This is a genomic window from Bacillus sp. EB600 (genome assembly GCF_024494385.1).
In the GTDB taxonomy this organism is placed as follows: Bacteria; Bacillota; Bacilli; order Bacillales; family Cytobacillaceae; genus JAEVLT01.
In genome coordinates this window covers 230,687-288,357 of sequence record NZ_JAEVLT010000002.1, presented here as the reverse complement: position 1 = coordinate 288,357, position 57,671 = coordinate 230,687, and the positions used below count along the sequence as shown (strand labels likewise).

The following is a 57,671-nucleotide window of genomic DNA, read 5'->3' as shown; positions in this document are numbered from 1 at the left end:
TTTAACCATATACCTTCAGAATGCAAGGAATGGAACTTTCATTTTTTACCAAACTAAGAACAGATGAAAAAGAGGGGGTTTGATTTTTCATGAACTTAATGAATGATATTTCCCATCGTCCTTGGCCTCTGCCTTCAAAAAACTGGATTTTGCGACAAACATGGAACGATCTTTTATTTGTTCATTATCCTATCCCAGTTGAATTACTGCGGCCGCATATTCCCGGTTCCTTACAAATAGACACCTTTGACGGAACCGCATGGTTAGGTGTAGTTGTATTCGTTATGGAAGGAATTTATTTTCGCGGATTGGCAGCCGTATCACTTACTCCTAAATTTACGGAAATAAATGTAAGGACATATGTGCATTGCAATGGAAAACCAGGTGTTTATTTCATGTCGCTTGACGTCGGGAACTTGGCTTCGCTACTAATCGCAAAGAAATGGTATCGTTTACCTTATCAGCCTGCACAAATATCCATTCAAAAAGAAGGGGAAAGCTTTTATTGTCAAAGTCTGCGGAAAGGAAAAATGAAAATTCCAATAGCCTTTGAGGGAAAATATGTTCCTCTTTCGGAGGTTTATCTTCCCGAAAAAGGAACAGTTGACCATTGGCTTACAGAGCGCTATTGCTTTTTTAGTACGAATAAAAGGGGCAGCGTCTTTTGTGGGGAAATTCACCACCGGCCTTGGCCGTTGCAAAAAGTGAAGGCGGAAATCGTTCGAAATACTCTATTTACTCCCTTTCAAGTTGACGTTGAAGAAGAAAAAACGATCACTCATTTTTCAATGGGAGTAGAGGCATTTTTTTGGAATATCAAAAGAATAAAATGAAAGTATTTTTTTGTGTAAAAGTACTTCCATAATATGTAAAAAATTTAATAAATAACCAAGTATAGGGGAACATAGTAAGCAGTTGGCGGTAAATAAAATGGAGGGACAAGCTTGATCCGTAATGTAAATAAATTGCTAAGTAAATCAAAAAAACAACCTGAGCAAAAAAATGTTCCAAAGCCACAGGGGGCCCTCTATGAAAATTTCGATCAAAACGTAGAAGCATTTCGTTCTATTTATAGTAAGTGTTCTGATGTCGTGTTCCGTTCATTCGTTCTTTTTGGAAAAAAGAGGGCAATGATTATTTATATAGAGGGACTTTCAGATATTAAGGGAATCGATGAATATGTCCTGTCACCACTTATGCAGGAGACAGTCTTTGATATAGAAGCATTAAATGAGTTTCCCGAAAATAAAGTACCTGTTTCTAACGTGAAACGAGTGAATATGCTGGCGGATTGTATTGAGTCTATTTCATCAGGAAATCCCATTCTTTTGTATGAAGGGGAGAATGACGGTTTTTCCTTAGGATTGGCTAAATGGGAAAAGCGGGGGATCGAGGAACCTTCTGCAGAGGCAGGAATCAGAGGACCAAGAGAGGGATTTAATGAATCTTTACAGATAAGTACTTCTCAATTGCGCCGGATTATTAAAACCCCTGCCCTAAAAATGCAATCCATGAAGATCGGAAATTATACTGGGACCAGGGTAATTCTCGTCTATATTGATGGACTTGCAGAAAAAACATTGATTAATGAGTTAACAAACCGACTGAATCGAATTAAGATCGACGGAATCTTAGAAAGTAATTATATCGAGGAAATGATTGAGGACAACCCGTACTCACCCTTCCCGCAGATCCTGTCAACAGAACGGCCGGATACCGCTTGTGCAAACTTACTCGAAGGAAGAGCAGTGATCCTGGTAGAAGGAACCCCGTTTTGTTTAATCGCTCCTATTTCCTTCTTTTCCATGCTTCAATCACATGAGGATTATTATCAGCGCTTTATGGTTAGCACGTTTATCCGTTTGCTTCGCTATGTTTTTCTTGGCATTTCTCTTTTGCTGCCTTCTTTGTATGTAGCAATTTTGTCTTTCCATCAAGAGATGGTCCCAGGCACATTGCTGTTAAGCATATCAGCTTCAAGGGAAGCAGTCCCTTTTCCTGCTGTAGTCGAAGCCCTGCTCATGGAAATTACTTTTGAAGCCTTGAGGGAGGCAGGGGTTCGTTTGCCGAAGCAGGTTGGTGCTGCTGTCAGCATTGTTGGGGCACTTGTCATTGGCCAGGCTGCCGTACAAGCAGGGCTGGTTTCAGCTCCAATGGTCATTGTCGTTGCCATTACAGGGATTGCTTCCTTTATGATCCCACGTTATTTTGCCGGAATAGCTATTCGGCTGCTGCGGTTTCCAATGATGCTGCTTTCCGCTACTTTGGGATTGCTTGGAATTATGATGGGGATTATTGCCATCGTCATTCATTTATGCAGCTTGCGTTCCTTCGGTGAACCCTATTTAGCGCCCGTAGCACCGCTAAAACGTAAGGAATTAAAGGATTTATTGTGGAGATCTCCTTGGTGGATGATGGATACACGTCCGCATTTTACAGGGGAGTTTGACTTATATCGTCAAACTGCTGGACAGAAACCAAATCCACAAAATGGGGACGAAAAGGTGTGAATGATAGAAGAAAACACTAGAGGGGGAAATACATGAAACGTCTCTTTCTTTTGCTCACTGTTTGCGGATCGATCTTTTTTTTAAGCGGCTGCTGGGATCGGGTGGAAATCAATGATTTGGCGATTGTAACAGGCGCAGCAATTGATAAAAAAGGAGACAACGATGTCGAACTGACTATCCAAGTGTTCCTTCCGAATGCAATAAGCAGCGGAGGCGGCCAAAGCGGCGGGGGAGGTTCTAGTGGTGGGGCGCTTACAATAGTAACGTCTGAGAAAGGAATCAATCTTGCCGATGCACTGTCAAAGGTTCAAGGAAATTTACCTCGAAAAGTGTTTTGGGGACAATGCAAAGTGTTTATATTTGGAGAAAGGCTGGCAAAAGAAGGAATCCAAAAGCAGGTGGATTTTCTGCTCCGCCATCCGCAAACGAGGGAAAGAGCCTATCTATTTGTTGGTAAAGGGAAAGCAAGGCAGTACCTTGAATCGACGCCTAAACTGGAACGAACTTCATCAGAAGTAATCCGGGAACTAGCTAAAGCAAGGATCGGGATGGATGCCACAATGAAGGATATGGATGAGATGTTAATGGGTAAAGCTCAGGCTGCTGCATTGCCCTACCTTTTACCGAAAACATACAAACAAAAGCCAAAAGAGTCAATCTTGGTTCCTAGAATTTTTGGAACAGCCATTTTTAGAAAGGATCGAATGGTGGGGACCATTACCGAACGAGAAACAAGAGGGGTAATATGGCTAAAAAATGAAATTAAAGGATATACAGTGAATGTAAATCCTAAAAACACAGCTGGGGATGTGTCTTTAGACCCTGTCTCGGCTCGTATTAGGCTGATTCCGGAAATTCAAACTGGAGAATGGAAAATGAAAGTGCAGGTCAAAACAGAAGGAACAGTTGTGCAAAACCGAACGAATTTTAGCATTTCAGATCCCCAATTTCTTAGGATCGTCGAAAAAGCGTATCAAGAATCGATTAAAAAACGTATTCATCTGGCTCTTCAACCAGTACAGCATAAACTGAAAGTGGATATAGTAGGCTTCGCAGATGAATTCTATCGGAAATATCCGAAACAGTTTAAACGAGTCGAAAATCGCTGGGATGAGGTGTTTCCAAACGTGAGAGTAATACTTGACGTTGAGGCCCATATTCGCAGACAAGGTTCAATCATCGAACCGGGGGGATTGCCTGAGGATAAGGTGAAAGAAAAGTGAGATGGGGAGCGTTTTTTAGTACAACGATCATTATTGCTGTGATCATTTTGTTTCAATGGCCGAAAATGAAACAACACCCTAAAAAGGACAAATGGGCGTTTTTCATGCTGTTGCTTATCGGTTGGATGCTATCTATGTTCGATCTCCCAAATATGCCAGGACCCCTTACATGGATCGAAGAACTATTTAAGCCTGTTGGACAGTTTATGGAAAAGAAATGACTTTGACTGAGGAGTGATTTCGTCCATACGGTCATGGAAAGGAGAAAGATATGGAGAAAGGAAAAATTTCATCCCTTCAAATGGCCATCTTGATGTATCCTGCCATTGTGGCAACGATAATCATTTCGGTTCCAAGCATCACAGCAAAATATGCCGATAATGATTTATGGCTAACTCCCATTTTGTCGAGTTTCATCGGGTTTGTCACGGTGTATATAACATATAAATTGCACAACCTTTATCCAAACAAAACGGTTATCCAATTCAGTGAACACATCATGGGCCGCATTGCGGGGAAAATGGTCGGATTTTTCATTTTGTTTTTTTATATCCAATCTACGGGGCAAATCTTAAGAAGTTATAGTGAATTACTTGTCAGCTCTTTTCTGTTTAAAACTCCTATTAGTGTGATTATGGTAACGATGATTTTCCTATGTGCGCTTGTTGTTCGTGGTGGAATAGAAGTATTAGGAAGAGCAGCACAAGTGTTTATGCCTGCTTTTATCGTGCCGCTCTTTATTTTTTTCATTTTATTAAGTCCTGAATATAATGTTAAAAATATATTCCCCATATTGGGGGAGGGAATAATGCCCCCAATTAAGGGTGCAATTGTACCGGGTGGATGGTATGCAGAATTTTTTCTGATGACTTTTCTCCTTCCTTATTTAGCGGATGTAAAAAAAGGAAAAAAGTTTGGGATGATGACGGTTTTTGCCGTGATGATGACACTAGTTGTAGTAAACCTTATGGTTCTTATGATACTTGGACCAACCACGGCCACATGGAATTATCCTCTGTTAACCGCTGGTCGATATATTGGTATTGCTGACTTTTTTGAAAACATGGAATCCGTCGCCATGGCTATTTGGATAGTAGGGGCATTTGTCAAAATCTCCGTATTTTTTTATGCATCCGCTATAGGGACCGCGCAGTGGCTGAATCTTTCGGACTACCGGCCCGTTGTATGGCCATTAGGTATTTTGTTTGTAGAGTTTGGCTTTTGGTCGATACCAAGCTCAACGGCATTTAATCATTTTTTAACGACGACACTCCCTTTTTTTGGACCATTCATACAGACCATCATTCCTCTCTTTTTACTTGTTGTCGCGGTTGTTAGGAACGGTAAACGTAATGGAACCAAAGCCAGTTGACAGGATAAGTTAAGCTATTAGATTGTCTCTAACCAAAAAAGGACCGGGCAGTTTTTGCCCGGGTTGTCTTATTTGTTTCTATTAATAATAAAGGAAAGAATAATAAGTACCACGACTGTAACAAGACATACGATTGAACCAATTAAATTATCTTTATTAAACATAAAAGCAACCACAATAACAGTAAGTGAAAGCATCGCTAAAATATTTGTATATGGGTAGCCTTTTAATTGGAAGGCAGGTCTCCTTTTATAAACAGGACGAAGCTTTACTTGGGAAGCACAGATGCAAATCCAAATGATCATGATTGTAAAACCAGGTATGGACATTAAATAACCAATGACTTGATTTGGTGTCATATACGCTAAAAAAACACCAATTAAGATACAAATACTCGTGATCATAATACCCATAATCGGAGTTCCTGTCTTGGATGTCCGTGCCAGCACTTTTGGCGCTTCACCACTTTGGGCCATTGAATACAATGTGCGTGATGTTGCATAAATACCAGAGTTTGCTGCAGAAAGGACAGCGGTTAACAGCACAAAGTTCATGATATTTGCCGCACCAGGCAGACCTGCATAGCTAAATACTTGAACAAATGGACTATCCTGTCCTGTTACTTGATTCCAAGGAATGATTCCACAAATAATCAGAATCGGGAAAATATAAAAAATGATGATTCTCCAGATCGTGCTTTTGATAACTTTCGGGAGAACCTTTTCGGCATCTTTCGTTTCGGTTACGGCCACACCGATTAATTCAGCTCCCCCATAGGAGAACATAACAACGAGAAACGCATTCAATGTTCCTTGGATTCCGTGTGGGAAAAATCCGCCATGGCCCAGCAGATTAGAGATCGGATTATGAATAGGGCTTGGAACAATGCCAGCGAGCAGCAATGCGCCTAAGATAATAAAGGCAACTAATGCAACAATTTTAATGCCTGCAAACCAAAATTCCGTCTCCCCATAATATTTTACCTGAAATAAATTAATGCCAACAATGACCACTGCGCAAAAGAAGCTTAATAACCATAACGGTGCAGATGGAAACCAAAACTGCAAAAAGCTTCCTGCTGCTAATAATTCAACAATGGTTACAATGACGTAATTGATCCAGTACAGCCAGCCGACGATAAAGGATGTTCGAAAGCCAAATGCTTTAAGGACAAGATGCTGCACGTTTAAATTTGGGTAAACAATCGCCATTTCTCCTAAGGCAGCCATAACAATAAACAGCAGCAGCCCGCCTATTAGATAGGCAACGACAACACTAGGTCCGGCCATACTTAATGTATCGGAACTCCCCTTGAAAATTCCCGTTCCGATCATACCAGCCAAAGCAATAAATTGCACATGCCGCGGCAATAAACCCCGTTTTAAAGCCTGTTGTTTTTTCTCCATGAAGTCAACCCATCCTAACTCAGTGTTTTCACTTCTTTTTTACATAAACGCTTTTAAGTATTAAAGAATATTTCTATATTAATATATCATTTTTTGGTGGGATGTCAACTTGGCTAAAGTTTGTTTTTTCTTAACTAGATTGGGGAAAATAAAAATATTTACGTGCAGTATGAAAATAAAACCAAGGGGGAAAAAACATGAAGCTAACCCATCAGAAACGGATTGAATTACATGGCTTTAACAATTTAACGAAGACCTTAAGCTTTAATATGTACGATATTTGTTATACAAGGACAAAAGAGGAGCGTGAAGCCTATCTGGAGTACATTGATGAGCAATACAGTGCAGACAGATTAACAGGCATCCTCTCACATGTATCTGATATTATTGGGGCGCATGTATTAAACGTGGCAAGCCAGGATTTTGTACCTCAAGGGGCGAGTGTGACCTTCCTCGTTTCAGAAGGACCTGTTGAACATATACCGAATGAATCATTTGAGGAATCACCGGGTCCGCTTCCTGAATCCGTCGTTATGCAATTAGATAAGAGCCATATCACAGTCCATACATATCCCGAATACCATCCTGATGAAGGAATTAGTACGTTTAGAGCCGATATTGATGTATCGACATGCGGGGAAATTTCCCCACTTAAAGCGCTGCATTATCTTATTCGTTCGTTTGATACGGATATCATGACAATTGATTACCGAGTTCGCGGCTTTACCAGGGATAAAAACGGTCATAAGCTGTTTATTGACCACGATATTAGTTCGATTCAAAATTATATCCCGGATAACATTATTGACTTATACGATATGATTGATGTGAATGTCTATCAGGAGCATATCTTTCATACAAAATGCAAGCTCCGGGAATTTGATCTCAATAACTACCTGTTTGGATATACGAAGGAGAAATTAACACCTGAAGAAATTAACGAAATTACAGAAAGTCTGAAGTGGGAAATGGATGAAATATTTTACGGGAAAAATATCGAATATGACGTCCACTAATTTTCGTTTCCGAGGAAATTAGAAGTGATACTTGGTTGGTATCACTTCTGTATAAATAATCTAGCTTGAAATGAAACCAAAAGGTGTTATAATAGCGATTGTGAAACCAAAAGGTTTCACAATTATGAAGTATTTTTAAAAAATATATGTTTAGAAAATCGAAAAAAATATGAACACAAAAGGAGAAAAATAAAATGGGACAAGAAACATTGCAGGATATCCGTCACACAGTCGTTTATAATGCTCCAATTCAAAAGGTTTGGGATGCGGTTGCTACATCGGAAGGTTTAGGCGCTTGGTTTATGCCAAATGATCTTCAACCGGTAGAGGGACATGAGTTTCATATAAATGCTGGTCAATTTGGAATATCACCGTGTAAAGTAATCATAGTGGATCCTCCAAAAAAACTTGCATTTAACTGGGGAAAGGATTGGACACTTACGTTTGAATTAAAAGAGCTTGGCGATAAAACAGAATTCACCCTTATTCATTCCGGCTGGGATGCAAATAAAGTTACAGAGTTTGGGGCCCCACATACACCGATACGTAACAACATGGACCAAGGATGGGCAGGGCTTGTCAAAAAACTGCAAGCATTTGTTGAGGCGTAAATGTCTTCTTCTCAAGCAAAGCACGATGTATTTCAAGCTGTTGCAGATCCGACACGCCGTAAGCTCTTAAAACTGTTAAGCAAAGAGGAAATGTCTGTCACTGTGATTAGTGATCACTTTCCGATGAGTCGGACCGCTGTCTCGAAGCATCTTCATATTCTAGCAGATGCAGGACTAGTGAAAGAGAGAAAAGCCGGCCGGGAAACAAGGTACAGTCTTGAGCCGGAGCCTTTGCTGGAGTTAAGAGATTGGCTGAATTATTTTGAATTATTTTGGGAAAATAAGCTGACCGCACTTAAATCTTTAGGCGAGTCAGACCAATCGGAGATAAAAGAAAATAAATAAATATAAGAAAAAAAAACTAGCACGCGGGTTTAGTCGCGTGCTAGTTGCCATTTCTAGTGAAATGGCAATACTAAATAGATTTGTTAAGAGGATAATTTTACTTTCTTCTGTGTTGTCGTCCATTTTCCACGACTGGGGCTTATTACTAAGTCATTATAGGCTAAGACATTTAAGTCCCTTTGGATGGTGCGAGGAGTGATACCAAATTCCTCTACAAGTTCCTGTGTTGTCACAGTACCGTTTTTGTGGATAAACATGTAGATGCATTTAATACGGTTTAACATCCGGTTAGTTGAAGGTTTCAAAGAACCACTCCCTATCCTTTTTTCAAACCTATGGCAAATTCCTGCGACCGACGCCTCTTTGAAGAAAAATCTTCAACGTATGTAATTTTCTTTTTTACAGACAACCCCTTTTTATGGAACGCTGGCGTTCCATTCAATGATGTCCTACCTCTGATATTATTGTACCCACAATTTCTGAAAATTTCCACCATAATTATTAAGCTTATGTTAAAATATTCTAAATTCTTCTTAATTCCTCCTTCTAGATGTTTTACTATAGAATATGGATTTATAGTAAAAATATACCAAATTATTTGAAATTTTTGAAAATAAAATATTTTTATCCGTAGAAAGTAATGGGTAAAATACCAAAGGAATATTTTAAAGAGAATTCTAACACATGATTATCTAAATAACTAAGAGAATGGAAAGATTTCTTACATATTTTTTTGCTTAATAAAAGAAAATGGTTAAATTATTTGCAATAATAATAAAGGCACAACTATTTTCTTATAGGAGGATCCTCCATTGACCAAAATTGACTGGATGAGTGAAGTAGAAAAGAGAAAAGAAGCACTCATTATGAATGCACAAGAACTATTACATATTAAAAGTTTATTAGATGAAGAAAACGCTTCTCCCGACGCTCCGCTTGGTAAGGGAGTAAAAGAGGCCCTTGATTTTATGCTGAAACTGGGAGAAAAGGATGGGTTTACAGCAAAAAATGTTGGGAATCTGGCAGGTCATCTTGAATTTGGCGAAGGAGAGGAGCTGCTCGGAATACTTTGCCATGTTGATGTTGTCCCAGAGGGGGATGGCTGGTTAAGCGACCCATTCGCTGCTGAAATCCGTGAAGGGAAAATCTATGCACGAGGTGCATTAGATGATAAAGGACCAACAATGGCTGCTTACTATGCGATGAAAATTGTGAAAGAGCTAGGTTTGCCGCTGCAAAAGCGGGTTCGGATGATTATTGGAACAGACGAGGAGAGTAATTGGCGCTGTGTCAACCATTACTTTGAGAAGGAAGAAATGCCGACCTTGGGATTTGCCCCCGATGCCGACTTTCCCATCATCAATGCGGAAAAAGGAATTTCAGATTTTGACTTCGTTCAAGGAAAGAGTGACTATGAAAATCATGATTCATTGATGGAAGTTCAAAGCTTTCTGTCAGGAAGAAGATACAACATGGTGCCAGATTATGCAAAAGCAACTATTCGAATTTCTGAGCAGCAAACGGAAAAGGCTCAGGAATTTACTCATTTCATGAACCAATTTGGCTTAGAAAGTCAATATCAATTAGAAAAGGATGAGCTGAGTCTCGAAGTAAAAGGGGTTTCAGCACATGGCATGGAACCAAATAATGGTAAGAACGCTGGCTTGTTCTTAGCTGAATTCCTATCCAAGCAAAATATTGATGCACAGGCTGCACTCTTTTTTCACTTTGTTTCCCATTACTTTTTTAATGATTCAAGAGGAGTTAACCTTGGGGTTGCATTTGCTGACGATCTTTCAGGAGAAGTAACGATTAATGTTGGCAAACTTTCTTATTCGAAGGAATCTCGTGGAAAAGTAGGCTTGAATTTAAGATATCCGGTCACAAACCAAATGGAAGAGACAAAAGAAAAACTACAACAGTGCGTTAGCAAAGAAGGATTTACGATTGAAAATTTTACCGATTCAAAGCCACATTTCGTAGATGAAAAGGAATTCCTTATTCAAACCCTAAAGAAGGTTTATGAAGAGCAAACCGGGGAAAAAGCAGAATTAATGGCAATCGGCGGTGGCACGTATGCCAGATCACTTACGTCAGGAGTCGCTTTTGGCCCGCTGTTTCCCGGCAGGCCAGATATTGCCCATCAAAAGGATGAATATATTGTAATTGAAGATTTACTAAAGGCAACGGCCATTTATGCACAAGCAATCTATGAATTAGCAAAGTAAAGAATCATAACGGAGGAGATTTTGAAGAATGAAATGGGCTATTTTAAATGGAGATATCATTGAACGTTCGAATGCAAAGGTGGATGTGGAAGACCGGGGCTATCAGTTTGGGGATGGAATCTACGAGGTGATCCGTGTCTATAATGGAAAAATGTTTACAGCAAAGGAACATTTACAAAGATTTTTTCGAAGTGCCGAGAGTATTAACATTACATTAGGCTATAAAATCGAGGAGCTCACTGGAATGCTTGAGGAACTAATTTCCAAAAACAACCTACAGCTTGGTACTATTTACATGCAGGCTACTAGAGGTGTTGCTCCCCGAACCCATGCCTTTCCGCCTGGAGTTGTAACACCAACCCTCGTTGCATATACAAATAAGCTTCCGCGTCCTCAGGAAAAGTTAAGCAGGGGTGTTAAAGCCCATCTCGTAGAGGATATCCGCTGGCTGCGCTGTGATATTAAAAGCTTAAACCTGCTCGGTAACATATTAGCAAAACAAAGGGCTGCAGAGAATGGCTGTTATGAAGCGATTCAATCCCGCGGTCAGGAAGTGACCGAAGGCAGTTCATCTAATATTTTTATCGTGAATAATGAAGTGATCATTACACATGCATCTGACCAGCTTATTTTAAAAGGGATTACCAAAGATGTCATCCTTAGCGTTTGTGCGGAAAACGGAATAGCAGTTGAAGAGCGTACGTTTACATTGGAGGAATTAAAAGCAGCAGATGAAGTCTTTCTTTCTAGTACAACTTCTGAAGTTATGCCGGTGATTGAAATTGATGGGAACCAAGTAAACAGTGGTGTTCCAGGGACCATTACTAAAAGGCTTCAAGCATTATTTGAAGCTGAAATTACCCATCAGTGCGGGAGCCAAATGAACCAAAAATAAATACCATAACACAAAAGACGTGCTTAAACCAAATGCACGTCTTTTTGTGTTTACTTGATATAGTAAAGTTCATTGTTGTTCTTGCCATTATGTTGCTGGGAGCGGAAATCAACAGTTTTAACTGAAATGTATCATAAATAAATTCTTTTCGGAAATCATGCAAAAGATACTACTAGCGGTTTAAGCCAAAAATCCATCAATTTGCTAATATAATGTATAAGAAAGGAATTGAGAAACGAATGGAGCAAAAGACGCATTTTTTCTTTGCCGTAAAATTACCGGAAGATACAAAGCTTGCAATGAAAGAACATTGTGAGAAATTAAAGGAGACCCTTCCCTTTCACCGTTGGGTCCACCATCGGGATTTGCATATTACATTAGCTTTTCTAGGGTATGCACCTTCTGAAAAACTTGAAATGGCTGAAAAAAAGGCTGCAGAGAAAATTCTTGGATCAAAGCCAATCCAGTTGAGGATTGATCGTCTTGGCTTTTTTGGAAAACAAGATAGTCCTCGGATTTTTTTTGCTGATACTGAGGAAAGCAATGAGTTACAATTAATAAGACAGAAGGTATTTACAGCTTGTGATGAGGCAGGGTTTAAACTTGAAACAAGGCCGTTTCGGCCACATATAACATTAGCGAGAAAATGGGCAGGGGAGGAACCGTTTCAAAAAGATGCATTTGCAGTGTGGAAGGAACTCCAGCCGGAGCCGCTAGCATTTACAGTGACGGATATTGCCCTATATCAGACCCATCTAGACAAAACTCCAAAGTATGAAGCAATCAGATTATTTTCCTTAGACAATTCCAGATAAGGTAGAAGGCAGGAAAGATAGCAATGGGACAGTTAATAAAGCTTCAAGATTATATTTCGCGCTACGAGCAGGATATTTTCACGTATCCATCTCGGTTTGTGCGCTTGAAAAAACAACAATGGGAGCGGACGAGAACGAATTGGGAAAATGAAGGGGTAGATGCTGCCAATCTTTCCTTTCCGCAATCTTTACTTGAATGGGAAGAAGAAAACGAAAACGACAAACCAGCTTTTTTTAAAAAGTTAACTGGTTTATTTAAACATAATCAAAAAAAAAATAACCAAGATATAAATCAAGTGTTTCCAACTCCAAGCGAGGAGGACCCATTGGAATTTACTGCATCATTTTCCTATATGCCTGAAACAATTGACGAATTAAAACGGCAATTCTTAGATCAGCTTTATCGGTTTCAATTAAAATGGGCAAGTTCTACCGTATTGGAAAAATCTTTTATTCATTCAAAATATTATTTCGAAGAAAATTTAAAGTTCTTTCTGCAACGATTTCCTGATACGTTTTTAGTCCTTTACAGACCTGTCTTCCTTTTAAAAAAAGCACCGATTGAGGTAGAAGTGATTTTGTTAACCCCGACAGACGCGTGGTGTATCACTTTTGTTGAGGAGGAGGACTCGGCAGTTTTTGTTGGATCAAGTGAGCGTTTTTGGTTGAAACGTACAAATAAGGAGGAAAAGAAGATATTAAATCCCATGCTTACTTTAAATCGAACGGAAAGAATCGTTCGAAATATTTTCAAGATGCACGAAATTGATTTCCCAATACATAAATTATTAGTAAGCCGTAATGGGTATATTGATTATCCTTCAGCTCCTGTTGATATTGAAATTGCAGAAGCTCGGAACTTTGAACAGTGGTTTCAGTTAATGAGGTCCTTAAAATCACCCTTAAAACACACCCAACTAAAAGGAGCAAGGGTTCTCTTACAGTACTGTCAGACGACAAGCAATATACGAGCGGAATGGGGAATAGTGGAAAAGGATGAGTGAAGCAGGCAAGGACGATCTTATGAAAAAAGTATCCTATATTAGTAACTAAAAAGGCTTCTGCAAGGGCGATTGCCTATTTTAGCGAGGTTGATTTGAAAGTGAGGGAAACGAATGGATTTCAATAAGAGGCTTTTTCAAGCATATCTAGACGAGATGAATATCATTACGATTCTTCTTCCACTTTCTTATCACAATGGATTTTCCGCTTCGTTCACCGTATCTTGCGGTACTGAGAACAAACCACTGAAAATTATTGAAACGAAACGAATGGATGATTTTCATAAATATATTTGTTATTTGGACGGTGAAATTTTATTTGAAAAGACAAATTGGATCATTGATGAGTATGGGGGACAAACAGACCTTCAGATTGGAGCTGTAATTCGGACAGACGCATTCGATGAAAAATTTTATTATAGCGGGGATGACCTAGGAGTTATATGTGAAAACGGTCAGACCGCTTTTAAGCTTTGGGCTCCAACTGCTTCTCAAGTAAAAATTAAACTTAGACATCCTGAGGAAGACTTTAACGAAATGGTCAAAATGAAAAGGGAAAGTAAAGGGGTTTGGGAGGCTGTTATCAATCGCGACTTAGAATACTACCGTTATTCCTTTCTAATTTGTGTCAATTTGGAATGGAGGGAAGCAGTCGACCCTTATGTAAATGCCGTTACGGCTAATGGTGAACTTGGAGTCATTGTGAAAATGGGGAAAACGAACAGTGAAAGAACAATTTTGCCTCCTTTTGAGCACCCGGTGGACGCCATTATCTATGAAACCCATATAAGAGACTTTACCATTCATCAAGAAAGCGGGATAAAGCATAAAGGTTTATACCTTGGGGCCGGGGAGACAGAAACTAAAGGAAAATACGGACAATTAACAGGCCTGTCCTACGTAAAAGCTATGGGTATTACTCATATTGAATTTCTCCCCTTTAATGATTTCGCAGGTGTCGATGAATCTAAACAAACCGAAGAATATAATTGGGGCTACAACCCCCTCCATTATAATGTCCCAGATGGAAGCTATGCGACTAACCCGGCTAATCCGTATACAAGAATTAATGAATTAAAGCGATTGATCGAGCAAATTCATCAGGAAGGACTGCGCGTGATCATGGATGTTGTTTATAATCATGTCTATAAGCGCGAACAATCCTCATTTGAAAAAGTGGTACCTGGCTATTATTTCCGTCATAATGAATTTGGACTTCCATCGAACGGAACCGGAGTTGGCAATGATCTTGCTTCCGAACGGCTAATGGTAAGAAAATTTATTATCGATTCGATTCGATTTTGGATTGAAGAGTATCACGTTGATGGGTTCCGGTTTGATTTAATGGGTATTTTGGACATAAAAACAATGAATGACGTCAGAGATATGTGCGATCGTTTACAGAAGGGAATTTTGCTAATTGGAGAGGGCTGGAACCTTAATACTCCGCTCAGGTATGAAGAAAAGGCTGCACTGCAAAATCAAGCAGAAATTCCACGGATAGCCCAATTTAATGACAGGTTCCGGGATTCAATTAAAGGCAGCACATTTAATCTATATGACAAAGGCTATGCATTCGGAAATGAGCATTATTATGAAGCGGCGAGGGAGGGAATTGCCGGCAGTATTGGTTTTCTGAATAAGGATAATGTATTATTTAATGAACCGTTTCAAACAGTGAATTATGTTGAATGCCATGATAACCATACGATGTGGGATAAGCTTAAGAGCTGCTTTCCAAATGAGAATGAGTCCATATTAATAAACTATCATCGACTCGCGACAAGCATTGTTCTGCTAGCTCAAGGTATTCCATTTCTTCACAGCGGCCAGGAATTTCTCCGAACAAAATTCGGTATCGGTAATAGCTACCGTTCCCCAGATTCCGTTAATCAACTTGATTGGGATCGGAAATGGCAGTATAGAGAGAATGTTGAGTACATCAGTGGGATTATTAAAATTAGAAAGCATTTCGCTTGTTTCCGTTTAAGGACAGCGAAGGAAATATGCAAAAATATGAAAACACTACCAATCCAGCATCCTGTTATTGGCTTTTCTTATCATAATGGGCCTGGGGATTTTCGTGAAGTAAGGATGTTAATAAATCCAAGTCAGAAAACACAACTAGTTAAGATGCCTGAGGGTGAATGGTCTGTATTTGCAGACGAAAAATGCGCTGCCATCCATCCGCTTCGAAAAATAGCTGTCCATGAAATTGGCTTAGAACCGGTAAGCTTAAATATTTTTGCACAAAAGTAATTGCCTTCTATCAATAATAATTCTGTGTTAAAAGATAAAAACAATGATTTTTGTAGATAAGCTTGACTATAAAAGCCTATCCGAGATAAAATTTATAAGGATAGCTATTGTGTATGAAGGTATCAATAGCTATTTTTTTATTTTTACAAAATATAAAGCTGTTAGTGTTCATCAACAAAAACCTTTCAGCTGCATGGATCTTACTTCTGTATATTGATGGGTTTACCCATTAGACGGGATAAATTGAAGGTGAACAATTTTGGAACATATATTAGGACAAGAATGGGAAATTGTCCCTGCGGGAGGAGCTACAGGGGAAGCCTTTTTTGCAAGTCATGAGGATCAGAGACTTTTTCTAAAGCGAAATTCCTCTCCTTTTCTTGCTGTATTATCAGCGGAAGGAATCGTCCCAAAGCTTGTTTGGACTAAAAGATTGGAAAACGGCGATGTGATAACTGCTCAGCAATGGCTTAGTGGCAGGGAGTTAAAACCGCTCGAGATGACTCAAGAACGCGTTGCCAATCTGTTACGGAAAATTCATCTTTCAGAGCCGCTCCTTGGAATGCTCAGCCGGTTAGGAAAAGAGCCTTTACAACCCGGAACCCTTTTTAAAATGGTAATGGACCAATTGGATGAAGATGTTCTTAATTTTCCGGAAGTAAAAAAAACAATTTCCTTTCTGAAAAAAGAAGAAGGAAATGTTTTCAGTGAGGTTAAAGTAGTTTGTCACGGGGATGTAAATCACAACAACTGGCTGCTTGCAGAAAACAACCAGTTGTATCTTATCGATTGGGATGGGGCAATGATTGCTGACCCGGCTATTGATTTAGGTTTACTTCTCTATTGGTATATCCCTGAAGAAAACTGGGAAAAATGGCTCGCCATGTATGGTATAAAAGTGACGAGTAATTTAAAGCTAAGGATGAAATGGTACGTTGCACTTCAAACCTTATCTTCGATTCAATGGCATAAAAGCAAAGAGCGTTTTCAAGAAATGAACAAATGGGTACACTTTTTAAATAGTATTTATTAATTACGAAAATTGATCAATATTCGTAACCCATTGGGAAAGGTTGTCTTGGTTGGATAATATATGCTGATCTAAATCGGTGGTTTGTGCACCGTGCTGGCTGTAGTTATACACTTCTTCCAATATACTTTTAACGTTTTGATCAACTTGTGTGTTTACCATAAGGGATTTAACTAATCGTTCCAATTGTTCACACTCGGAAACCGATCCGCAGCAATCTGTTTGATGGTTACTTAATATATCCTTTAATAAGGTTACTTGATCTTGATGACCTAATGGCATAAAAATACACCCTTTCTTATTAGGCTAAAAAGGAATTCACTATAGCATGTGAATTCCTTTTTTCGTTTATACATTGAAAACTTTCTCTCGTTCATCATTAATCGAATAAAAATTGGGAAAATAGACTTGAAAGTGTACTCTTTGCATGATATCGTTTGAAGGATATGATTATTTAGGAGTGTAAGTAATGCGACTAAGACATAAACCTTGGGCAAAGGAAAGAATAGATCAATATCCTCAATATGTTGTTGCCGATCCTGAAATGTATAAAGGTAACTGGCAAGAACCATTTGCAATCCAGCAGCCGCTCCATATTGAAATTGGCAGTGGAAAAGGCCGGTTTATTACCGAAATGGCAAAAGCTAACCCCGATATTAATTACATTGGTATTGAAGTGTATCAAAGCGTAATTGTTGCCGCTTTAGATCGACTTATTGAAGCTGATTTACCAAATGTTAAGCTTCTAAATGTAAATGCAAATGACTTGGGAAAGTTTTTTGCAAAGAATGATGTTGACCGGATTTACTTAAATTTTTCTGATCCTTGGCCAAAAACGCGCCATGAGAAAAGACGCTTAACCTATAAAAATTATCTTAATTTGTATGGGAGCATCCTAAGAGATGCTGGAGAAATTCATTTCAAAACAGACAATCAAGGTCTGTTTGAATATTCATTAATGAGTTTTTCTCAATATGGGCTTTTGCTGAAATATATCAGCCTTGATCTCCATCAAAGTGATTTTGAAGGAAATATTATGACAGAATACGAACAAAAATTTTCTGAACAAGGAAATCGGATCTACCGCTGTGAAGTAAAATATAAATAATTAGTGGCAATTAAAAAAGGCTAGTCTGCTGACTAGCCTTTTGGTTATCTGCCTGTTTGCAAAAGTAAATAATAATGGATGTTGCTGCAAAGCAGCTCTGTTACATTGATAAAGGATAGATATCAATAATTGTCCCGGTTGAAGCATCAGCGATAAATTCGAATTGCTTTTGCGTCCCATTTTCTTGTTTTGAAATGCCGCCTTTATATACATTGTAGGAAAGTTGCTCTTTTTCAAATGGCTTAGCCTCCATATGAATCCAAGAACCGCTTATCTGTCCATGCTGTTTAAATTGATTCTTTACCCGCTCCAATACCTTTTCGGGTGATACATTTATTTTTTTGGAGATGACTTCTTTAACAGTATATCCGCCGATTAAACCGATTGCTGCCCCAACAATAAACGGTTTCCAGTTCATTTTCTTCCCCCCAATATTTTCCTCATTCTTTTCTCAGTATAGCCGATTTGAGATGGAGAAACCTAATATAATCGCACCCGAAAAAAGTGAATTGTTGGTAAGGAGTGCTAAACTTCGGTACAATAAGTGTATACATAAGAATAGAAAAGCGGAAGCGCCCGTTAAGCGGCGTATGGACTGGAGCACATCGACTGAGATAAGGCGAACCTTCAATCAGCGAGTGCTTTTCTCGATGATTGTTAGTTGAGCCAACCGGGTTTTTACGGGCAGTTGAGAATCTACTGCCCGTTAATACGCGGCAAAGGAAACACGAAGAGCGTTAGCGTATTCGTGCTTGACTTATCGTAGGGAGATGGGCGAAGTACACTAGCCGCTGGGCGCTGTAGCTAGACAATAAAAAGATCTAAAGGAGCCTATTTATGGAGGAACAAACAGTAAAGCTGTTTAAAACGTTAACTGAGTTGCCTGGGGCGTCTGGGAATGAACATTTAGTAAGAAATTTCATGAGAGAACAATTATCCTTGTATTCAGATAAGATTGTTCAAGATAACCTAGGAAGTATTTTTGGCGTGAAAACAGGAAATGTAAATGGGCCAACGATCATGGTGGCAGGACACATGGATGAAGTTGGTTTTATGGTAACAGCGATTACAGATAATGGAATGCTGCGCTTTCAACCGCTCGGCGGATGGTGGAACCAGGTCCTTCTAGCACAGCGTGTTCAAATAATGACGGCAAATGGTCCTGTCATTGGAGTGATCAGTTCAATCCCTCCACATTTGCTGGATGAATCAAAGAAGAACAAACCAATGGAAATTAGTAATATGCTGATTGATATTGGAGCCGATGACCGCGAGGATGCAGAGAAAATTGGAATTAAACCCGGACAGCCAGTTCTTCCAATTTGCCCATTTACTCCGATGGCAAATGAAAAGAAAATTATGGCGAAGGCATGGGATAATCGCTATGGCTGCGGGCTGGCAATAGAGCTTTTAAAAGAGGTAAAGGATGAAACATTACCGAATATCCTATACTCTGGAGCAACTGTGCAGGAGGAAGTTGGTTTGCGCGGGTCCCGGACAGCGGCAAATATGATTAAACCTGACATCTTCTTTGCCTTGGATGCAAGTCCTGCAAACGATATGACTGGAAAAAAATCTGAGTTTGGCCATTTAGGGAAAGGAACCTTAGTAAGAATCCTTGACCGCTCGATGGTAACACACAGGGGAATAAAGGAATTTGTCCTTGATACAGCCGAAAAATACCAAATTCCATATCAATATTTTGTGTCACCTGGAGGTACGGATGCCGGTCAGGTTCATCTTTCAAATGAAGGTGTACCAAGTGCGGTTATCGGTATTTGCTCGCGCTATATTCATACACATGCATCGATTATTCACGTTGATGATTATGCTGCTGCCAAAGAATTAATCGTAAAATTGGTCAAGGCATGTGATCAGACTACAGTGGATACAATTAAAGCAAATAGCTAATAATTAAAAAAACTGTTTAGGAGGCATTTTCATTAGCCTCCTTTTTACCGTGCTAAAGGAGAGAGAATCTACTATGAAAATTATCATCGGATCGAAAAATCCAGCTAAAAACCAAGCTGTAAAAAATGCTTTTCGTGATGGAAATTGCGAATTTATTTCCTTGGACATCCCCTCAGGTGTCAATGAACAGCCTTTTTCAGATGAAGAGACTATAAATGGAGCTAGAAATCGGGCCGTAAATGCTTTGCTACAGGGGAGTGGGGATATAGCTATTGGACTGGAAGGAGGAGTGCAGGAAACAAGCGAAGGGCTGCTTCTTTGCAATTGGGGAGCCCTTGCTTCAAAAGATCTTGAACCGATTATTGCTGGGGGAGCAAGGCTGCTGCTTCCTGAACAAATTTCCATAAGGCTAAGAGCTGGGGAAGAACTGGGACCCGTGATGGATGATTATGCAAAAATGCAAAATGTCCGCAAGCACGAAGGTGCTATTGGTATTTTTACAAATGGTGTGATTAACAGAATCGATATGTTTACACATATTGTGAATTTATTGGTGGGGCAATATCAATATAAAAAAGGTGGCAGTAAACTGACATCTGAAACGAAGACAAGCAGTTTACAGGAAGAAGCCAAAATAATGATGAAAATTGTTAATTCTGTTAAGATTAATAAATAAGGAGGCATGATGATCATATGAAGAACTTAGAATCGATCGAACAATTTGAACAATTAAAAAATGAAGGTAAACATCTATTTGTGTTTTCGGCCGGCTGGTGCTCTGATTGCAGGTTTATGGAGCCATTTTTGCCCGAAGTGGAAGCGAAATTTACCCAATTTACCTTTGTGCATATAGATCGCGATGAATTTATCGAAGTGTGCCAGCAGCTTGATGTATACGGAATTCCTAGCTTTATTGCTTTTGAGGATGGAAAAGAATTAGGACGCTTTGTTAGCAAAGATCGAAAAACGCAAGAGGAAATCGAAAATTTCATTAATGGATTAAAATAAACAAACTGCTAATGAGGATGTCTCAAAGGAAAGAGTCAGATCTCTCTATGCAATGTACAGCAAAAGTTCATTTAGTCTTTCGCTATATATTGAGTTTAGAGCGAGGGGCAGACACTTTTGGGACACCCTCTTTTTTGTAAAATAGAGTTTATGTTCCTTTGAAGAAGGATGGTATGACAATGGATAGTATAATAATGAAAAGAGCCTTAGAGGCAAGATTAGCGGGAGAAGACCGATCAATCATTTACGATCGAAAAAAGGACACCCTTAGAATTGAAAATAAGCTTACCAACAAAGGAATTACGGTCTCCTTACCAGGTATAATAGCAAAATGGCATACTGAAAAAGACAAAGCAATTGATGAAGTGGTCTATTATGTGGAAGAAGGGCTTCATGCTATGGTTGATGAAGTCCAATTAACAGATCATGAGAAAAAAATATTTCCTGTTATTCGCTCTGCTTCTTTTCCTAGTGAATCTGAAGAGGGAGTACAGTTTTTGTTCGATGAACATACAGCGGAGACAAGGATTTACTACGCTTTTGATATGGGCAAGACCTATCGTTTAATTGATTTACGTCTGTTGGAAAAAGAAGGGTGGGAAGCGAGCAGAATTAGGGAAATTGCTCTATTCAACGTAAGGTCGCTATCAACTGAGCTTAAAGAAGACAGTGTTGCTGGAAATACTTTTTACTTTCTTAACAAGAATGATGGTTATGATGCGAGCCGTATTTTGAATAAAGGCTTTTTAAATCAAATAGAAAAAAAAATAACGGGGACGATGGTTCTTGCGGTGCCACATCAGGATGTGTTGATTATTGCTGATATTCGTAATAATACCGGTTATGATGTACTCGCCCAAATGGCAATGAGTTTTTTTGCAAGCGGACGCGTCCCGATCACAGCATTGTCATTTTTATATGAAGACGGTGAGCTTGAACCAATTTTTATTTTAGGGAAAAGTAAAAAGTAATTCACCAAGCAGAAAGGATCACTTTATTGTGGTCTTTTTTTGGGCGCTTCCGCTTTTCTATTCTCTCAGCCATTTGAACTATTCTTTGTTTTTTGGTCGAATTCTTGCTGAAAACTGATAGAATAGAATGATAGTAAAGTAGAAAGAGTGATTTTTTTGAGCTGGATCCAAAATTTTTTTGAAAGGTTTAAAAAAGAGGAGGAAGCTGAACAACACGAATTACATACCAATAAACGCCTTTTATCGGAAAAGAAGCAGTACATCAATAAGGATTTTGATGCTAGAATTACCTACCAATATCCCAAAGGGCACTTCCGATTTCCGATCATTCCTGATAATAAAAACGTAAACAACCATAAGGAAGAGGATGTCCATCGGAAAAAGCAGCCAAAAGACAAGACACATTCACATAGAGACCAGGAAGTAAAGCTCAAAAAAGAACCGAATAAGTTGAAAAAAGAACCAATTCCAAAGCCAATTCCAAAGCCAATGCCAAAGATTTATAGCAGTGGACCGTTCCGGCCGACTGAAATTCCTTCGCCCATCTTTGGTTTCAATCGTCCAAAGGAAACAGTGGTCGAATATGAATTGAGCAATTTTTCAACAGGTTCCCCATTTGGCCATGAAATTCCTGTGATAAATAATAAAACATCCAAGGCTATTGGGGACTCGGGATCAATAACTCCAGCTGCAACCTTAGATGTTGAACATGAACAACCAAATTCAATGGGAGACAAGGAAAGAATACGTATCGAAGGAACTGTATTTCCAATAAAGATTGAAGAAAATCAAACCTTACTGAATGAAACCGTTCTACCTCAATCATTATTTGAGTATGAAGGCAGAGAAGCGGAACAGATTTTAGCATCACCCGTTCATTCTGAAGCAGTACTCGAACATGAGACTGAACTTGAACTCGAACTCGAACAAGAGCCAGAGCACGAGCCAGAACAAGAGAAGGAACTTGAAATCGAGCCAAAGCACGAGCCAGAACAAGAGAAGGAACTTGAAATCGAGCCAAAGCACGAGCCAGAACAAGAGAAGGAACTTGAAATCGAGCCAAAGCACGAGCCAGAACAAGAGAAGGAACTTGAAATCGAGCCAGAGCACGAACCAGAACAAGAGAAGGAACTTGAAATTGAGCCAGAGCACGAACCTGAATCCGATACAGAACAAAAGTATGAAAATGAAAATGGCAATTATTTAAACGAAGTGGAAACTAGCCAAACTGAAGTAGAAATCGCTTTAGTGGAAATCGCAGCTTCACTTATAGAGGAAAAACTTCCTTCTAACGAGCATTCAGACATTGTTATTGATGACAACATAGATCATTTAGGATTAGATCAAATCGAAATCGTTGCAGAAGAATCTACAGCAGTCAACAATGAAAATGTTCTTGACCAGTCTGAGCCGGAGCAGCCAAAACGGACACATCTTCCATTTAATGTCATGATGTTAAAGCAGGATAGACAAAAATGGGAGGAAAGACAGCAGCAGCGAAAAGAAGATCAAAGCACCTCTGTCCAGCCTGTCTTATCAGAACCAGTTGAAAGAGCAGCCGCCAGTATTGACCCAAGTAGTACAGAAATTTACGCAAACTCTGAGGTGGGCAATTATGAATTTCCGACTTTTCAATTGTTAAACCCTCCGATTGTGGTGGAAATGGATACAGAATGGGTTGCGGAGCAAGAAAATGTCTTAAATCAAACGCTTGAAAACTTTAATGTCGGTGCAAAGGTTGTTAATGTAACTCAGGGTCCAGCTGTTACTCGGTTCGAGGTACAGCCTGAACCTGGAGTAAAAGTCAATAAGGTAACAAATCTAACGGATGATATTAAACTAAGCCTTGCAGCTAGGGATATCAGGATTGAAGCACCAATTCCTGGAAAACATACAATTGGAATTGAGGTGCCCAATCAAAAATCAAGGCCGGTACAAATAAGTGAAATTATTCAAAGTAAAGTTTTCCTTGAGTCAAGTTCACCTTTAACCGCTGTTTTAGGTCTTGATATTTCAGGGAAACCGATTGTAACGGATTTGAAAAAAATGCCGCACGGTTTAATCGCTGGGGCGACTGGGTCTGGGAAAAGTGTTTGTATTAATACATTCCTTATCAGTCTTTTGTATAAAGCAAGTCCAGAGGATTTAAAACTAATGTTGATTGATCCAAAAATGGTTGAATTAGCGCCATATAATCGAATTCCGCATCTTGTTAGCCCGGTAATAACTGATGTTAAAGCTGCGACAGCGGCCCTCAAATGGGCTGTAGACGAAATGGAGAGACGTTATGAGCTTTTTGCCCATACTGGTGTCCGTGATATTAACAAATTCAATGAATTAGCTATGCAGTATAAAAGGTATTCTGATAAGCTGCCGTATATTGTGATCATTATCGACGAGTTAGCAGATTTAATGATGATGTCACCGGCCGATGTTGAAGAGGCGATATGTAGAATTGCCCAAAAAGCTAGGGCATGCGGAATCCATCTTATTATTGCGACACAAAGACCATCTGTAGATGTTATCACAGGACTAATAAAAGCTAATATCCCCACTCGGATCGCCTTTTCTGTTTCATCACAAGTGGATTCAAGAACAATCATAGATATTGGTGGTGCTGAAAAATTGCTCGGTCGCGGGGACATGCTTTTCTTAGAAAACGGATCATCGAAACCGGTAAGATTACAGGGAACATTTGTTTCTGATGAAGAAATCGATCTTGTCGTTGCTCATGTTAGAGAACAACGAGATCCGGATTATCTATTTGAGCAGGATGAACTGCTTAAAAAGGCACATATAGCAGAGGAAGAGGATGAGCTTTTCTACGAAGCATGTGAATTTGTCGTCGATCAGGGGAGCGCATCAACATCCAGCCTGCAGCGAAGGTTTAAAATCGGTTATAATCGGGCCGCAAGATTAATGGAAATGATGGAGCAGCAAGGGTATATTTCCAGTTCAAAGGGAAGTAAACCACGGGATGTACTCATCACGGCAACAGATTTGGAATCGATTCATGAAACTGGTAACAAATATGACAATGATTAGCTCAAATTGTCAATAATTAAAATACATTTGCTTTAAAAAGTGATTGTGGTTAATCAACAAGAAATATGTATAACCCCTTTAGGGATGTGTATCGTAAGTATTCTATGGATGAGTGGATTGAAATATCATGGAATCGTGCTATAATATCTAAATGTGAATTCTATATGTATAAAAAACAAATATTTATAAAAAAAACATGTCTATTTGAACTTTGATATTGCCTAGTCTCTTCACAGTGATCTTACAATCTTTATGAAGAAATCAGCTCCGTTCGCAAATTCCGCAGTCAATTAAACGGTTGCTCTTTACTCATATAGTCAAGTAAACTACGCATTTCTTAGTACAATTATCAATTGCAGACAGAAGTCATATACTGTTTTACAGATAGACGTTGGTTGGAGGTTCTTTAGATGACTATTTACCATTTTGTAGGTATAAAGGGGTCGGGGATGAGTGCGCTGGCACAAGTACTACATGATATGAATTATAACGTACAGGGCTCCGATGTCGAAAAGCGCTTTTTTACTCAACTAGCACTTGAACAATCAGGAATAAAGATCCTTCCCTTTCAAAAAGAAAATATTAAACCGGGAATGACCATAATTGCCGGTAATGCTTTTCCTGATACACACGAAGAAATACAAGAGGCAATGAAGCTTGGCCTTCCTATTGTCCGTTACCATCGTTTTTTGGGAGATTTTATGCAGAACTTTACTAGCGTTGCAATTACAGGCGCACATGGGAAAACGTCTACAACTGGGTTGCTTGCCCATGTGATGAGAGGTGCTATGCCTACTTCATTTTTAATTGGAGATGGCACTGGTAAAGGAGAGAAAGACGCAGAGTATTTTGTTTTTGAAGCTTGCGAGTATCGAAGACACTTCTTATCCTATTTCCCTGATTATGCAATCATGACAAATATTGATTTTGATCACCCTGACTATTTTGCAAATATTGAGGATGTCTTTTCTGCTTTTCAAGAAATGGCTCTTCAGGTGAAAAAAGGAATTTTTGCTTGTGGAGATGACGAACATCTCCAAAAGATTCAAGCGAAGGTACCTGTGTTGTTCTATGGATTCGGGGAAGAAAATGATTATCAAGCTAAAAATATTGTGAAAACAACAGATGGCACAACCTTTGATGTCTTCATACGGAATACATTCTATCACTCATTCTTCATCCCTTCGTTTGGGGATCATAATGTATTGAACTCCTTAGCAGTGATTGCTGTTTGCCATTATGAAGAAATTGATGTAAATGTTGTGGCGACTCGGCTTTTGTCATTTGAAGGTGTAAAAAGAAGATTTTCAGAGAAAACATTTGGATCGCAAATTCTAATTGATGATTATGCACATCATCCAACTGAGATTAAAGCGACTATTGATGCCGCAAAACAAAAATATCCAAACCATGAAATCGTAGCTGTATTCCAGCCGCATACATTTTCGCGTACCCAGGCCTTTCTTAATGATTTTGCTGAAAGCCTTAATAAAGCAGATAAAGTTTATCTTTGTGATATTTTTGGTTCTGCACGTGAAAATCACGGGAAATTGACGATTAAAGATTTACAGGAAAAAATTGAAGGTGCGGAAATAATAACGGAAGAGCACACATCTGTTCTTGGCCGCCATGCTGATAGTATTATCGTTTTTATGGGCGCAGGAGATATTCAAAAGTTCCAAGAAGCATATGAAAAGCAACTTTTATAGGATAATAAAAACATAAAAAAGGATGCCGTTGCAGTTAGCGGCATCCTTTTTTATGACTATTTTAGGTTTTCAGGGTTAAGTTTTTCTAAATCCGGAATGACAAAACGGCCATCTTTTCGAATCAGTACATTGTCAAAATAAATTTCACCACCGCCATATTCAGGGCGCTGAATGTTTACCAAATCCCAGTGAATAGTTGAGTTATTACCATTAGGTGCCTCATCATAGCATTGTCCCGGTGTAAAGTGAAAGCTGCCATCAATTTTTTCATCAAAGAGAATATCCTGCATTGGAGTTTGGATAAATGGATTTACACCAATTGCAAATTCGCCAACGTAACGGGCTCCCTCATCAGTGTCAAAAACACGATTAATTCTTTCAGTGTTATTTGCTTGCGCTTCAATAATTTTCCCGTTTTTAAAGGTTAGCTTTACATTCTCAAACGTAAAGCCTTGGTATGGAGAAGGAGTATTGTAGCTGATCACGCCATTTACAGAATCCCGAACAGGTGCCGTATATACCTCTCCATCAGGTATGTTTAGCCGACCCGCACATTTTATCGCCGGAATATCCTTAATCGAGAAGGTTAAATCAGTCCCTGGACCCTTGAGCTGAACTTTATCGGTACGGTTCATTAGTTCCTCAAGGCTATCCATTGCTTGATCCATTTTTCCATAATCAAGCGTACATACATTAAAATAAAAGTCTTCAAATGCCTCTGTGCTCATTTTTGCAAGCTGGGCCATAGAAGAAGTTGGGTAACGGAGAACAACCCACTTCGTTTTAGGTACACGAATATCTTGATGAACCTTTTTGCCGATCGTCTTGCCATGTATTTTCATTTTATCATCGGGAACATCAGCATGTTCATTGATGTTATCACCTGAGCGCAAGCCGATATAGGCATCCATTTCCTTCATCACATTTGCTTCAAATTCCGCCATCATTGTAAATTGTTCTTCCTGTGCCCCTAACAAAAGGGAACGGTCTACTTGTTGATCCTTTAATAAAACAAACGGGTAGCCTCCTGCAGCATATGCTTCGCTTACAAGTGATGTAACAAGCTCACGCTGCAGACCAAAGTTTTCAATTAAAACTTTTTCCCCTTTTTGGAGTTGAACGGAATAGTTTATTAAGTTTTTGGCTAGTTTCTCAATCCGCGGATCCTTCATATGTAACGCCTCCACTAACAATAATATATACAATGATAGTGTAACCGAAACAAGCAGGAAAGTTGTAAGAAATGCATTTACTGTTGATTCTTGGCAGGAGAACTAGTGCTTGTTATTGAACTATTAAGGTGAGATATTATCGTTTATATTTGAATTATTAAGGTAATAGATAAAGATAGATACTTCGGAGGTGCGTCACGTGATAATCATTTTATATTTAAGTGCTGCTTTGATTGCAGTCGCGTTTTTTATTTTAGTTATTTTTCTCTCAAAAATGCTGAAATCAGTTCGAGTGACAATGGAGGGTATTTCAAAAACGCTAATGGGATTAGAAAAACAGATTGAAGGAGTTACGACTGAAACCACCGCTCTGCTGCAAAAGACAAACGCCCTTGCTGATGATCTACAACGGAAGTCAGAAAGCTTAAATAGTGTTGTGGATGCTGTGAAGGATGTTGGAACAACGGTAAGTCACTTTAAACAAACGTTACAAACTATTACCAACGCTGTTGACAAGCAGATAGTGGACAATAAAGAAAAAATTTCACAAGTTATTCAATGGAGTAATGTTTTCATTGAATTAAAAGACAAATGGAAAATGAAAAAGCAAAAAAAGACATTGCACAAAAAGAATGAAATCATCATAAGCGATAGACATAAAGACTGAGTCAGATAAACTAAAATACAAAGGAGGACTATATATGTCAAGCAGAGAAAATGAATCAAGGGAAAACAACCAAAATAGGAATAAAGAGGGTGTTTCAACCAAAAACTTTCTAACTGGTGCAGTTATTGGCGGAGTGGTTGGTGCCGCGGCTGCATTGCTGTTCGCTCCTAAAGCGGGGAAAGAGATTCGAAGTAACCTAAATAATCAAGTTACTAATTTATTTGACAAAACAACCCAATTAAGTGACGAAGTTATTGAAAAAAGTAATGGACTGGCTGCCATCACAAAGGAAAAGACAACTTCGCTTTCTAAGGCTGTTGTTCAACAATCAAAAGAGCTTGTCAATAAAGCAAAGGGCTTATCCACTACTACAGTTGAACAACAAGGAGAGAGTGAAACAAACTATATTCCTATTAATGATTCAATAAATAAACCAAATGACACAAAAAGGGGGAGTCAAATACCGACAGGTAAAGATACAGATATTAGAAAGAAGCTTGAAGAAGCGCAAAGAGCGTTTGATGAAGAGGAGAATAAAATTAAAAAATAACATAAACGAAAACAGATTATTTGTTAACAAAATGGTGAAGTGTTAAAATGACTTCACCATTATTTTTTGGAGGTTTACAGAAATGTTACAAAAAATTGATACGGTTGAACAGTTTAATGAAGTATTCGAAAAAGAAAATAAGTTTATTCTTTTGAAGCATAGCTTAACTTGCCCAATCAGCCAGGCCGCTTACGGGGAGTATCAAAAATTTACAGAAGAACAAACAGAAGTTCCAGCATACTTCTTGGCTGTACAGGATTCGCGTCCATTATCTAATGAAATTGCTGAAAAATTTCAAATCAAGCACGAATCACCACAGGCAATTTTATTTTCTAATAAAAATGCCGTTTGGAATACATCGCATTGGAAAATTACGCAAAACTCCTTGACGGAGGCTCTTAAAGAAAATAACTAAGAAGAGACGATACAAGCAGGTAGGCTTAATGAATAAGAAAGGACAACTTGGATCGATTAGTAGTTGTCCTTTTTTATTCATTGTTATCAAATATGAAGCACTATTTGTTCATAACTTGCATATATATACTTTAGCACTTAAAAGCGTTTAACTATTAAAGAGAAAATTAGTGACAAAGAAAACGATATCCTTTATAATAATTCCTAATACAGAAAAATGTAAAAATTATTCTCAGGAAATGAATGGATTTAGGGCAAAAGATAAAAAGAGTATATTTTCTGAAAGTATTGTACAATAAGGATAGATACAGTTTCTTTAGTCTTTAAAAAGAAGGGATGGGACGATTTATGGGCAATAATGAATTAGATCAACTTAGGACACGTGTAGATGAAGTTAACTTGGAAATATTGAAGCTTATTAATGAAAGGGCTCAACTCGTCCAAGACATTGGGCGGGCCAAAGAAGGACAGGGGGTATACCGCTATGATCCCGTCCGCGAACGGAAAATGCTCGATCTTATCAAAGCGCAAAATGAAGGACCATTTGAAAATTCAACCATTGATCATATTTTTAAGGAAATTTTTAAAGCAAGTTTAGATTTACAAAAAGATGGCCACAGTAAAGCATTGCTAGTTTCCAGAAAGAAAAAACCGGAAGATACAATTGTAAATGTAAAAGGTGAACTGCTTGGAAATGGCAAGCCTCAATTTGTATTTGGACCATGCTCGGTGGAATCATACGAACAGGTTGCAACAGTTGCAAAAGCAATGAAAGACAAAGGATTAAAGCTCTTGCGGGGTGGTGCATACAAGCCAAGAACTTCACCATATGACTTCCAAGGTTTAGGTGTAGAGGGATTGAAAATTCTAAAGCGTGTTGCTGATGAATTTGATATGGCGGTAATTAGTGAAATTGTTACACCTGCTGATCTTGAGATGGCAGTTGAATACCTAGATGTAATCCAAATTGGCGCAAGAAATATGCAAAACTTTGAATTGTTAAAGGCTGCGGGTACTCTTAAAAAACCTGTTTTATTAAAAAGAGGAATGTCTGCGACCATTGAAGAGTTCATTAATGCGGCTGAATACATCATGTCACAAGGGAATGGACAAATCATTCTTTGTGAACGCGGGATAAGAACCTATGAGCGTGCAACAAGGAATACTTTGGATATTACTGCTGTTCCAATTTTAAAACAAGAGACACATTTACCAGTATTTGTTGATGTTACCCATTCTACTGGCAGAAGAGACCTGCTTCTTCCTGCAGCTAAGGCTGCTTTAGCAATTGGTGCAGATGGTGTTATGGCGGAGGTCCATCCAGACCCTGCTGTTGCTCTCTCTGATGCACAACAACAAATGGACCTCAACCAATTTGATACTTTTTATAGTGAAATATTGGCATCAAAGCTTATTCGGGTTTAATTTTTTACTAAATGAAATCTTGCCTTCTGTGTTTTTCGAACAGAAGGCTTTTTCTCTAGAGTGTAAAAAATATGTCGAATGTCATTGCGGCATTAGGGTTCTTATCGTATTATTATCTACATACATAAAGAATGATGTTTATTTTCTCAAAGCTATTGAAAAATGACTAGGTTCTAGCATACTGCAGTAAAATAAGGAAAATAACGTTTTCGTATATAAAGGAGAGTGTTAGGAGTGAATATCACAATATACGATGTTGCCAGGGAAGCAAATGTGTCAATGGCAACAGTTTCACGTGTAGTGAACGGAAATCCAAACGTAAAACCAGTTACTCGTAAAAAAGTGCTGGAAGTAATTGAAAGGCTGGGGTACCGGCCAAATGCAGTGGCAAGAGGTTTGGCAAGTAAAAAAACAACAACTGTTGGTGTAATCATCCCAGATATTTCAAGTATCTTCTATGCAGAATTGGCTCGTGGGATTGAGGATATTGCCACCATGTATAAGTACAATATTATTTTAAGTAATTCAGACCAAAATCCTGATAAGGAATTACATCTATTTAATACGATGTTAGGCAAACAAGTTGATGGTATTGTATTTATGAGCGGAAACATTACTAAAGATCATGTTGCCGAATTTGAAAAGACATCTGTTCCAATTGTTCTTGCAGGTTCTATTGAGGAATCGAAAACCGTTCCTTCTGTCAATATTGATTATGAGCAGGCTGTTTTTGATGCTGTTAAGGAATTTGTTGAAAAAGGCCATAAGAAAATTGCCTTTGTTATCGGACCTCTACATGAGCCTAAGAACTCTTTGAAAAAGCTAAGTGGCTATCGTCGTGGCCTTGAAGAAGCAGGTATACCTTTCAATGAAGATCTTATTGTTGAAGGTGACTATACTTATGATTCTGGAATTGAAGCATTTGAAAAGCTGTTAGAGGCAGCTGAAAGACCGACGGCTATTTTAGTCGGTTCAGATGAGATGGCGCTAGGAGTTGTCCATGGGGCAGAAGATAAAGGCTTTAAAATTCCGGATGATTTTGAAGTCATTACATCAGATAATACAAGGCTTTCTCTTATGGTACGCCCGCAGCTTACAACGGTTGTCCAGCCGCTGTATGATATCGGTGCTGTTGCGATGCGCTTACTAACGAAAATGATGAATAAAGAAAAAATATCAGAAAGTACCGTGGTTCTTCCACACCGGATTGAGCATCGCCAATCCACAAGACCACTTTAAAACAAACGTGCGCGGAAAAGACTGGCCATTAATGGCCAGTCTTTTCCTGTATGATCATAATTTACATGTTTCAACTTGGATAACTGTCTAGCTTCGGCGCACAGGAAGTGCTAGTGCCGACGTTGCCGCCTGTGGACGGCGGCAACGTCGGCCAGCTTCCTGCTCCTAGTGCACTTCGCTTAGCTGGCGCTTTCGCTTTTCTTATTTTGATTATTTCTAATTGGATATAGTGCATTTTCAAGCGTTCTTACATTTTTTTCAGTAATTTCCTCTTTACGAGGGATAGGTGCATATAGATTGCTAGGATCATCCCATTGAGTTGGGAGTTTGACTGGAGCCTGTTTTTGCCAGTGTTTGAGCCATTCTAATGGTAAATCTCCATAGCTATTGGAATTTTCAGTCATTTCCATCCAAATTAAGGCCCATGCTCTTGGTACCACTCTCCAGATATCATATCCACCGCCGCCAACCGCAATCCATCTTCCTTCACAATATTGATGGGCAATTTCGTGTGCAAGCTTTGGAATCAGTCTATAACTTTTCATCGTTGCTGATAAATGTGTCAGAGGGTCATAATAATGGGCATCCGCACCATTTTGAGTTAAAATCACATCTGGCTTAAAGAAATCAGCTACTTCCCTAAGCGCACTTGAATAGGCAAACAAAAAGGAATCATCTTCAGTAAAGGCATCGATTGGGATATTAAAGGAATAACCGTAGCCTTTACCTTGCCCTCGTTCATTAATGTTACCCGTTCCAGGAAACAAATATCTCCCAGTTTCATGGATCGACAATGTACAGACATTGGGGTCATCATAAAAGGAAAATTGAACACCGTCACCATGATGGGCATCTGTATCAACATAAAGAACACGGGCTTGATATTTTTTCTGAAGGTATTTAATTGCTACAGAACAATCGTTATAGATGCAAAAACCTGAGGCTTTGCCACGAAAACCATGATGAAGCCCGCCGCCAAGATGAAGAGCATGATCAACTGCCCCAGACATTACCTGATCAACTGCCGTTAAGGTACCACCGACCTGTAAGGAGGTGGCCTCATGCATATGGGGGAATATAGGGTTATCTTCAGTGCCAATCCCATAGTTTTCAGCCATTTCCTCTGTAATTCGGCCAATCCCAGCTAAGTTCACAGCATTAACATAATCGGGATCATGGATTAAATATAGTTCTTCCTCGGTGGCCATTCTCGGTGGGCATATCTGAGTAGCTGATAAAGCGTTTAACTTAGTTAATAAGTCAACGGTAAGGGTAAGCCTAAATTGATTAAATGGATGATCACTATTAAACTTATATTTTAGTAAATCCTCGGAAAAAATAAACGAACTGCGATTTGTCATTTTGAAATCTCCGGCATATTTGGCCAAAGTACATGGTACCCAGTCTTTTTAAAATCTTCGATTAATCCAATAGGGTTTATCATTTGTACTCTTATAACCAGAATTTTGTAGTGATCATCCTTTTTATCCGGGTAAACAAGTACACTTAATATATTGGCTTTTCGCTTCTGAATAATAGCTGTAATATCACAAAGTGCTTCCGTTATGTTTGCAACTCTTATTTCAATTTGCGATCCTGGCTGGTGGGCACCGGTTAGTTCTACCATTGTTCGCAAGAGATCTGTTTCTGTAATAATACCAACTAGTTTTTTGTCTTTTGTAATGGGGAGGCAGCTAATCCGGTGTTCATAGAAAAGTCCGGCAACCTCTTCTACAAAATCAAGTGGGTGACCAAAAATGACATCGGTCCTCATAATTTTTTCTAATGGCTTCTGTAAATCCTCCAAATGCTCACCGATATGAAAAACGGATGGCGAGGCCTCACGCAATTTTGATGCATTAACAAGACCAATCAATTGATTATCTGCATCGACAATGGGAAGGTGGCGAATTTTTTTGGTCTTCATTAATTTTATTGCGGCTTCGATTGTATCTGTGGGCTGTAATGAAAATACCTTTTTTCTCATTACTTCTTCTACAATCATCGTAAAATCCTCCTATTCTTTAAAATAATCACTTAAAAAAAGTGTTAGTACATAAAGCGGTTCATAAAGCGAAGACGGTCGAATTTTTGAACCGATTCATTCGTAATTCGTTTTCCAAATCTAACCATTAAACAGTTTGCAGGGTGTGAGCAAATTTCTGGATCATCCGTTGCATACCATTCAAGTCCGCCAGCATTCATCATTTTTTCCATGATTTTTCTGTATTCCCAAACATTTAGACCTGTTCCTTTTAAATCCCAATGCCAATAATACTCTGTCGTTATTATAATATAATCCTCCATGGCGTCGTCCATCATTGAAACAATAAGCAGGTTTTTACCAACAGAACAGCTCCGGTATTTGGGGATTACCTCAATAGCTCCCAACTCGATTAAATTATCGATCTTTCCTTCGGACCAGCGCTCAAGCGGGTCTGGATAAAGATAAGTCGCATAACCAACAACAGTATTTCGATCTCTTGCAATGATAATTCTGCCGTCACCAAGATGAGCAATACCGATTAATGCTTGATGCTGCTGATGCGATGGACGGAAAGCTTTAAGGTCTTCGTGAAATTCTAGCCCTGCTAATTTATCCGGTGAAACAGGGCCTTCGATAATGAGGTCTCCATAAGTAGTTTTCAATTCCTTCGCATTATATGTTTTCCTATGTTCCATATGGCCACCACCTGAGTGAGTAATTCCAATAATCATTTCTATTATACATAAATTAAGTCGTTTTACATTGGTATTTCAAAATTTTCTGTTTTATTTGAATATATTTTTTCGACATTTAGCGAAAAAAGTCGTAAAGAATTGGTAATGAAAATTTTTAAAAAATTGAGAATATAACAAAATTATACTATAATTATATTTATTAAGGCAAAGGGGGATATGTATTATGAAAGTGGAAACGCTGCCAGTTATGCAAGGGGAGCATAATTTAAGTAATTACGACGAAATGTACAAGCATTTCAATTGGAGTGAAACCGAGAAAAATTTTACTTGGCATGAGACAGGTCTTGTCAATTTAGCTTATGAAGCAATTGATCGTCATGTCAAAACATTCCGGAAAAATAAAATCGCATTATACTACCGCGATGGAAGTAGAAATGAAAAGTATACATTTAAAGAAATGAAGGATCTATCAAATAAAGCGGGGAATGTGTTTAGATCATACGCCGATGTAGAGAAAGGTGATCGTGTCTTCATTTTTATGCCTCGTTCACCGGAGCTTTATTTTGCTGTATTAGGTGCTATCAAAGTTGGGGCAATTGTCGGTCCATTGTTTGAAGCATTTATGGAAGGTGCTGTCAGGGACCGCCTTCTTGATAGCGAAGCAAAGGTTCTTGTGACTACTCCTGAATTATTAGAGCGTGTCCCCGTTAATGAATTACCATCCTTAAAGCACATTTTCCTTGTTGGTTCTGACGTTAAGGAAGAGGGTCCTTATATTGACTTTTTGAAGAAATTGGATGAGGCCGGCAAAGAGCTGAAAATTGAATGGGTAGAGCGGACGGACGGGCTGATCCTTCACTATACTTCAGGATCGACTGGAAAACCAAAAGGGGTATTGCATGTACATAATGCAATGGTTCAACATTATCAAACGGCAAAATGGGTTCTTGATCTAAAGGAAGATGATGTTTATTGGTGTACAGCGGACCCTGGATGGGTTACTGGCACTTCCTATGGTATTTTTGGACCATGGCTAACAGGAACATCTAACGTTATAATTGGCGGCCGATTCAGCCCTGATGATTGGTATAGCATGATTGAAGAATTTGGTGTTACTGTATGGTATAGTGCTCCAACGGCGTTTCGGATGTTAATGGGGGCAGGAGATGAAATCGTAAAGAAATATGATTTATCAAGCCTTCGCCATATTGTAAGTGTAGGAGAACCGCTAAATCCAGAAGTAGTAAGATGGGGAGTGAAAGTGTTCAATCTTCGCATTCACGATACATGGTGGATGACAGAAACAGGGGCACAGCTGATCTGTAATTATCCTTGTATGCCAATTAAACCAGGATCAATGGGGAAACCAATTCCGGGAGTTGAAGCAGCCATTGTGGATGACCAGGGAAATGAGCTTCCTCCATATCGAATGGGCAACCTTGCTATTAAAAAAGGCTGGCCGTCCATGATGTTTACGATTTGGAATAACGCTCAAAAATATGAATCCTACTTTATGCCTGGGGATTGGTATGTTTCAGGTGATTCTTCTTATATGGATGAAGAAGGCTATTTCTGGTTCCAAGGCAGGGTTGATGATGTCATCATGACCGCTGGAGAGCGTGTTGGACCGTTTGAGGTTGAAAGTAAATTAGTCGAACACCCTGCTGTTGCAGAGGCTGGAGTAATTGGAAAGCCAGACCCGATCCGCGGTGAAATTATTAAGGCCTTCATTGCGCTAAGAGATGGATATCAACCTTCAGAGGAATTGATTGAAGAAATCAGACTGTTTGTTAAAAAGGGATTAGCAGCACATGCAGCTCCAAGGGAAATCGAATTCCGCGAAAAACTTCCAAAAACAAGAAGCGGAAAAATTATGAGACGAGTCCTCAAAGCATGGGAGCTTAACTTGCCAGCAGGTGACCTTTCCACACTGGAGGATTAATAAGTAAAGAAAAAAGACCGATATGCGGTCTTTTTTCTTTACTTAAAGTTATTAGCTTTATCTCCATCATTATGGGTATTCACCAATTGTAACTGGGTTGGAAGCTGCGGATTCATTCCCCTTAATATCCACAGCAGTGACATAGTATTCACCATCAGACGCTGTAAAGGTAAGGGGTGAACCGCTTTTAATGCTTGCTGCCTTATTTGTGAAAAAACCTGTTTTATAGACTCGATAGCCGATAATATCTGTTTCAGGAACCGGAGCCCATGTTAATGTATTACCAGATATAGTTAAAGTTACACTAACGGGGGTTTTACCGTTTTCCTCTATTCTAGCTCCTGGGACAAAGATATTTGACCAGCGGTCTTTTTTAGGAATAAGTTGATTATAATCTTTAAAATTAGTTCCGACTAAACGGGTTATGAATTCTGGATTGAGCATTAGACCTTTTTGAGTAAAATCAGCTGGTGTCGTATCGGCCGCCAAATATTTTTTGCCACTAATTTCGACATAATTGCCATTTATTAAACTGTCATCTTTTTCTTTTGGGGCAAACTTTGTATTAAAATAATCGCTCTCTACAAGACCGGCATCTGAGCATTCAGCTGATGGAAGTAAGCCAGAATCAGCACAATAGGAAAGCTTAACAATGCCATCCGGCATCTTAAATTGATCTTTTGGAGCAATGAAATCAGGTTTTACATCGTAGGCAGAATTAATTAAATCCGCCCAAAGATTATTCGTTCTTTGACTATAGGTTAGACTCCCTGTTGACTGCAATGATTTAGGGGTATCATAGCCGGTCCAAATTCCAAGGGTTACGTTTGGGTTGGTGGCAACAAACCAGGAATCGTTGTAATCAACCCCAGTTCCCGTTTTTCCGGCCCAATCAGCCTTGAACTTTAATCTTTCATTAATTCCTGCAGCAGTTCCTTTAGTAATGACATCTCGCATCATATCAAGTGTTAAAAAGGCCGTTTGCGGGGTAAAAACATCCACTGAATTTACCTGATGCTGATAAATGGTTTTTCCGTGTTTATCGACAATCTTATCGATTAAATAGGCATCAATAAATTTCCCGTCATTAGCAAAGGTAGTAAAAGCGTTAGTATTTTCTTCAACTGTAACACCCTGTTTCAGTGAGCCAATTGCAGTTGCAAGGTTTGTATAGTCTTCCTTAACAAGGGAAGTAAAGCCCATTTTTTCAAGATATCTAGCAGGGTTTTGATTAATGATGTCTTTATAAAGCTTTACGGCAGGCACGTTGTAGGACTTAGTTAGAGCATATCGCGCTGAAACCAATCCGCTATAACGAAGATCATAGTTATGCGGCCAAGGATTATTAGGGTCTGCAGGATTTAACTTTAAAGCAACATCAGGAAGAACGGTTGCTGGTGAAGCCTTACCAAGCTCGAAAGCAGGGGCATAAACAAGCAAGGGCTTCATCGTAGAGCCGTTTTGCCTAATCGCACTTGTGGCATGGTTCAGCTGCTGTCTGTTATAATCTCTTCCGCCTATAAAGCTGATAATTTTACCTGTCTTATTTTCAATTAACATGGCTCCGACTTCAACAGGCTCCATTATTGTAATGCTTTCGCCTGTATCCGGGTCTTTCACAACTTGTGCTTTATTTGGGCCATAAGATGGGTATTGATTCTTGGCTTGCTGCATTGCTTCGTATATATCTTTATCAATTGTTGTATGAATTTTATATCCTTTTTGACGCAGGTCATGACTGGCTAGAGTTAAATATTTTTGCCGAAGGCTTTTATTGCTGTTTAAGGCCTTTTCATCAATCCCATCATTTTGTGCTAATACAGTAGCTAGTACTTGGGTAGAACGCTTTTCTATTTCAAACGTAAGCCAAGGGTATTTCTCAATTGGGTTATCCCTCGGCGGAGCAAAGTCTTTTGTGATATCATAGGCAGATGCTTTCGCGTATTGGCTAGCGTTTATATATCCGCCATCATGCATTCTTTTTAAGACCGTTTTCATTCTTGCAATTCCCGGCTGAAGATTACTTTTAATCGTTCCTTCCTTTGTAAAAGGTGTGTACCCAAAAGGACTTTGTGGAAGGCCGGCAATAAATGCTGCTTCAGGCAAGGTTAAGTCCTTTACGCTTTTACCGAAAATTCCTTCGGCCGCTGTCTGTACACCCGCTATATTACGGCCAGATGAATTTCTTCCGAAGGTTGAGACATTTAAATAAGCTTCGAGGATTTCTTTTTTGGAAAAGAATTTCTCTAATCGAAGGGCAAGCAAAATTTCGTTTGCTTTTCGCTGAAAGGAAACTTCGTTTGTTAAAAGCTGATTCTTAATCAATTGTTGGGTTAACGTACTTCCGCCTGTTTGAAGCGATGAATTTGTGACTTCTTGTAAAAGAGCACGGAGAATCGATTTTGGAACAATTCCTTTATGTTGATAAAAATACTCATCCTCTGTGGCAATAATCGCTTTAACTAAATAATCTGATACTTGATCAAGCTTTACTTCATCCCGATCTAAGTCAGAACGGAGTTTGCCTAAATATACATCATTAGCAAAATAAAGATTGGATGTCTCGGTATAATCGTAAATATCTTTTTTCATGCTGCTGTATGAACGGACAGGCTCATCCTTCACAAGGGAAGCAAAAAAGCCAGCTCCTACACCTGCGCCAAAGCTTCCACCTAGTATGACAATAGTTATGAAAATAAGAATAATATTCCGGACAATACGGTATGTCAACCTGGCACTCTTTACTGTGTTTTTATTTGTAAAGTAACTAAATAATGATTTTAATTTTTTTAGCCAAGCTTGTTTCACCGCACCACCTCCTAAAACCAAATATATTATAGCATATAGCTATTCTAGGTTATGACAATTTTCTACATATTTTGAGATTTCCGCATTGAGTTTGACATTATACATAAAAGTATGGTAAAAAAACTATAAGTTTACTTTTATAATTGGCTGTGAAGGAAAAATATACATAGTAGTTCTTCTATCCCTGTTAGTAGAGAGCCGGCGGCTGGTGAAAGCCGGTACACATAGAAGAATGAATTACTTTCCGGAGCCTTCACCGTGAAAAGTGAGTAGCGGCGAACGGTTAAAACCGTTATTTTTGAGGTGGAGGATTGTTCCTCAAGCCGGGTGGTACCGCGCATTGATTGCGTCCCTGCATGTTGCAGGGACGTTTTTATTTTGATTAGGAGGATGATGAAATGGAATTATTGAAGGATTTAGAATGGAGAGGAATCATTTACCAACAAACAGATGAAGAAGGAATTAAAGAAGTTTTAATTCAGGAAAAGATCTCTCTTTATTGTGGTGTCGACCCAACAGCAGACAGTATGCACATTGGTCATTTGCTGCCATTTTTAACACTAAGACGTTTTCAGACCCATGGACATCGGCCGATTGTTTTAGTAGGGGGAGCTACAGGCTTAATTGGTGACCCTAGTGGCAAAAGTGAAGAACGTAATCTGCAAACGCTCGAAACTGTTCAGCATAATGTCTCCTGTATTCAAAAACAACTGGAGAAAATTTTTCATTTTGATGGTGACAATGGTGCGATCTTAGTGAATAACTACGACTGGGCCGGCTCCATGGATATCGTTACGTTTTTACGTGATATTGGAAAACACATCGGTGTTAATTATATGCTAGCAAAGGATACGATTGCTAACAGGCTTGAGACAGGAATTTCGTTTACAGAATTCACCTATACCATTTTACAGGCAATGGATTTTATGCATTTATACGAACAACACAATTGTAAATTGCAAATTGGCGGCAGTGATCAATGGGGAAACATCACGACTGGCTTAGAGTTAATTCGGAAGATGATGCCTGAAGGTTCAAAAGCATTTGGTTTAACGATCCCGCTCGTAACAAAAGCGGATGGAACGAAATTTGGAAAAACGGAAAGCGGTGCTGTTTGGCTAGACCCTGAAAAGACATCACCGTATGAGTTTTACCAATTTTGGATAAACACGGCAGATGCAGATGTTAGTAAATACCTGAAGTTTTTTACTTTCCTCAGCAAGGAAGAAATTGAGTCATTGGAACAATCAGTCCAGGAAGAAGCGCATCTTCGCAAAGCACAAAAGACCTTGGCAGAGGAAATGACGCGGCTTATTCATGGTGAAGAATCTCTTCAGCAAGCCATCAAGATTTCTGAGGCTTTATTCAGCGGGGATGTAAAAAATCTTACAGCTGCAGAAATCAAGCAAGGATTTAAAGATGTTCCTTCTTATGAAGTAACAGAAGGAATAGAGGCGAGCCTTGTTGATCTGCTCGTGGCAGCAAAAATTTCTCCTTCTAAGCGGCAAGCCCGGGAGGATATTGCCAATGGTGCCGTTTCGGTGAATGGGGAACGTGTTACCGATAACACTTATACCTTACAACCAGCCGATCGAATCGAAGGTCAATATACGATCATCCGCAGAGGGAAAAAGAAGTACTACCTTATTAAATATTAAAAAGCCAAAACGCGTTTGGGAAACTTCCCGAAACGCGTTTTTTCTATTTTTTTTTGACAAAAAAACCGTACCAATATGGCACGGCTTTTTTGGAAGTTTCCTAACGGGAGTAGAACTCAACGATAAGAGATTCGTTAATTTCAGCAGGTAGTTCAGAACGCTCTGGTAAGCGAGTGAAAGTTCCTGTTAATGTGTCAGCATCGAAAGTTAAGTAATCTGGAACGAAGTTGTTTACTTCAAGTGCTTCTTTAACAACTTCAAGGTTACGGGATTTTTCGCGAAGGCTGATCGTTTGTCCAGCAGATAAACGGTATGAAGGAATATCTACGCGAGAGCCATCAACTAAAATATGACCGTGATTTACTAATTGACGAGCAGCACGGCGAGTACGAGCTAAGCCTAAACGATAAACAACGTTGTCAAGACGCGATTCAAGAAGAACCATGAAGTTTTCACCGTGTTTACCAGAAAGTTTTTTAGCTTTATCAAAAAGATTACGGAATTGGCGTTCCGTTACTCCATACATATGACGAAGTTTTTGCTTTTCTTGCAATTGTAAGCCATATTCAGAAAGCTTTTTGCGTTGGTTTGGACCGTGTGGTCCTGGTGCGTAAGGACGCTTTTCTAATTCTTTCCCTGTGCCGCTTAGTGAAATTCCAAGACGACGGGATAATTTCCAGCTGGGGCCGGTATATCGAGCCATGAATGACTCCTCCTTGTGTTTTTATTTTGGTAAAATAAAAACCGTTATGTTTTAACATTATAGGTCATTTTGTTTTCATGCACCTTCGCCCTAGCAGCAGAGGGTTACAAGATGCACCATCATAAATAAAGGTTTTATGAGGAACAGAATGAATCCAATAAAGTATCCATATAGGCTGCAATATTTTACACAAGGAGTATTATAATATTTTTGTTGGGCATTAGTCAAGTATATTATTTGAATAACCTTACATACTTTGCTGAAACATTAAATATCTACAACTAAACTTTGCAATATTCACAGATAGAAGAATAGAGTTATGGTATAATGAGGTTTGCAATATAATAGATATAATAAGAAGTTTAAATTTTTTCCAATTGTAATGTAGGAATAAATGATAGGTATTGATAGAAAGGCTGATTCAGTACCAAAATTAGGTGATAATTGTATGGAAACGCTCGATAGAAGTTTGATACTGCAACTTAAAGATTGCTTTGTTGAGTTCATTGATAGTGAATTTGAGGTCTTTCATCTTGAAAATTTTATCATGGATATATTAATGTTTATTCTTGAAACTTTCCGTGTTGAGGAAGTTTCAATATATACATACCAAGAGCGGAACCAGCAATTTGAATTAGCTGGTTTAACAAGTGTCCAGGTAAATGAGGCTGGTTCACAAGCAACTATTCAAAAAGGACCTCTAAAAGACCTCATGAATGGCGATAAGTTCCTTCAAAAAAAGCCTATGCCACGTGGACTTGAAAATTATGATTTCCTAATTAAGGTAATGAAAAAAAATGAAATGACAGGCTTTCTTGCTATTAAAGATAAGTTCGGTTCAAAAATGAATCAACTAACAGCTGAAGGATGTAAACGAATAGGGAATGCATACGGTACCTACTTAGGAAAAGTTCAAAAACTAACGAATATAATTTTGGAAGAAAAGAGATATAAACAGCTGTACAAAGTAACTGAAAGGTTTCATTCTTCGCTGAACATGGACAATTTATTAATGAGAATCATCAATTCACTGCAAGAAGTGTATCCGGAATTTTCCTATTCTTTACTGCTCTCACAAGATAATCACAATCATTTTAACCTTCCCATTCGAGATCTCAATTACGATAATGAAAACATTTTAGCAATGGAAGCTTATGTTACAGGAACAGTACAATTTGAGAATTCATTGCAACAACAACCCACTCTTTATGCTCCCCTAAAAGGAAGGCAAGGAGTTTATGGTGTTTTAGTTGTCATTGCTCCAAATATGCTTGCTTTTTTGAAAAATGAGATTGAGTTTATTACCTTGCTTGCCAACGAAGCAGGAAGTGCTCTGGAAAATGCACAATTATACCAACAGTCAAGAAAGTTAATTGCTGATTTGCAATTAATAAATGAAACTTCTCACTGCTTAAATGCAAATCTCCGTTTATCAGAAACGATCCACTATATGTCAAAGCAGATTACCCAATCCTTTGGGGCACAGGAAGTTGGCTTTTTATTATACTCTCCAATCGAGAATAGTGACAAAATATTACCAGGTTCAACTGCATTTTTTTCGTTGAAACATGCTCAAGAGTATATCATATATTTGAAAGAAAAAATTGAAAAAGAAAATGAAGCATTGTTTATTGGCGATTTACACTTTTCTAACCAAGATGAACAGATGATCTACCGCTCGATTATCGCGATTCCAATGGACCTTAGCGAGCATCTAAAAGGAATTGCCATTGTTATGCATCAGGAACCATATTTCTTTTCATTTGAGACGTTTAAGCTTTTACAATCACTTATCCACCATTCTACACTCGCATTTACTAACTCCATGCTGCGTGAGGAATTGGAAAAAATGATTATCACTGATCATTTGACAAAGCTGCATTCACGAAATTATCTTGATGAAAAAATTAATCGTTCGATGAATGAAGATGAACAGGGCACTTTTATACTTATCGATATTGATGATTTTAAAAAAGTGAATGATTCCTTTGGTCATCAAGTTGGCGATGAGGTACTTATTCAAGTTGCTAAGTTAATTAGAAGCAATATACGTGAAAATGATGTAGGTGCACGCTGGGGAGGGGAAGAATTGGCTATCTATTTGCCTAAGATTTCCCTGTCAGCAGGAGTGGCAATTGCAAAAAGGCTCGTCGAAAGGGTTGCGGAAAATTCAAATCCCCATGTAACGGTTTCATGCGGGGTATCCTACTGGAATAAAGATCATACAGACACCTATAATTATTTATTTAAAAGAGCAGATGAGGCTCTTTACGTAGCAAAAGGGACAGGGAAAAATAAGGTCGTAACGCAGGAAGACGGTATAAAAGCATGTTAAGCACCCGCTGCAAAAGCGAGTGCTTTTTTCTAAACTTTTTTAAAGATTTAAAGACTTTGGGCTAATATCTCAACGAATTCCTCTAGCTGCTGTTGATCTAGCTCATCAAAACGACCATTTTCTGGAGAGTCGATGTCCAATACGCCTAATAAGTTGCCATCCTTAATGATAGGAATGACAATTTCAGATTGCGATGCCGCGTCACAGGCAATATGACCCGGAAACTGATTGACATCTTGAACACGAATCGTTTCTTTTTTCATGGCAGCTGTACCGCAGACTCCTTTTCCAATAGGAATCCGGATACAGGCAGGAAGGCCTTGGAATGGGCCTAATACAAGTTCAGAGTCGTTGTCTATTAGATAAAATCCAACCCAGTTAATTCGATCAAGAAACTGATTTAAAAGGGCAGCTGCATTGCTTAAATTTGCAATTCGATTTTTCTCGTCATGAACGAGTGCCTGCAATTGCTTTTTGACTAGATCGTAGTTATCCATTCTGTTTTCTTTATATATTTCGACATTAAACATGTTTTTCACCTATTCCTCTAGAAATTTCCCTTTTATTTTAGCAAAAACAGTGGAAATTAGGTAAACTTTGTCGATCGAAATATAAAGGGAAATAAACAAAGATAAAGAATATTATATAGGCTGGGAGGTTTTTAATCCTAAGAGGAGGCAAGCTGATGAAGAAAAATTCAAAGGAAGCAATTGTTCAGGCAGCCGTGTCGTTATTTAATACAAAAGGATACTCTGGGACCTCAATTCGTGATATTGCAGCTAAAGCTAAAGTAAATCCAGCTAATATTGCCTATTATTTTCAAAATAAACATGGTTTATTAGAGTATTGTTTTATTTCTTTTTTTGAGCAATATATGGCTAAAATTGAAGAGGGCTTTGCATCTATTGATCACGGAGCAACCTTTTGTTTAAAAAAAATAACTGCTAACCTTATGAATTTTCTTTGTGAAAATATCCAATTAACACCTTTTATTTTCAGAGAAATGTCAATTGACTCTCAATTGGTCAGGGAGATCATGGCCACTTATTATACAAAGGAAAAATTTTACCTCCAAAGGGTTTTTGAAAAAGGAATAGAATGGAGAGAATTTAATCGGCACTCTATAGCCTATATGATTGTTCAATTAAAAGGTTTGTGGATCATGCCCTTTTTAAATACTAACTATTTAAGAGAAGTATTATATGTTTTTCCGAACGAACGCTTTTTCGCTGAAAAATATACACATGACATCTATAAATGGATCGATGAAGTATTATGCAGAAAAGAAGCACTTATTTCCTAAAATCGTGAGGATGAATCAGAGGGCAATACCTTTGAATCATCCTCTTTTTTCATTTAGGCCTTTTCCACCATTTACCATTATGTGAGTCTGTGTTAAATTTTCTTTGCTATAAAATTTTTCCGTACTTTAAATAAAAAGTTGAATATAATTAGTCAAAAATTGTCGTTTACATGGTATCATTAAAACATTGAATCGAACTTTATGTTTTAAAATTCACATAGATCGTAATTTAGCTTTAAATGAAGCGACGTTGTTTGGAACAGGAGGCTTACGTGTGAAGTACATCATTGGATTGATAATCTTTTTACTCGTAATGATTGTGATAGGTTATTTGATAAAGAAAAAATATTATAGAGAGATGGATAGGCTGGAAACCTGGAAACTAGATATTACTGCTCGACCTGTTCTTGATGAAATGTCTAAAGTAAAGCGACTAAATATGACCGGACAAACAGAGGAACTTTTTGAATGCTGGCGGAATCAATGGGACGATATCGTTACAGTAAAATTACCGAATCTGGAGGATCTGCTATTCGATGCGGAAGAACATATTGACCGATATCGATTTAGAAAAGCAAGAGATGCTCAAAAACAGATTGAAAATAAATTACTGGAAATGGAACAGGAAATTAAAAGTATTCTGAATGAGCTAAATGAATTGGTTGGTAGCGAAGAGAAAAATAGAGTGGAAATCGAACAATTAAAAGACGCCTATAGGGAAGCAAAAAAGAATTTACTTGCACATCACCATAGTTTTGGAAAAGCTGAAAAAATTTTAGAGGATCAATTAAAAGAAGTTACGAATAATTTCTTGGATTACGAGGAAAAGACCAAAAATGGAAATTATCTAGAGGCACGCGAAACCGTCTTGCATACTATGGTTCAATTAGAAACCATTACAAAACAAATGGAGATCATCCCGCAGTATTTAATTGAATGCCAATCAATTCTTCCTTCCCAACTCTCGGATATTCGTGAAGGCTTTCTTGGTATGATTAAGCAAGGATATTATCTAGAACACATTCAATTGGAGAATGAAAATAGTGAACTAGAAGAGAAAATTAAAACCTGCTTAGCTCAGGTCGAAGCAGCAGATTTAGATCAAGCCGAAAAGGAAATGAAGGAAATTAAGGCTCGAATTGAAGTACTATTTGACCTCCTAGAAAAGGAAGTACATGCCAAGCGATTTGTGATACAGACTGAAAAAGTCACAAATGAACTGCTAAATGCTGTTAGAGATGAAAATGAACAACTTAATAATGAATTATTGGAAATCCAACAGAGTTACCATTTGACAGAATATGAGTTTGAAACTCAAATGCAGTTAGATAACGAACTGTCTTCCTTGTATAAGCGGTTTGAGATTCTTAATGAGAAAGTAAAGAATAATGAAACCCCTCTGACAGCAGTTAGTGAAGAGTTAAATGAGATAAAGGATGAGTTAGATGCACTTAGAGAGGAACAGCATAACTTCTTCTTTAGATTACAGGCGCTTAGGAAAGATGAAATCGAAGCAAGAGATAAAATACAGGAATTAGCGAAAAAGGTCAACGAAGCGTTAAGGCTAATTTCAAAAAGTAATATTCCTGGATTACCGGACGATTATAAATATCTTTTTAAAGATGGACGAGAGAGCATTGAAAATGTGAAAAAGCAGCTTGAAGAAAAGCCGCTAAATATCTCTTCAGTAAATCAATATTTGGAAATTGCAGTCTTAACGGTTGAGAAACTTGTTAGTACTACATATGAGTTGATGGAAAGTGCTAGGCTTGCCGAAAAAGTTATTCAGTATGGAAACCGCTACCGCAGCCAGTATCCAACCGTTTCTCGGGCTTTAGCCGAAGCTGAAAAAGCATTTCGAAGCTTTGATTATCAGAGTGCATTAGAACAGGCCGCAACCTCGATTCAAGCTATTGATCCTGGAGCAATAAAAAGAATCGAAACAATTGCTTCAAAAGAGGAAACTGAAATCTTTAATTAAATCAATAAAAGCCGATTCAGCCAGATTGTATGAATCGGTTTTTTCTTTTGATAAGATAATGCTATGGCATTTTCTTTAACTGTTTTGGATGGAAAGGTGGAAGGCATGATTTATTTTGACAACAGTGCGACAACAAAACCATACACAGAGGTAGTTGACTCCTTTGTGAAGGTTACAAATAAATATTTTGGTAACCCATCCTCGCTGCATGGTTTAGGGGGACAGGCAGAACAACTATTAACGCAGGCAAGAGCACAGATTGCCAGTCTCTTGAAGGTAAACGCGTCAGAAGTCTACTTTACATCGGGAGGGACCGAAAGTAATAATTTAGCTGTTAAAGGAACAGCCCTTATGATGCATAAAGGAAGAGGACGCCACATTATAACAACAAGTATTGAGCATCCCTCAATCAGCAATGCGATGGAACAGCTGGAACAACTGGGATTTAGTGTTACTTATTTACCAGTAGATCAAAACGGGGTCGTGCAGGTTGAAGCTGTGGAAAAAGCAATTCGTCCTGATACGATTTTAATTTCTACTATGTATATCAATAACGAGGTTGGCTCCATCCAGCCGATAAAAGAAATAGGGAAGCTGCTCGAAAGGTTTCCAAAGATTCTTTTTCATGTTGATGCAGTTCAAGCTGTCGGAAAGCTGCCGGTTGATTTAAAAGAGTTTGGGGTAGATCTATTTTCAATATCTGCGCATAAATTTCACGGATTAAAAGGGTCGGGGATGCTTTTTATCAGGGACGGAGTGAAAATTGCCTCACTCAACTCAGGTGGAAATCAAGAAAATAACATTCGAAGCGGCACGGAAAATGTGGCTGGAGCTGTCGCCATGGCTAAAGCACTCAGAATAACAATGGATCGGTATGAAGCAAGGATTAAAAACCTTAACGAGATACAAAAAGCACTACTATACAAACTCTCTGAAATTCCCGAAATTACAATTCATACACCTATTGATCATAAGGCTGTGCCACATATAATCAATTTTTCGGCAGCATGGATGAATGCTGAAACATTTATCCACGCATTAGAGCAGGAAGAAATTTATGCTTCTACTACAAGTGCCTGTTCCTCTAAAGGAAAACAGCCAAGTAAAACATTACTAGCTATGGGAGTTACAAAAAATCTGGCCGAAAGAGCAATAAGAATCAGTCTCTCCTTCGATAACACAATGGACGAAGCCCTGAAATTTATTGCAGCTGTTAAACAAATTGCTAATCATTTTGGAAAGGTAAGAAATTAAATGAATTATGACCGAATACTAGTTCGTTATGGTGAAATTTCAACAAAAGGAAGGAACCGTCATCAGTTTGTTGAAAAGCTTAAGAAAAGTATAAAGAATGCACTTCAATTATATCCAAAGGTTAAAATAGAGGCTGGCCGTGATCGAACCTTTATTCTCTTAAACGGTGAAAATAGTACCGAAATAATCGGGATTTTGCAGAAAATATTTGGTATTCAATCATTTAGTCCAGCGCTAAAGGTAGAAAGGGATCTAGAAAAAATAAAACAGGCTGCTTATGAATTATTTCTCCATCTCTACACAGGAAATCAAACGTTTAAAATTTCTGCTAAAAGGGCTGATCGATCATTTGAATATGATACAGATGACATTAATCAAAGTCTGGGTGCACATCTCTTAAAGTGCTTTCCTAGTTTAAAGGTTGATGTAAGGCATCCAAATATTAATATGCAGGTGGAGATTAGAAGCGAAGCAGCCTATTTGTCATCTGAAACGATTATCGGGGCGGGTGGTCTTCCAGTTGGCTCAAGTGGAAAGGCGATGCTTATGCTTTCTGGGGGATTTGACAGCCCTGTAGCAGGATATCTCGCAATGAAACGAGGGTTAGAAATCGAGGCTGTGCATTTTTTTAGTCCGCCCTATACCAGTGAGCGGGCCAAACAAAAGGTTGTCGATTTAGCGAAAAAGCTGGCTGAGATTGGAGGAGCGCTAACACTTCATATTGTCCCATTTACAATGGTTCAAGAAGCGGTTAGGAAGCAAATACCTGAAAATTATGCAATGACAACAACCCGTCGATTAATGCTGCGGATCACGGATGAATTAAGGAGTAAACGTAATGGCCTGGCAATTGTCACAGGAGAAAGTGTCGGTCAAGTAGCAAGCCAGACACTTGAAAGCATGTATACAATCAATGAGGTAACAACAACGCCTGTTTTAAGACCTTTGATAATGATGGATAAAACGGATATAATAAAAATCGCGCAGGAAATTAATACCCATGATATTTCCATAAGACCTTTTGAAGATTGCTGTACAATCTTTGTACCGGCATCACCAAAGACCAAACCTAAAAGAGACAAAGTCAACTTCTATGAGAGCTTCCTTGATTTCGAACCATTTATTCAAGATGCAGTGAATGGGACTGAAACACTTTTAATAAAGCATAATTCGCAAGATGAAAGCTTGTTTAACGAATTATTTTAAATTGTACTTTTATTTTCACATTTTTTATAAATTATGCGAATAATTACCAGTGGTTTTAGGGAATGAGGGCATGTGATTCTACACATTCTATACTCACAAGGAGGTGAGATTACATGCCAAACAATAATCAATTACTAGTTCCTGGTGTTGAACAAGCTCTTGATCAAATGAAATACGAAATTGCTTCTGAATTTGGAGTACAGCTTGGTGCTGATACAGTTTCACGTGCTAACGGTTCTGTTGGTGGTGAAATCACGAAGCGCCTAGTTACAATGGCGCAACAACAATTAAGCGGCGGATTTTCTCGTTAAGCTAAAAAACAAATAATATGGCTACAGAGGACAGGTAATACCTGTCCTCTTCTATTTTCAAAAACCTTATCCAATATATAGATGGATAAGGTTTTTGGTTTAAAATCAATAATAAGTAATAGATACCGCTTACATCACTAAACGGGCGCTTCCGCTTTGTTATAAGAAATTTTTTCTTACTTTTTCCCAGAAGGAATTGGAATTACCTTTTAATTTTACCGTTTTTATTTTTTTATCGCTAAGCTTGATTTGGATTTTTTCAACATGACGGATGCTTAATGCTTCGTTATCCATTCCCATTGTCGGATGGTCATTTCCTGGGACAACCCTAAGGGTGAGTGTGCGTTCCTTTCCCAGGATGAAGGAGGAACCCAATGACCGATACTGATTACTGTTTACCGATGCCAGTTCGCTTATTTGCATGCATGAAAGCAAAGGATCAACAACAGCCCCGTTAACGGATTTATTATAACCTGAACTTCCTGTCGGGGTTGATACAATCAATCCGTCCCCACGGAAAGTTTCAAAATGGATGTTATCAATAAAAACATCAATTACAAGCGTTTTAATAATCCCTGACTGGATACTAAACTCGTTTAAGCAAGAAAATGTACTACGATCATCAACTGTTACCTCAATAATCGGTCGGTTCCACACTGCTAGTTGTTCATATTCAAGTGCTTCAATTAATTTCGATAAATCATTGATGTGAAAATCGCAATATATCCCAAGGCTGTTTCTTGTTGAAATGCCAGCATAAAGACAATCATCTCGGAATCCCGTTTTCCTTACTGCTTGCAGGAATGCCCCGTCACCACCAATACTAGCGATAATGTTTGCTTTTTGGGGGTCCTTTACAATTGTAAGTCCATAGCGGTTAGCTAAATCATAAATTGGCGCAGCTTTAGCAACCATTTCTGTATCCTTTTTGTGGTAAAAGTAAATATTATTTAGGCTTTCCATTGTTCGTACCTCCACAAAATTTGTTTTAATTTTTAAATCAGTATGATTGTTAGACTATAATTTGATAAAATATTCTTAATTAATATAATATTAACATTTTTTCAAAAAAACAAGAATATTTTTTGAGAAAAATATTATATGGGAGGAATGTATAGAAATGAACGGTAAACGCTGGGCGGCATTAGGAATTGCGATAGGGTTATTTATTGTCTCTGTCGTGATCAATTTACTATCTTCTTTTGCCTTCAAGGGAATGAAAACAGATGTCACTGATTTATTTGCAGCGACTGAGCAGCCCTTTACAGAAGAGGTAGTGAAAGAGGGAAGTGAAACAAAAAAGATTGTCATTCTTGACGTGGATGGTGTTATTCAAGACACAGGGGAAGCACAATCATTTCTACAAAACTCAGGATACAACCATCAATCCTTCCTAAAAAAGCTTGACTATATTAAAGCGGATGATTCTGTTAAGGGCATTATTTTAAGAGTTAACTCTCCCGGAGGAGGCGTAATGGAGAGTGCTGAAATTCACCATAAAATTCTACAACTAAAAAAGCCCGTCTATGTTTCGATGGGCTCGATAACGGCTTCTGGCGGATATTATATTTCAACTGCTGCTAATAAGATATATGCAAGTCCAGAGACATTGACAGGGTCCTTAGGAGTGATCATGGAAGGATATAATTATAAGGGACTTGCTAAAAAATACGGTGTTGATTTTGTAACAATTAAAAGTGGACCATATAAAGATATAATGAGTCCAACAAGACAAATGACAGATGATGAACGAAAAATTCTCCAGGAAATGATTAATAATTCATATGAAGGATTTGTAAAAGTGATTTCTGATGGTCGTCATATCCCCGTTGACCAAGTCAAGAAACTGGCTGATGGACGCGTATATGATGGGAGGCAGGCCAAGGATTTAAATCTAATTGACGGTTTCGGCTATTTAGATGATGTTATTGCGAAAATGAAAAAAGCTGAAAACCTTAGCGGAGCAGAGGTCATTCGTTATTCTGATAATGTTGGAATTGGTTCTTTATTGGGGATGACTGCACAAAAATCTTTTAGTGGGAATAATGCTGAATTATCAAATTTAATGAAGTTGATCTCTAAAACAAATTCACCGCGGCTCATGTATCTCTACGCGGAATAGGGGGGACAGAATGAAGACGACTGAAAATTATACAAGTGAGCTGCCTGTTGATGCAGAAAAGATCAACAATATGGATCAGGCAGGGCACCACGGCGATGGGAAAAGTATTCTCGTTTCTGTCCACTACGCAGGTTTTTGGATGCGGTTTTGGGCATACTTGCTTGATTTAATTGTAATAGGAAGTATTGAGCGGATGCTGATTAACCCTATATTTCGTTTTTTAGATATCCCTTTGTGGGAGATCAATATATTTGCCCCGATTTCAATTGCATCGGCCGTGATATTTTATTTGTATTTTGTTCTGATGACAAAGTATTTAGGGCAAACGCTTGGTAAAATGGTTTTTGGACTAAAAGTGGTCGATCTAAAGAAAAGTGAATTATCATGGGGAACTGTCCTATTTCGTGAATGGATCGGCAGATTTATTTCTGCGACAGTTATTGTCGGGTATGTTATTGTCGCCTTCTTACCTCATAAACAAGGATTGCATGATCTTTTTGCTGACACATCCGTTGTCCATACAGACAGCTGATAAAAATTTTTGTATGGCCGTATATCAAAGTGATAAACCTATCATCTTAAGGGTGATAGGTTTATTTTTTTTCTTTCAGAAGATACTAATATGCTGAAAGGTTGTGAACGAATTGAAATGGCTGGTTATTGCTCTCATCATTCTTTTGTTCCTAATTATCCTTATAATTTTTACAAAAATAACAATCTATTTAAATTACTATCACTATAAAGATGATGATAATTTGAAAATTGAATTTAGAATTTGGTTTGGGCTAATTCGGTATAAAAAGAATATTCCCCTGATTAAAGTAGATGAACATTCACCAAGCATAATTGTAAAGGAAACAGAAAAAGGCAATGGAGAAACAAATCAGGAAGAGGAAAATGTAAAAATGCTTACACCACAAAAACTGATTAATACCCTAAAAAATTTTCGAGAGATACTTGAACATGTAATTCAACTAAATAACATCATAAAAAAGTTTTTTAAAAGAGTATCTGTTGAAAAATTTGAATGGAATTCAATAATCGGATTGGGGGATGCTGTGCATTCTGGGATGGCTGCCGGAGCGTTATGGGCGATTAAGGGAGGGATTCTCGGGTTATTAAGTCATTATTTAAGGTTGAAAGAAATGCCTAGATTAATGGTCCAGCCCCATTTTCAACAAATGATAACCCACACTGAATTAACATGTATTTTTCAGTTTCGGATCGGGCATGCTATGTTGGCAGGATTAAAGCTAGTGAAATTGTGGAAGGGCGGACGCCCACATTTAAAACCAAACAGCCTCATGTCGAATGACAAATCTATCTAAATCTTATAACAGGGAGGAAACAAAATGTCGGACCACCCAATTCAAGGATTGATGACAACTGCTATGGAAAGTTTAAAGGAAATGATTGATGTAAATACGATCATTGGAGATCCTGTTGAAACGCCTGATGGAAGTGTAATTTTAACTGTATCAAAGGTAGGATTTGGGTTTGCTGCAGGTGGTAGCGAGTTTAAAATTGATCAATCTAATTCGCAAAATCAATCACAAAACCAGTCAAAGGACCAGGGTCAGAATCAATCAAACCATCCGTTTGGAGGCGGAAGCGGCGGTGGAGTTTCCATTACGCCGATTGCCTTTTTAATTGTTAATTCACATGGTGTGAAAATGCTCCATCTTGATGAGAGTACACATCTATATGAAAAAATCCTTGAGCTTGCTCCACAGGCGGTAGATAAGATTCAACAGATGTTATCCAATAGGAATCAATCAAAACAAGAAGATTCTTCGCAATCAAAAAATCAATCTCAACAGTCTCAACAACAAAATCAAGGCTCTCAACAATCGCAAGAAAAGCAAGACCTACAAATTTAGCGAAGAAAGTTAATCTTCCAGTCTGTGAAGATTAACTTTTTTCTTTGAAAAAATGGACATGAAAAATGCTCTATTTCTTTTATTTCTAAAAGACAATTTTTTAGATTCATTATTATATAAGAGCCAAAATAATTGCAAAAAAAATATCAAAAAGTTATATTTAAAATGTACATAAGATTCGAGGAGGATGGATAAAAATGGCAAATGTTACATTTATCAACAAACCAGTAACACTACTAGGTAATGAAATAAAAGTAGGAGATAAGGCTCCGAATTTTACTGTTTTAGCAAATGACTTAACAGAAGTAACACTTAACGATACAAAAGGACAAGTACGATTAATTAGTGTTGTTCCTTCACTCGATACTGGTGTTTGTGATGCACAAACACGTCGTTTTAATGAAGAAGCTTCTAATTTAGGAAACGTTAAAATTTTGACAATTAGTGTCGATCTTCCATTTGCACAAAAACGCTGGTGTGGAGCAGCCGGAGTTGAAAATGTTCAAACTTTATCTGACCACCGTGACCTTTCCTTTGGTGAAGCATATGGGGTTGCAATGCAAGAATTAAGATTATTAGCACGTGCAATATTTGTCGTTGATTCCAATGATACTGTGACATATGTTGAATATGTCAGCGAAGGGACTAACCACCCTAATTATGAAGCAGCACTTGAAGCTGCTAAAAGCGCAAAGTAAAAAAACAAATTAAAAGGACCTCGCCACTGGCGAGGCCTTTTTAAATAGTAAATAATTTAGACTTGTGAAAGTAATCGAGACTCGTTAAAATGAATAGAGAAATTTAGGAGGAGGAAGAAAATGAACATTTCTCCAGTAGAAGAGCTTTTTACGATATTTAATGAGACGGCAATTGTTCTCCAGGAAGAATTGTCTTGTACATATCTTGAAGCATTGGCTGAAACAGGTGAAAATCTTTTTCAGAGTTCCATTCTTCAAGATGAGTTAAGTGAACTTACCGTTAAAAGACTTAAGAAACAATATGAACAAATAAATTTAGAAGGATTTTCAAAAGAGGAAATCCGTAAAGCGTTTCAATTAGTCATCTTAAAAGGAATGAAGGAAAGTATTCAGCCAAATCACCAGATGACTCCAGATGCAGTGGGAATGCTGGTTGGATATCTAGTTGGTAAATTCCTTCAGCAGCAAAAGCAATTTCGAATCCTAGACCCTGCAGTAGGCACCGGCAATTTGCTAACAACTGTTTTGAATCAGCAATTTCAAAAGGATATTGAGTCAATTGGAGTAGAGCTTGATGATATCTTAATAAAACTAGCTTATGTCAATGCCAATTTACAAGAACACTCTGTCCGCTTCTTTCATCAGGATAGCCTTGAGCAATTATTTATTGATCCTGTTGATGTTGTCGTTAGTGATCTTCCAGTTGGTTATTATCCCAATGACCAGAGAGCTGCAGATTATCAACTAAAAGCTAAAGAAGGTCATACTTATTCACATCACTTGTTTATAGAGCAGAGTGTCAAACATACCATGCCAGGTGGATACCTTTTTTTCATTATTCCAAATGGGTTGTTTGAAAGTGAACAAAGCCAGTTGCTTCATGAGTACATAAAGGAGAATCTTGTTATTCAGGGGTTGCTTCAATTGCCAATCAGCATGTTTAAAAATAAAAATGCAGCGAAAAGTATAGTGATCATGCAAAAAAATGGAGAAAATGTTCGACCTCCAAAGCAAGCTTTGCTTGCAAAGTTACCTAGTTTGTCAAGCGCCGCCGTAACAGAAAGAATCGTAAGACAAATTGATGAATGGTTTAAAGAAAGATAAATATTATAAATTGCTAATTATTATAAATATCTGAATATAATTATATTTAAATGAAAGGGCTATTATTTCAAACTCCTTCTTGAAATGTTCCAAATACAGTGATTTAATGAAACATTGAAGGGAAATATTTGGTGTCGGATTGTGCAAGATAAAATAGAAAAAGCACGACTGATGTTGAAATGTAAAAGAAGGAGCGGTCGAAAAATGGCGAAAATTATCGCGATCAATGCTGGAAGTTCTTCATTGAAGTTTCAATTATTTGAAATGCCGAGTGAAGATGTAATTACAAAAGGATTAATTGAGCGGATTGGTTTAAATGACTCTATTTTTACTATTACTGTAAATGGAGAAAAAATAAAGGAAACATCGGATATTCCAAATCATGAAGTAGCAGTAAAATTGCTGCTGGATAAGCTGACTACTTTGGGAATTATAAAATCTCTTGATGAAATTAATGGGGTTGGTCACCGGGTTGTACACGGAGGAGAATTATTTAATGACTCTGTGATTATAACAGATAAAGTTTTAGAGCAAATTGAAGGGTTATCAGAATTAGCTCCATTACATAACCCGGCAAACGTGACAGGGATCAAGGCATTTCATCGTGTATTGCCTAATGTTCCAGCAATTGCTGTATTTGATACAGCATTCCATCAGACCATGCCAGAAAGTTCTTTTCTTTACAGTCTTCCATACGAGTATTATGAAAAATATGGAATCCGTAAGTATGGTTTCCATGGCACATCACATAAATATGTTTCACAGCGTGCTGCAGAGCTATTAGGTCGTCCGCTGGAACACCTGCGTTTAATTTCCTGCCACTTAGGAAATGGTGCCAGTATTGCTGCTATTGAAGGCGGAAGGTCGATTGACACCTCGATGGGCTTTACACCACTTGCCGGAGTAACCATGGGTACACGTTCCGGTAACATTGACCCTGCCTTAATACCGTATATCATGGAAAAAACAGGCATGACTGCTGAAGAAGTTTTAGATGTATTAAATAAAAAGAGTGGAATGCTCGCACTTTCTGGTTTTTCAAGTGATCTTCGTGATATTGAAGAAGCAGCCACCAAGGGGGATGACCGTTCCCAATTGGCCTTAAATGTTTTTGCAAGCAAGATTCATAAGTATATCGGATCCTATGCTGCCCGGATGTACGGCGTAGATGCGATCATTTTTACGGCTGGTATTGGTGAAAATAGTGATACGATTAGAGAAAGAATATTAAAAGGGCTTGAATTTATGGGTGTATATTTTGATCCTGCTCTTAATAAAACAAGAGGGGAAGAAGCATTCATTAATTACCCTCATTCACCTGTCAAGGTTATCGTTATCCCTACAAATGAAGAAGTTATGATTGCCCGTGACGTACTTCGTTTAGCAAACGTAAAATAATGAAGAAAAGCGTAAGCGCCAGTTTAGCGACGACAGGACTGGAGCCCACCGACTGAGATAAAGGAAACACGAAGAGCGTCAGCGCATTCGTGCTTGACTTATCGGGAGGTGGGTGAAGTTCACTAGTCACTGGGCGCTGGAGCTAGACAGTTATCAAAGCTTAAACTGTTTATTTATCTTTAGTCAAAAGACAAAAGTCCCTCTCAGGGACTTTTGTCTTTTTTCGTCTTACTATTTGTTATGATATACTAAGAAAAATAATTCGATTAATAATTAGGAGGTGGTAATTGTGCCATTGACAGACCGAGAGAAGATAACTCTGAAGGGGATTCGGGATTGGGAAAAAAAACTGCTGG

The 57,671-nt window shown here is 38.3% G+C and carries 54 protein-coding genes and 1 other annotated feature (1 of these 55 cut by a window edge); of the genes, 42 read left to right on the top strand and 12 right to left on the bottom strand.

Going from position 1 to position 57,671, the window contains the following annotated elements; genetic code table 11:
* The first annotated feature begins 89 nt into the window (after window positions 1–89).
* The 5 genes from JN080_RS04080 to JN080_RS04060 all read left to right on the top strand — a co-directional run bounded on the left by JN080_RS04080 (window position 90) and on the right by JN080_RS04060 (window position 5,105).
* Entirely contained in the window at window positions 90–833 is a 744-nt protein-coding gene (locus JN080_RS04080; protein ID WP_256234632.1) for a YqjF family protein, read from the top strand.
* Window positions 834–944: 111 nt separating this feature from the next.
* Window positions 945–2,510, top strand: coding sequence for a spore germination protein (locus JN080_RS04075; RefSeq protein ID WP_256234631.1), 1,566 nt, complete (start codon window positions 945–947; stop codon window positions 2,508–2,510).
* Window positions 2,511–2,542: 32 nt separating this feature from the next.
* Entirely contained in the window at window positions 2,543–3,733 is a 1,191-nt protein-coding gene (locus JN080_RS04070; RefSeq protein WP_256234630.1) for a Ger(x)C family spore germination protein, read from the top strand.
* On the top strand, window positions 3,730–3,954 hold the full coding sequence (locus JN080_RS04065; protein WP_256234629.1) for a hypothetical protein: 225 nt from the start codon (window positions 3,730–3,732) through the stop codon (window positions 3,952–3,954). Before JN080_RS04070 ends, JN080_RS04065 begins: the two co-directional genes overlap by 4 nt.
* Before the next feature lie 50 nt (window positions 3,955–4,004).
* Window positions 4,005–5,105 (top strand): GerAB/ArcD/ProY family transporter, encoded by a 1,101-nt coding sequence (locus JN080_RS04060; RefSeq protein ID WP_256234628.1) that lies wholly within the window; start codon window positions 4,005–4,007, stop codon window positions 5,103–5,105.
* A gap of 68 nt (window positions 5,106–5,173) precedes the next feature.
* Here JN080_RS04060 and JN080_RS04055 read toward each other — a convergent pair whose 3' ends face one another.
* A complete protein-coding gene (locus JN080_RS04055; protein ID WP_256234627.1) occupies window positions 5,174–6,511 on the bottom strand; it encodes an amino acid permease in 1,338 nt (445 codons plus the stop codon).
* Window positions 6,512–6,708: 197 nt separating this feature from the next.
* On the opposite strand from JN080_RS04055, the gene speD reads away from it, so the two are divergent.
* The 3 genes from speD (at window position 6,709) to JN080_RS04040 (ending at window position 8,483) form a co-directional block, all read left to right on the top strand.
* On the top strand, window positions 6,709–7,527 hold the full coding sequence (speD, locus tag JN080_RS04050; RefSeq protein ID WP_256234626.1) for an adenosylmethionine decarboxylase: 819 nt from the start codon (window positions 6,709–6,711) through the stop codon (window positions 7,525–7,527).
* 194 nt (window positions 7,528–7,721) lie between these two features.
* Window positions 7,722–8,138, top strand: a complete 417-nt coding sequence (locus JN080_RS04045) for an SRPBCC family protein (protein ID WP_256234625.1) — start codon at window positions 7,722–7,724, stop codon at window positions 8,136–8,138.
* A complete protein-coding gene (locus JN080_RS04040; RefSeq protein ID WP_256234624.1) occupies window positions 8,139–8,483 on the top strand; it encodes an ArsR/SmtB family transcription factor in 345 nt (114 codons plus the stop codon).
* 83 nt (window positions 8,484–8,566) lie between these two features.
* Here JN080_RS04040 and JN080_RS04035 read toward each other — a convergent pair whose 3' ends face one another.
* A complete protein-coding gene (locus tag JN080_RS04035) occupies window positions 8,567–8,788 on the bottom strand; it encodes a DeoR family transcriptional regulator (RefSeq protein WP_256234623.1) in 222 nt (73 codons plus the stop codon).
* 507 nt (window positions 8,789–9,295) lie between these two features.
* Here JN080_RS04035 and pepV point away from each other — a divergent pair.
* The 6 genes from pepV (at window position 9,296) to JN080_RS04005 (ending at window position 16,714) form a co-directional block, all read left to right on the top strand.
* Entirely contained in the window at window positions 9,296–10,711 is a 1,416-nt protein-coding gene (gene pepV, locus JN080_RS04030) for a dipeptidase PepV (protein WP_256234622.1), read from the top strand.
* A 28-nt stretch (window positions 10,712–10,739) separates the two neighbouring features.
* On the top strand, window positions 10,740–11,606 hold the full coding sequence (gene dat, locus JN080_RS04025; RefSeq protein ID WP_256234621.1) for a D-amino-acid transaminase: 867 nt from the start codon (window positions 10,740–10,742) through the stop codon (window positions 11,604–11,606).
* A gap of 239 nt (window positions 11,607–11,845) precedes the next feature.
* Window positions 11,846–12,421, top strand: coding sequence for an RNA 2',3'-cyclic phosphodiesterase (gene thpR / locus JN080_RS04020; protein WP_256234620.1), 576 nt, complete (start codon window positions 11,846–11,848; stop codon window positions 12,419–12,421).
* Between the two features lie 23 nt (window positions 12,422–12,444).
* A complete protein-coding gene (locus JN080_RS04015; RefSeq protein ID WP_256234619.1) occupies window positions 12,445–13,425 on the top strand; it encodes an NERD domain-containing protein in 981 nt (326 codons plus the stop codon).
* A gap of 111 nt (window positions 13,426–13,536) precedes the next feature.
* The gene (gene pulA, locus JN080_RS04010; RefSeq protein WP_256234618.1) at window positions 13,537–15,681 is read left to right on the top strand and encodes a type I pullulanase; all 2,145 of its coding nucleotides are present in this window, start codon (window positions 13,537–13,539) and stop codon (window positions 15,679–15,681) included.
* A gap of 259 nt (window positions 15,682–15,940) precedes the next feature.
* Window positions 15,941–16,714 carry a phosphotransferase family protein gene (locus JN080_RS04005; protein ID WP_256234617.1) on the top strand — a complete coding sequence of 258 codons (774 nt, stop codon included), beginning with the start codon at window positions 15,941–15,943 and terminating at the stop codon, window positions 16,712–16,714.
* Here the strand turns inward: JN080_RS04005 and JN080_RS04000 are convergent, their stop codons facing one another.
* Window positions 16,715–16,993, bottom strand: a complete 279-nt coding sequence (locus tag JN080_RS04000; protein ID WP_256234616.1) for a YtzH-like family protein — start codon at window positions 16,991–16,993, stop codon at window positions 16,715–16,717.
* A 187-nt stretch (window positions 16,994–17,180) separates the two neighbouring features.
* Here JN080_RS04000 and trmB point away from each other — a divergent pair, with 187 nt between their 5' ends.
* On the top strand, window positions 17,181–17,819 hold the full coding sequence (trmB, locus tag JN080_RS03995; RefSeq protein WP_256234615.1) for a tRNA (guanosine(46)-N7)-methyltransferase TrmB: 639 nt from the start codon (window positions 17,181–17,183) through the stop codon (window positions 17,817–17,819).
* Between the two features lie 100 nt (window positions 17,820–17,919).
* On the opposite strand, the gene JN080_RS03990 is transcribed toward trmB, so the two are convergent.
* Window positions 17,920–18,237 (bottom strand): PepSY domain-containing protein, encoded by a 318-nt coding sequence (locus tag JN080_RS03990; RefSeq protein ID WP_256234614.1) that lies wholly within the window; start codon window positions 18,235–18,237, stop codon window positions 17,920–17,922.
* 419 nt (window positions 18,238–18,656) lie between these two features.
* On the opposite strand from JN080_RS03990, the gene JN080_RS03985 reads away from it, so the two are divergent.
* The 6 genes from JN080_RS03985 to murC all read left to right on the top strand — a co-directional run bounded on the left by JN080_RS03985 (window position 18,657) and on the right by murC (window position 26,463).
* Window positions 18,657–19,730, top strand: a complete 1,074-nt coding sequence (locus JN080_RS03985; RefSeq protein WP_256234613.1) for a M42 family metallopeptidase — start codon at window positions 18,657–18,659, stop codon at window positions 19,728–19,730.
* A gap of 73 nt (window positions 19,731–19,803) precedes the next feature.
* A complete protein-coding gene (locus JN080_RS03980; RefSeq protein ID WP_309144652.1) occupies window positions 19,804–20,406 on the top strand; it encodes a DUF84 family protein in 603 nt (200 codons plus the stop codon).
* Window positions 20,403–20,738, top strand: a complete 336-nt coding sequence (locus tag JN080_RS03975; RefSeq protein WP_309144653.1) for a thioredoxin family protein — start codon at window positions 20,403–20,405, stop codon at window positions 20,736–20,738. Before JN080_RS03980 ends, JN080_RS03975 begins: the two co-directional genes overlap by 4 nt.
* Before the next feature lie 179 nt (window positions 20,739–20,917).
* Window positions 20,918–21,709, top strand: coding sequence for a DUF1444 domain-containing protein (locus JN080_RS03970; protein ID WP_256234611.1), 792 nt, complete (start codon window positions 20,918–20,920; stop codon window positions 21,707–21,709).
* Between the two features lie 156 nt (window positions 21,710–21,865).
* The gene (locus tag JN080_RS03965; protein ID WP_256234610.1) at window positions 21,866–24,754 is read left to right on the top strand and encodes a DNA translocase FtsK; all 2,889 of its coding nucleotides are present in this window, start codon (window positions 21,866–21,868) and stop codon (window positions 24,752–24,754) included.
* A 410-nt stretch (window positions 24,755–25,164) separates the two neighbouring features.
* On the top strand, window positions 25,165–26,463 hold the full coding sequence (murC, locus tag JN080_RS03960; RefSeq protein WP_256234609.1) for a UDP-N-acetylmuramate--L-alanine ligase: 1,299 nt from the start codon (window positions 25,165–25,167) through the stop codon (window positions 26,461–26,463).
* A gap of 56 nt (window positions 26,464–26,519) precedes the next feature.
* On the opposite strand, the gene JN080_RS03955 is transcribed toward murC, so the two are convergent.
* A complete protein-coding gene (locus JN080_RS03955; RefSeq protein ID WP_256234608.1) occupies window positions 26,520–27,635 on the bottom strand; it encodes an aminopeptidase in 1,116 nt (371 codons plus the stop codon).
* Between the two features lie 199 nt (window positions 27,636–27,834).
* On the opposite strand from JN080_RS03955, the gene JN080_RS03950 reads away from it, so the two are divergent.
* The 5 genes from JN080_RS03950 to ccpA all read left to right on the top strand — a co-directional run bounded on the left by JN080_RS03950 (window position 27,835) and on the right by ccpA (window position 31,930).
* Window positions 27,835–28,302, top strand: coding sequence for a DUF948 domain-containing protein (locus JN080_RS03950; protein WP_256234607.1), 468 nt, complete (start codon window positions 27,835–27,837; stop codon window positions 28,300–28,302).
* A gap of 34 nt (window positions 28,303–28,336) precedes the next feature.
* On the top strand, window positions 28,337–28,852 hold the full coding sequence (locus JN080_RS03945) for a YtxH domain-containing protein (protein ID WP_256234606.1): 516 nt from the start codon (window positions 28,337–28,339) through the stop codon (window positions 28,850–28,852).
* 82 nt (window positions 28,853–28,934) lie between these two features.
* On the top strand, window positions 28,935–29,267 hold the full coding sequence (gene ytxJ / locus JN080_RS03940; protein WP_256234605.1) for a bacillithiol system redox-active protein YtxJ: 333 nt from the start codon (window positions 28,935–28,937) through the stop codon (window positions 29,265–29,267).
* Between the two features lie 347 nt (window positions 29,268–29,614).
* A complete protein-coding gene (locus JN080_RS03935) occupies window positions 29,615–30,691 on the top strand; it encodes a bifunctional 3-deoxy-7-phosphoheptulonate synthase/chorismate mutase (RefSeq protein ID WP_256234604.1) in 1,077 nt (358 codons plus the stop codon).
* Window positions 30,692–30,925: 234 nt separating this feature from the next.
* Window positions 30,926–31,930 (top strand): catabolite control protein A, encoded by a 1,005-nt coding sequence (gene ccpA, locus JN080_RS03930; RefSeq protein WP_256234603.1) that lies wholly within the window; start codon window positions 30,926–30,928, stop codon window positions 31,928–31,930.
* Window positions 31,931–32,109: 179 nt separating this feature from the next.
* Here ccpA and JN080_RS03925 read toward each other — a convergent pair whose 3' ends face one another.
* The 3 genes from JN080_RS03925 to JN080_RS03915 are packed head-to-tail and all read right to left on the bottom strand — an operon-like array spanning window position 32,110 to window position 34,612.
* Window positions 32,110–33,291 (bottom strand): acetoin utilization protein AcuC, encoded by a 1,182-nt coding sequence (locus tag JN080_RS03925; protein WP_256234602.1) that lies wholly within the window; start codon window positions 33,289–33,291, stop codon window positions 32,110–32,112.
* A complete protein-coding gene (locus JN080_RS03920; protein ID WP_256234601.1) occupies window positions 33,288–33,935 on the bottom strand; it encodes an acetoin utilization AcuB family protein in 648 nt (215 codons plus the stop codon). The genes JN080_RS03925 and JN080_RS03920 overlap by 4 nt, the downstream gene beginning before the upstream one ends.
* Before the next feature lie 44 nt (window positions 33,936–33,979).
* On the bottom strand, window positions 33,980–34,612 hold the full coding sequence (locus JN080_RS03915) for a GNAT family N-acetyltransferase (RefSeq protein ID WP_256234600.1): 633 nt from the start codon (window positions 34,610–34,612) through the stop codon (window positions 33,980–33,982).
* Window positions 34,613–34,835: 223 nt separating this feature from the next.
* Here JN080_RS03915 and acsA point away from each other — a divergent pair, with 223 nt between their 5' ends.
* A complete protein-coding gene (gene acsA / locus JN080_RS03910) occupies window positions 34,836–36,554 on the top strand; it encodes an acetate--CoA ligase (protein WP_256234599.1) in 1,719 nt (572 codons plus the stop codon).
* 69 nt (window positions 36,555–36,623) lie between these two features.
* On the opposite strand, the gene JN080_RS03905 is transcribed toward acsA, so the two are convergent.
* A complete protein-coding gene (locus JN080_RS03905) occupies window positions 36,624–39,362 on the bottom strand; it encodes a transglycosylase domain-containing protein (RefSeq protein WP_256234598.1) in 2,739 nt (912 codons plus the stop codon).
* Between the two features lie 140 nt (window positions 39,363–39,502).
* Window positions 39,503–39,719 (top strand) — a binding site (T-box leader).
* Between the two features lie 41 nt (window positions 39,720–39,760).
* Between JN080_RS03905 and tyrS the strand changes: the two genes are divergently transcribed.
* A complete protein-coding gene (gene tyrS, locus JN080_RS03900) occupies window positions 39,761–41,020 on the top strand; it encodes a tyrosine--tRNA ligase (RefSeq protein ID WP_256234597.1) in 1,260 nt (419 codons plus the stop codon).
* A gap of 100 nt (window positions 41,021–41,120) precedes the next feature.
* On the opposite strand, the gene rpsD is transcribed toward tyrS, so the two are convergent.
* Complete coding sequence (gene rpsD / locus JN080_RS03895; RefSeq protein ID WP_256234596.1) at window positions 41,121–41,723, bottom strand: 30S ribosomal protein S4; 603 nt, start codon at window positions 41,721–41,723, stop codon at window positions 41,121–41,123.
* Between the two features lie 448 nt (window positions 41,724–42,171).
* Between rpsD and JN080_RS03890 the strand changes: the two genes are divergently transcribed.
* Complete coding sequence (locus JN080_RS03890; RefSeq protein WP_256234595.1) at window positions 42,172–44,058, top strand: sensor domain-containing diguanylate cyclase; 1,887 nt, start codon at window positions 42,172–42,174, stop codon at window positions 44,056–44,058.
* A gap of 47 nt (window positions 44,059–44,105) precedes the next feature.
* On the opposite strand, the gene JN080_RS03885 is transcribed toward JN080_RS03890, so the two are convergent.
* A complete protein-coding gene (locus JN080_RS03885; RefSeq protein ID WP_256234594.1) occupies window positions 44,106–44,588 on the bottom strand; it encodes a GAF domain-containing protein in 483 nt (160 codons plus the stop codon).
* A gap of 155 nt (window positions 44,589–44,743) precedes the next feature.
* On the opposite strand from JN080_RS03885, the gene refZ reads away from it, so the two are divergent.
* The 5 genes from refZ (at window position 44,744) to JN080_RS03860 (ending at window position 50,113) form a co-directional block, all read left to right on the top strand.
* Window positions 44,744–45,361, top strand: coding sequence for a forespore capture DNA-binding protein RefZ (gene refZ / locus JN080_RS03880; protein WP_256234593.1), 618 nt, complete (start codon window positions 44,744–44,746; stop codon window positions 45,359–45,361).
* A gap of 274 nt (window positions 45,362–45,635) precedes the next feature.
* Window positions 45,636–47,342 carry a septation ring formation regulator EzrA gene (ezrA, locus tag JN080_RS03875; protein WP_256234592.1) on the top strand — a complete coding sequence of 569 codons (1,707 nt, stop codon included), beginning with the start codon at window positions 45,636–45,638 and terminating at the stop codon, window positions 47,340–47,342.
* Window positions 47,343–47,447: 105 nt separating this feature from the next.
* The gene (locus JN080_RS03870; RefSeq protein ID WP_256234591.1) at window positions 47,448–48,596 is read left to right on the top strand and encodes a cysteine desulfurase family protein; all 1,149 of its coding nucleotides are present in this window, start codon (window positions 47,448–47,450) and stop codon (window positions 48,594–48,596) included.
* Window positions 48,597–49,802: a tRNA uracil 4-sulfurtransferase ThiI gene (gene thiI / locus JN080_RS03865; RefSeq protein ID WP_256234590.1), complete on the top strand. Its 1,206-nt coding sequence runs from the start codon at window positions 48,597–48,599 to the stop codon at window positions 49,800–49,802.
* A 113-nt stretch (window positions 49,803–49,915) separates the two neighbouring features.
* On the top strand, window positions 49,916–50,113 hold the full coding sequence (locus JN080_RS03860) for an alpha/beta-type small acid-soluble spore protein (RefSeq protein ID WP_256234589.1): 198 nt from the start codon (window positions 49,916–49,918) through the stop codon (window positions 50,111–50,113).
* A gap of 159 nt (window positions 50,114–50,272) precedes the next feature.
* On the opposite strand, the gene JN080_RS03855 is transcribed toward JN080_RS03860, so the two are convergent.
* The gene (locus tag JN080_RS03855) at window positions 50,273–51,076 is read right to left on the bottom strand and encodes an NAD kinase (RefSeq protein WP_256234588.1); all 804 of its coding nucleotides are present in this window, start codon (window positions 51,074–51,076) and stop codon (window positions 50,273–50,275) included.
* Window positions 51,077–51,233: 157 nt separating this feature from the next.
* Between JN080_RS03855 and sppA the strand changes: the two genes are divergently transcribed.
* The 8 genes from sppA to JN080_RS03815 all read left to right on the top strand — a co-directional run.
* Window positions 51,234–52,235 carry a signal peptide peptidase SppA gene (gene sppA / locus JN080_RS03850; protein ID WP_256234587.1) on the top strand — a complete coding sequence of 334 codons (1,002 nt, stop codon included), beginning with the start codon at window positions 51,234–51,236 and terminating at the stop codon, window positions 52,233–52,235.
* A 70-nt stretch (window positions 52,236–52,305) separates the two neighbouring features.
* Window positions 52,306–52,767, top strand: a complete 462-nt coding sequence (locus JN080_RS03845; RefSeq protein ID WP_256234705.1) for an RDD family protein — start codon at window positions 52,306–52,308, stop codon at window positions 52,765–52,767.
* A gap of 103 nt (window positions 52,768–52,870) precedes the next feature.
* Entirely contained in the window at window positions 52,871–53,563 is a 693-nt protein-coding gene (locus JN080_RS03840) for a DUF2953 domain-containing protein (protein WP_256234586.1), read from the top strand.
* 24 nt (window positions 53,564–53,587) lie between these two features.
* The gene (ytfJ, locus tag JN080_RS03835) at window positions 53,588–54,115 is read left to right on the top strand and encodes a GerW family sporulation protein (RefSeq protein ID WP_256234585.1); all 528 of its coding nucleotides are present in this window, start codon (window positions 53,588–53,590) and stop codon (window positions 54,113–54,115) included.
* Window positions 54,116–54,312: 197 nt separating this feature from the next.
* Window positions 54,313–54,813: a thiol peroxidase gene (tpx, locus tag JN080_RS03830; protein WP_256234584.1), complete on the top strand. Its 501-nt coding sequence runs from the start codon at window positions 54,313–54,315 to the stop codon at window positions 54,811–54,813.
* 120 nt (window positions 54,814–54,933) lie between these two features.
* Complete coding sequence (locus JN080_RS03825) at window positions 54,934–55,917, top strand: class I SAM-dependent methyltransferase (protein ID WP_256234583.1); 984 nt, start codon at window positions 54,934–54,936, stop codon at window positions 55,915–55,917.
* 204 nt (window positions 55,918–56,121) lie between these two features.
* A complete protein-coding gene (locus JN080_RS03820) occupies window positions 56,122–57,315 on the top strand; it encodes an acetate kinase (protein ID WP_256234582.1) in 1,194 nt (397 codons plus the stop codon).
* Window positions 57,316–57,604: 289 nt separating this feature from the next.
* Window positions 57,605–57,671 carry the 5' end (the start) of an EcsC family protein gene (locus JN080_RS03815; RefSeq protein WP_256234580.1) on the top strand. 776 nt of this gene lie beyond the right edge of the window, so 67 of the gene's 843 nt are visible here — the first part of the coding sequence; its start codon is at window positions 57,605–57,607; the stop codon falls past the right edge of the window.

Bases quoted from the DNA above. Each gene is read 5' to 3' on its own strand.
- JN080_RS03885 (WP_256234594.1), bottom strand. From the start codon at position 44,588: ATGTTTAATGTCGAAATATATAAAGAAAACAGAATGGATAACTACGAT.
- tpx (WP_256234584.1), top strand. From the start codon at position 54,313: ATGGCAAATGTTACATTTATCAACAAACCAGTAACACTACTAGGTAAT.
- JN080_RS04000 (WP_256234616.1), bottom strand. From the start codon at position 16,993: ATGCCATTAGGTCATCAAGATCAAGTAACCTTATTAAAGGATATATTA.
- trmB (WP_256234615.1), top strand. From the start codon at position 17,181: ATGCGACTAAGACATAAACCTTGGGCAAAGGAAAGAATAGATCAATAT.
- JN080_RS03945 (WP_256234606.1), top strand. From the start codon at position 28,337: ATGTCAAGCAGAGAAAATGAATCAAGGGAAAACAACCAAAATAGGAAT.
- JN080_RS03935 (WP_256234604.1), top strand. From the start codon at position 29,615: ATGGGCAATAATGAATTAGATCAACTTAGGACACGTGTAGATGAAGTT.
- JN080_RS04055 (WP_256234627.1), bottom strand. From the start codon at position 6,511: ATGGAGAAAAAACAACAGGCTTTAAAACGGGGTTTATTGCCGCGGCAT.
- JN080_RS03855 (WP_256234588.1), bottom strand. From the start codon at position 51,076: ATGGAAAGCCTAAATAATATTTACTTTTACCACAAAAAGGATACAGAA.
- JN080_RS03890 (WP_256234595.1), top strand. From the start codon at position 42,172: ATGGAAACGCTCGATAGAAGTTTGATACTGCAACTTAAAGATTGCTTT.
- JN080_RS04070 (WP_256234630.1), top strand. From the start codon at position 2,543: ATGAAACGTCTCTTTCTTTTGCTCACTGTTTGCGGATCGATCTTTTTT.
- thiI (WP_256234590.1), top strand. From the start codon at position 48,597: ATGAATTATGACCGAATACTAGTTCGTTATGGTGAAATTTCAACAAAA.
- thpR (WP_256234620.1), top strand. From the start codon at position 11,846: ATGGAGCAAAAGACGCATTTTTTCTTTGCCGTAAAATTACCGGAAGAT.
- JN080_RS03845 (WP_256234705.1), top strand. From the start codon at position 52,306: ATGGATCAGGCAGGGCACCACGGCGATGGGAAAAGTATTCTCGTTTCT.
- JN080_RS04045 (WP_256234625.1), top strand. From the start codon at position 7,722: ATGGGACAAGAAACATTGCAGGATATCCGTCACACAGTCGTTTATAAT.
- JN080_RS03925 (WP_256234602.1), bottom strand. From the start codon at position 33,291: ATGACAAATCGCAGTTCGTTTATTTTTTCCGAGGATTTACTAAAATAT.
- acsA (WP_256234599.1), top strand. From the start codon at position 34,836: ATGAAAGTGGAAACGCTGCCAGTTATGCAAGGGGAGCATAATTTAAGT.
- JN080_RS03860 (WP_256234589.1), top strand. From the start codon at position 49,916: ATGCCAAACAATAATCAATTACTAGTTCCTGGTGTTGAACAAGCTCTT.
- dat (WP_256234621.1), top strand. From the start codon at position 10,740: ATGAAATGGGCTATTTTAAATGGAGATATCATTGAACGTTCGAATGCA.
- tyrS (WP_256234597.1), top strand. From the start codon at position 39,761: ATGGAATTATTGAAGGATTTAGAATGGAGAGGAATCATTTACCAACAA.
- ytxJ (WP_256234605.1), top strand. From the start codon at position 28,935: ATGTTACAAAAAATTGATACGGTTGAACAGTTTAATGAAGTATTCGAA.
- JN080_RS03870 (WP_256234591.1), top strand. From the start codon at position 47,448: ATGATTTATTTTGACAACAGTGCGACAACAAAACCATACACAGAGGTA.
- JN080_RS03820 (WP_256234582.1), top strand. From the start codon at position 56,122: ATGGCGAAAATTATCGCGATCAATGCTGGAAGTTCTTCATTGAAGTTT.
- JN080_RS03980 (WP_309144652.1), top strand. From the start codon at position 19,804: ATGAAAATTATCATCGGATCGAAAAATCCAGCTAAAAACCAAGCTGTA.
- JN080_RS03970 (WP_256234611.1), top strand. From the start codon at position 20,918: ATGGATAGTATAATAATGAAAAGAGCCTTAGAGGCAAGATTAGCGGGA.
- rpsD (WP_256234596.1), bottom strand. From the start codon at position 41,723: ATGGCTCGATATACCGGCCCCAGCTGGAAATTATCCCGTCGTCTTGGA.
- JN080_RS03915 (WP_256234600.1), bottom strand. From the start codon at position 34,612: ATGGAACATAGGAAAACATATAATGCGAAGGAATTGAAAACTACTTAT.
- ytfJ (WP_256234585.1), top strand. From the start codon at position 53,588: ATGTCGGACCACCCAATTCAAGGATTGATGACAACTGCTATGGAAAGT.
- JN080_RS04015 (WP_256234619.1), top strand. From the start codon at position 12,445: ATGGGACAGTTAATAAAGCTTCAAGATTATATTTCGCGCTACGAGCAG.
- JN080_RS03825 (WP_256234583.1), top strand. From the start codon at position 54,934: ATGAACATTTCTCCAGTAGAAGAGCTTTTTACGATATTTAATGAGACG.
- sppA (WP_256234587.1), top strand. From the start codon at position 51,234: ATGAACGGTAAACGCTGGGCGGCATTAGGAATTGCGATAGGGTTATTT.
- JN080_RS04060 (WP_256234628.1), top strand. From the start codon at position 4,005: ATGGAGAAAGGAAAAATTTCATCCCTTCAAATGGCCATCTTGATGTAT.
- JN080_RS04080 (WP_256234632.1), top strand. From the start codon at position 90: ATGAACTTAATGAATGATATTTCCCATCGTCCTTGGCCTCTGCCTTCA.
- JN080_RS04040 (WP_256234624.1), top strand. From the start codon at position 8,139: ATGTCTTCTTCTCAAGCAAAGCACGATGTATTTCAAGCTGTTGCAGAT.
- JN080_RS03920 (WP_256234601.1), bottom strand. From the start codon at position 33,935: ATGATTGTAGAAGAAGTAATGAGAAAAAAGGTATTTTCATTACAGCCC.
- speD (WP_256234626.1), top strand. From the start codon at position 6,709: ATGAAGCTAACCCATCAGAAACGGATTGAATTACATGGCTTTAACAAT.
- JN080_RS03990 (WP_256234614.1), bottom strand. From the start codon at position 18,237: ATGAACTGGAAACCGTTTATTGTTGGGGCAGCAATCGGTTTAATCGGC.
- JN080_RS03955 (WP_256234608.1), bottom strand. From the start codon at position 27,635: ATGAAGGATCCGCGGATTGAGAAACTAGCCAAAAACTTAATAAACTAT.
- JN080_RS03985 (WP_256234613.1), top strand. From the start codon at position 18,657: ATGGAGGAACAAACAGTAAAGCTGTTTAAAACGTTAACTGAGTTGCCT.
- pulA (WP_256234618.1), top strand. From the start codon at position 13,537: ATGGATTTCAATAAGAGGCTTTTTCAAGCATATCTAGACGAGATGAAT.
- murC (WP_256234609.1), top strand. From the start codon at position 25,165: ATGACTATTTACCATTTTGTAGGTATAAAGGGGTCGGGGATGAGTGCG.
- refZ (WP_256234593.1), top strand. From the start codon at position 44,744: ATGAAGAAAAATTCAAAGGAAGCAATTGTTCAGGCAGCCGTGTCGTTA.